This window comes from Microcoleus sp. S1D4, from assembly GCF_036700765.1.
GTDB lineage: Bacteria > Cyanobacteriota > Cyanobacteriia > Cyanobacteriales > Microcoleaceae > Microcoleus.
Window position 1 is genome coordinate 1 of record NZ_JAUBPP010000036.1, and the last position, 45,854, is coordinate 45,854.

The following is a 45,854-nucleotide window of genomic DNA, read 5'->3' on the forward strand; positions in this document are numbered from 1 at the left end:
TTTTTGGCTGGCATACACTATAACTAATGATTGCTTATTTTTTTATATTATACAATCTAGCTGCGTCTCAGCTTACTGAGTCACTAATCAGCCAGGTACTCAAGAGCAAAGACTCCAAATTTCGCTCTCACGTCATTCAGACAGCTTACCGATACGGTCTCAATAAAAATGACCCACTTTTTATCGTATTGCTGGCTACAGGTCAACTCGAACTGCTGTTAGAAAAAAAACCACAAGAGATTGACCAGTTTTTCAAGAATTGGCAATCTCAATGGCAAGGTGATTTGAAAGATTCTCAAGCTGTTATTTCTCAAGAACTGGAACAAGTTCGCCAGCTTACTGAAAATTGGGAAAAAGAAAGCAGGGAGTTTTTAGAACGGCAGGGAAAAGCGGCTGTTAAGGTGCAACATCGCCACATTTCTAACTCAGTTTACACCCTAGTGCGACAAGCAGCTTTAGAGAAAGTTGCTCACGATATTTGGTCGGTGATTTTTGGGAGCGGGGTGGTGTTAGGGGCAATGGCGATTGGCGCGTTTATCGGGTTAGCGCTGCCCCGGTTCATTCCAGCGCCTGAACTCGACCCAAAAGGGCCGCGCCAGCTCACTTTAGAACAAGCCGTAGCGCTCGAATGGGGGCTGAGCAAAGAGGGTCAGTTTGCTCGCAAGAACGCGGATACAATTCAGTGGGCAACCAGCAATGAAGGGAAATATGCTCGCCAACTTATGAGCTGGAATCAAGCTTTGTTGAGCGAGAAAGGTGACAAAAAATTGTGTGAAACTGAGATAAATCGATTGGGGGTGACGCTGACAGTAGAGGGTAAACCTGCACAAAAAGGATTTTGTACTTTGTGGATTCGCTCCCCTCAAGAACGAAAGTTTGTTCCTTGAGGGCAAATACTAAAATCGAGAATGGGATGTAAATAAGTTACCTTAACAGGAGAAATCTATGATGGCTAATTTGAACAATCAGCCGTTATCTGACCAAAATCAGAAGCAAGTGCAGTCGCAAATATCGGGTGTTTTAGTTGCACTAAATGACCCATTCGATGAGATGGTTTGGGATTACTGTTTGAGTCAAACATACCCAATATCGGAACAGATTAAGATTGTACTGAGTGCTTTCTGGGGACCGTTTGCTGCCAAAAATGCTAGCAAGTCTCCTGAGCGAGTGCGAGCAATAGCTTGTTATTCACTGCAACAATTAGCAGCTCAACAAAAATTGATTGAATCTGTGTTTGAACTGTCAAGTGAATCAAGTGACATACTCCCACGTCAAGCTGAGTACAGCTATGACGTGGGCATCTTTGCAGCCCGATGAAGGGTGTGCAAAATTTCCTTCGCGGTACTATCATCTATAGTTCCTACTATAGAAAGATTCCCGCTACGGCGTTTTCTCCTTGGGAAAATGCCCAACCCAAGTCTCTTTAAATTAATCGCGGCGTTAACATCGCGATCGACCATTAAAGAATGTTGCTCATCCCAATAGCTTCGCATACCGCAATCGGTGAAAACAATTTCATTCCGATAGCACAGAACCATTGAGGTATAAGCAGGTTTTTGCGGAACGACGACTGATCCAGCTTTTTCGGCTATGTATTCCAGCGTCTTAAAAAACTGACCGAACGCAGCATCCAGCCAAGACTTATTTAGTCCTGATTTAGCTGATTGACCGTTTGGGAGGTAAGTACCCTCATTATCTTGCTTAACTTTATTCCGTTTCGTTAAGCCTTTTAAGTTTAAGTCCTCATGAAAAAAGAATTTAGCTCCAGACCTGACAAGTCTGTGAGCTGTTTTGTAGTGGAAATCTTGGCGACAACGCGCTATTTTTTGGTGCTGTCTCGCTTCTTTTTTGGCTAATTTCCGTCGGGCTTTAGAACCGCGCTTCCGTTTGTTCCGCTTCCTTGATATCTGGTCTAACCTAGCTTGGTTTTTGCGAAGCGGTTTCAACGAAGGTAGCTTTTCCCCTGACGATGTTGCTAAATAGACATCTTCATGTAGCACCGCATCCAACCCAATTGAGTTATCCCAGTTTGGGGTAACTTTATCAGGAATAAACTGGGGTACTGAAGCGTCTTCAAGCATTATCTGGATGAACCAACCGTCAGCCTTTCTAGTTACACTAATTTGCTTAATAATGAATCCATCGGGGACCCTGCGGTGCATCCGAACTTTTATGACACCCAACTTCGGCAATCGGATATAAAACCAATTCTTGCGAACCAGCTTAATCCAGTCGTTATTAGCCGTAGAAAAAGTCATCGTCCGGTAATCCGCTTCAGTCTTGAATCGGGGCTTACCCGATCGCCCGCCTTTACTGTCCCCTACGATAAACCGCTCAAAGGCTTTATCTACTCGCTTAGAAACATCTTGCAGAATAGTTGAATCTACCTGCTTGAAGTCCAATAGCTCGCCACTGTGGAAGACTTTTACTAGGTCTTTTTTGATGACTGGTAATTGTTGTTTTTGGGAATAGTAGTTAGGCTTTTCACGAGGCGTAGAGATGCTAGCAACTAATGGGCAAGCATTTATAGCAGTCCGGTTACTCTCCCACCAATCAAATCGATCGCCTAGCTGCCTGTTGTACCAATAGCGACAAATTCTCAACCAATGATTTAGGCTTAACTTTTGAATGGTGTTGGGATAGAACTGATACTGATATGTTACTTTCATTGCGCTACGACCTTTACGCATTTGCTGAGAATAAAAATACCAGAAAAAACTATATTGTGTCAAGCAGTAATTTAATAATTATGTCAAGTAACGATGTGGGCAAATAAAGATTTGTTCATCTCGTCATCCACACCTTCATTGCTCGCCCGCTATGCTGGCGAGGACATGAAAATGTGGAATCCTCGATTCACGCGCCTCTCATCCCACACTAATCGAAGCGATATAGTGTGTGTTCTCAATCTGTTCTAAATACTGCAATTCGGTGGGAGTAAGAGCCGTTGTTCTTTCTAACAAGTTCAGAATTTCGACTTCAAACGGATCTAGATTTCCTAATTTGTGAAGTCGGTCAGTGCGATCGCAAATTTCTTGAAGTCCGGGTTGATTGTCTAGCGGTACAGCAGTGAGAGCCGAGTGCTTGAAGGTGTATGACTGCATAGTAACGGTGGGGATGTGTCGCATCCACACAGTGGCCGTTTTCTCGCCCACTGACTGAATGCGGCCTAACCTGCCGTTAACATCTTCGCGATCTGGCGCGTACACTTCTACTAACGAACCAATTTTGAGCGTTAGGTGGTGAGCGATGGCAGGTTGCTTTTCAGGTTTCACTTTCCGGCATCGCCCCTGTAAAGTTTTGGCAACTTGAGCCGGACGACTGCGAGCATCATTGGCCAAAGCAAGAACTTCCTTCTTTGTCAGCCCAGCAGAGCGGTTAAGAATCTTCCACTTCACATCTTCTCCTCCAATAGAACTAAGAGCATCCACAGCTCGAGTAAACTTGGCATCCCGGTAAATCGTTCTGGGGGAAGCTTTGAACCGTTCTCCCAACTCTCGTGCTGTTTTGTCTGTCAAGCTGACATTTTGACAGCTTGCTCCTTCTGGCATTGTTTTGTCTATCAAGTGGTCATTTTGACAGCTTGCCTCATCTGGCATTGTTTTGTCTGTCAAGCTGCCATTTTGACAGCTTGCTCTATCTGGCGATATTTTGTCTGTCAAACTGTCAAAATGACAGTTTGCCGAACGCTTGCCCCCGTGAGATTCCTTGGTCAGCTCGTACCAGGTGCCGCGCAGGTAGCTAACGGATTCTGGCGTCAAGCTGCGCCGTCCCAGTTGGTTGGCGATCGTCCAGACCTTGACTGCATTCCGGCCCTCAAAAGACATCTCTACAATTTTGTATGGTATGCCGTGCGCGGTACAGATGGCGAACCTGTTGTGGCCGTCGATGAGAAGCTTTTCCTCGGCCCAGACTACTAACGGGTCGCGGCATCCTTCCTCCAGAATGCTCGCTTGCAGGGCAGCTTTTTCGTCTTTACTCAGGGGAGGAATGAGAGATTGAAATTCGGGGTCGATTCGCAGTTGTTTCGCAGCACAAGAGGTACACCCTCCAATACCCCCCGGCAAAACAATTAACGCTTGCGGCTCCCAATCGTCTGCTTCTGATTGCATTTGACGCATTCCTGGCGAGTTTGTTGAATGCAAGGCTCGCCCGCGCTGACTCCTGTGCTCCGCAAGCGGCGAAGCGCGGGCAGAAATTTCCTTGAACTATTCAACACTAACATAGTTATCGTCGAGAATCCTCCAGAAAATGCGAAAATAGTTAAAAAAAGGAAATGCTATCGACGCTATGTCACCCAGGAAAGGAATTCACCCCCATCCCAACTCACTAGCCAACCTCAACCGCTCTGGGGGACAACCCCGCTATGAAGAACCCAAGAAGCAAAGAAATATTCAGGTAACATCGGTAGGATGGGAAGGAATTCGCGCGCTCGCCATGGAACGCGGATTGAGTCTCAACGAGTTGATAGAACAGATTGGCAGGGGTCTGATTCCCCTTGACACGGGTGAAAAAAGTAACTAATTGCCAGATATGGAAAGGGAGGTTAGATAAAAAAAACTTTCTATCAACTCGTTACTAGAAGTTTTATTGATAGTAATGACGGGTTTTTTATCTGTAAAAACTTATTAAAAATTACGGTTTTGTGCCGTATAAATGTATCAGAAAAAAATATAATGGTTCAATCACCTCCAAAACTTATAACTGTTGATGAATTTATTACTAACTACGGCGACAGCGATTGCTACGAACTGATTGATGGTGAATTAACCGAAATGGAACCAACAGGGCCGCACGAACAAGTATCCGGTTTTCTGGGACGAAAACTGAATGTAGAAATTGACCGCCTGGATCTACCCTACCTTATCCCCCCTCGCTGTCTCATCAAACTATTAGGAACAGCAACAGCCTTTCGCCCCGATGTGCTTGTATTAGACCAAATTCGACTAATTAATGAACCTTTATGGCACCAAGAACCTGTAATTACATCAGGTTCTTCTATTAAACTGATTGCTGAAGTTGTTAGTACCAACTGGCAGAACGATTACGCTCGCAAAGTTGAAGATTACGCCATACTAGGAGTGCCTGAGTATTGGATTGTTGACTATCTGGGCATTGGTGGCAGAGAATATATTGGCAAACCCAAACAACCGACAGTTACTATTTGTACGCTGCGAGAAGACGAGTATCAAAAACAGTTGTTTCAAAATGACGATCGGCTTATTTCCTCAATCTTTCCCGACTTGCAATTAACCGCACAAAAAATCTTCGCTGCCGGCAGATATGCTGCTATGTAGCTTATATCCAGGTAACGTCGGTAGGATGGAGGAAATTCGTGCGGTGTGATCGCCATTGAACTGGGATTGAGTCTCAACGATTTGATAGAACAGATTGGCAGGGGTCTGATTCCCTTTGGCAATGGTGAAAAAAGTAACTAATCGCCAGATATGGAAAGACAGGGTTCACTCAAAAAAACTTTCTATCAACTCGTTACCAGAAGTTTTTTTGAAAAAAAACACTAATTTAGTCGTTGATTCTCCGACCATTTTAACTAGCTTTCAAAATTTGCTCAATTAGGGAGACAACTTGCTGCGGTCGATGCTCAAAATGCTTCTGGATTTGAAATTTTAACGAATCTGCTGGCACATCTTTTTTGTTGAGTTTCAGGCGAATATGCTCACTTCGTGGGAGAGTGGAATTGAGCGCTCGAATAACGGTGCGGCATTGTCGGAGACTCAGGCTATCGACTTGAATGAAGGGTAGATTAAATGTGTCGGTATCGAGTTGAATATTAGAAGCAAATTCGGCTTTAAGTTGTAGCGAAGAGGTGAGGCGCTGTTCTTCTGTGGGTTCTGGAGTTGCTGCCGATTCGGTAACAGCAGGAAAGGAAGCAATTTCATTGAGAAGAGGCACAAAATCTGGGGCAAGTTCTGCTGAGAGTTTTTCAGAAGGATTCATTCGCTTCGATGCTAACAGCGTAGCGATATAGTGAACAATTAAGCCACCGTAACCAAAAATTACCACAGTTTCAATTGTGAGGGTGAGAAAATGCTGAATATGTTCGTACATGATTATAATTTATTTGCAAGTGGAACATCTCTCAAACGCGCTCGCGTTTAATATCAAAACCTTACTAAAGCCTTCTGAGAATGCGAGCGCAAGTATCGCAAACGGAACTGGTGCGGTGGGTGGGCGGGCAAAACAAATCCTGCTTGGAGCAGGATTTTATCCCCTTTATCGGGGGTCGTCATTGATTACTTGACAAAATCATCAATCTCTTCATTATCGTCAGTTGCCTTTTTCTTATGAGAAGCTTTGACTGCCGATTCGATATAACGGAAGTGCAAGTCAATCACTGCTTGCTCAGATGAAAGCCAGTAAACGTTGCTCAAGATTTCTTCAAGAATCTCGTCAGCCGAGTAGCCTTCATATTGCTTGTTAAACCAAGTATTGAACGCTTCCCAGTCAAGAGCTTTACCTTTCTGCAACTGTCGTTGTTTGGCACGTCCCGTTAACTCGCGGGCAACGTGCAAAAACATCTCGAAGCGCTGTTCTTCAAGAGTTTCTGCAAATAGCTTTTGCATCGGAGTTGGAGCGGATTTGCGATTAGCCATGATTAACCCTCAAGCGTGTTTTTTTTCACAACTAAAGCGACGGCAGTCTGCTAATTACAATTAATTCAAAAAATTTAGTGGGTGGGTGAGTGGGTAAAATTAAATTCACAACCAAGGTCAAAGTTTCCTTGATTGTGAATTTGTTGGGTCTGCTTCCCAGAGCGTCCTGATTCGGACGGTGGCGACAATCATTACCCTGAAATGAAGGAGAAGGGGAAGGGGAAGGGGAAGGATAATTTTTTTAGTAATAACGCGATTTTACTAAAGTTTTTCTACCCTTCTCCCAAGTTTTTCTACCCTTTCCGTTCCTTCCCCTTCCCCCTCCCCCTCCCCTTATTAAATGAATCGCGATTCGTGGAAAAGGCCTCGATAGAGGCAAAAAAATGCTCTGCTTTTTCAGCAGAGCTTTCTAATCAAACTTTAGCAATTATTCGTCGTCTTCCTCAAATTCTTCGTCTTCGTCTAAACTAAAATCATCCTCCTCATCGTCATCATCCTCATCCTCATCGCCTTCGGAGTCTTCGTCATCCTCATCAATTTCATCGAGTATGTCATCAATTTCATCATCTTCATCATCGAACTCGTCGTCATCGAGTTCTTCAGTATCTTCTTCTGAGGATTTAGCTAACTCGTTGCGACGCTTTAAGCTTTGAGCATTGAACTCCATTAAATCGGCAATGGCAGCTTGCGGGTTGTCAGCAATTGTATCGTAAAGGTGGCTCATCGCTAAGGCAACAACTTCGACATCATACTTGAGTTCATCGGGCCGGCCAACTAGCTTGGGAAACACAGTATTGTTCCACTCTTGCCAGTCGAACTTTTTACCATTGCCATTACCGTTGCGCTTATTCAACTGAGCTTGAATATCCAATCCCAGTTTTTCGCGAACTGCGTGGCCAACCTTTGTCGAAATACGGCTATCGCGACGCTGAATTGTCACGCCGTACTTCTTATGAATTGTATTGCGAATCTGTTTGACTAGCTCGCCAGCAAGTTGCTCGGAGCTGAGGTTAGGTTGAGGTTTTGATTTGGCTCCATTGTTACTGCCGACTGTTTGACTGTTCTGCTTTTCAGACGGTTTAGATTTAGCAGGCACTGGTGACTGAGAGCGAGTGGGAGTGGCTGCGGTTTGCTTTTTACTTGTGACCATGATTGACAATTTAACTTGCATAACATCAATTAATGAGTGCCGTTAGGCACAATTACCCCCTCCAGTAGAGGGGGAGTATTTCGCTCATTAGCAGGAAGCTAAATTTTAATTATGTTAGTTAAATTTTTATGTTAAATATCCTCTATTTAGATGTATAACCTCATGAAATTTTTCACTGTTTGGTCTAATTTAAGAGCGACTCAAACTCCAATATTTGCCCTCGAATATTACAGTGCAGATCGCCAAAAAATATTGTCATCATTTCATCAGTACGCCAGTGAGTGTTGTTTACCTGTTTATTATTGGAATCCTGGCTATGCAACTCTTCAACAGGTGCGGTGTTTGGATAAAAATCTCCCGAATTTAGGTTGTCATTCAGATATGGCAAGCATTTCCGATATTTCGGAGATGTATAATAGTGAATGCGTCTTATGTAAAACTGAGCTATCTGTCGAGAGTGATGTCCTGCAATTTATGCTGGAAAATGACTGCCCCGGTATCTTTTTGTTAGAGGACATTTTGGAGTCAGACAGTACCGAACAGCCTCTTGTCCGCCGTTATTCTCAATTGGCTAACGCATTCTTTGAGCTGAAAGGGCGTTGGGCCAACCAATATTGGGTACTGCTGGGTGAGTACATCCAACTGCCATCAAAGCTAAGTCCATTAATTCCTCTACTCAAATGTCCGTTACCCGATCGTTTTGAAGTCGAAGTTCTTGTAGATAATTTTTGCGATCGCAATTGTTCCCTTGATTTTGGTTCAGATGCGGTAGCTGCTAAAAAACGACTGGCTGTTTCTAGTCTAGGGCTGCCAACTGCTGAAATTGAATTAGTGTTAGATCGATCGCTCTCTATGACTGCTTCAGTTGTCCAAATCGCACAGTTGGTATTGGAGCATAAAATATCGCAACTTCGAGACCAGGGGTTGGAGTTCATTGCTTCTCCAGACGTGCCTCATGCTGGCGGTTTAGATTTATTAGACGCTTATTTGAGCGAAGTCGTAAAGCTGTCAGAAGCTGATGCCAAGAAATACCACCTCAGACCTCCCAAAGGAATGCTGCTGTGGGGGCCGCCGGGGACGGGCAAAAGTTTGAGTGCGAAGCTAGCTGCTAAGAAGCTAGGTTATGCGCTTTTAGCAGCAAGTTGGGGCAATATTCTAGGTTCCTCTAATCCCGACCGCGCTCTCAACAAAATGCTGGATACAGCCGATAATTTGGGCGGCTGCGTGCTGTTCTTTGACGATTTTGACAAGGGTTTTTCTGGCTGGGAATCAAATGCTGATGGCGGTGTAGCTAGACGGCTGTCGCAGAAATTGCTCACCTGGATGCAGGAACATGAGAGCCCCGTGTTAATGTTAGCTACTGTTAACCGCTTAGAAATGCTGCCGGCTGAACTTATTCGCAGATTTGACGACGGCGGAATCTGGTTTGTGGATTTGCCACACAGCGGCGCTCGCTATGAGATTTTCAATTTGCACTTAGCTAAGTATTTCCCAGAGCAGTTTGGGGAAGGAAAAGAGAATCTTTGGAGCGACAGGCAGTGGTATTCGCTACTATCTGATTATGCGGGAGCAACGAGTGCTGAAATTGCGCTCGCAGTTAAACGCTGTGCTGAACGAGCTTATTGTGAAGGACGACCTGGTAAAATTGAATTGGCCGATCTGCGTTATCAGAGAACTCAGTTTGTGCTGTCGTTTGAGCGTTCTTCTGAAGATATCCAGGGGATTCGGAATAAAGCGTCCTTTGCTCGGCCTGCTTCTGGGGGCGATCAGTCTAAATTTGCGGCGGCAGAGCAAGAATTATTCGAGTATCGGGCACCTGCTTACGAGAAAACTTGAGTGTACGATCAACAGCAATAGCAGGGTTTTATTGGCATCGAAAATCAATTCCAAGATTTCTGCCGCATTAGATGGTGCGGTGCAAACAAGAGAAGTATTGTAAAACTTCATTGAGTTTATAAGCAATAGTCCGGACAGTTTTTATATGACCCAATGGCTTATACCAATTCACTATGAAGATACACTAAATGAGGCTGATGTCTTTCTGGTTGGAACTATATCCTTAGCGTTATATTAAATGCAGCTTCATAGTGAATTGGTATTAGGCTCTAAGACTTTGAGCCACTGTGGATAATTAAATCAATGTCAGCTCCACCCCTGACTTACATTTAATTCGACTTTTTTATGCTCCTTGCCCCGCGTAAGCTTGTAGTATCGTTCCAAAAACTGTCCGGAGTATTGTTTAATACAAAGCCAAATAAACAAGTTCTTTTGTCTGGCAGATCGATTTTTAAGTATTTATACTGTATCGAGCGGTTCGCGCTAGACTATCCCACGGAATTTACTGCCCGCCCGCACCCCATGTGACAGTTGGGGTGCGGAATGTGGGTTTCATCTGGGGTAAATTTGACCAATTCCGGCGCAATATCCCCTAGAGCGCGATCATCGATGCACTGCAAAAATTGGTGCAGCAACTCTTGGGAGAACCAGACGAACAGATGGAAGTGTGGCGATCGCATCTCCACACTCTTCCAGGGCGAAATGTCCAGTATTGAGGAAGGTGTTGAGGCTGATGGCTACCAGATTTTGAACACCATTGGTGTATTGCCAACGAGTTCCTTCCACCAGGGTGAGGAGAAATTTGAGTTTATCTGCACTCTCAGGGGAGCGATCGCGCCAGTATGCTCTGACAGGTTCCCAAAATTGGAGTAATTACCATAGGTTCATCGGAATTGACCTTCACGAGCAAGGTTTAAGCGTCCAATAAACCAGTCTGCGAAATTGTCCTACATTTCACCACTTAATATCTGCCAGTTAAACGCCAATTTAGGAATGCAGTTGCTACTTAAACGTCAACTGCTGAAGTTCCTTTTGATTCCAGTTGCCTAACCTGGCTGCAGCTTCATAGGTGCTTTGTAAGAACTCTAACAACGTCTGATCCGGTGATTCTGCCTCACGGACAGCATCATAGGGCAAAATAAATTCACCCAACTCTTTATTGTAAAATGCAGCATCAGGACGAACCTCAGCCTGCTTAAACCCATCGGGTTCTGGGTACGCATAGGAATAAAACGCTGGGTATGATAATCCGGCTCCGGGCCAAAATCCGGCACTACTGACTTCCTGGGAATAGGCTTCCTGCGCCACTGCATCCGGTAGATTTGGCACCCCTCCCGGATGCTCAGGAGCCGATCGCCCCGAAAAGCGAGTCACTGCTAAATCAAAACTCCCCCAGAAAAAATGAACCGGACTAACCTTGCCGGAAAAATGGGAGCGAAATTCTCGAAAGACGCGATCGGACTGTAGCAGCACTCGCCAGCATCGATTGGCATAATCCGCATCATAAGTAGCATGGGTTTCATCCTGCTCAAATCGAATTGGATTGGGGACTTCATTTGGTTTAGTGTTAATTGTGATGTGAATATCCAATGCTCTGAGCGTTTCCATCACGGTTTGATAAAAATCAGCGACCGAGCGAGGGTAGAGGGCGATCGCCCGTCTTGCCCCTTCGCTGGTTTGAATCAGCAACTCATGATCAATGAAATCAAAGTCGATTTGAAAGATGCGGCTGCCATAGGGAATCGTGGAAGTGGTCAGTCCCCGAACGGTTAGATAGAGGGGAATATGCCAGGAATGATTAATCCACGGAGTTTGGGCAAATCGGATTTTGCCGATGATTTGAGTCCACATGTGCAAGGTGGCATAGGTCTCTTGCCATGCGTCCAGGGGTAAACTCGGCCAAATATCTGTTAGGGCAGGCTGATTTGACATCATGATTTCCTCGCGAGTAGAAAAGGGGCGCGTGATCAATAGTTCTTCTGTTGTTCGTCGGTAAAACCCACATTCCGCAGTTCTGGCTTTGATGACTAAGGATTTTCATACCTTCAGCGTAGGAAAATTATCTGTGCCTACCTTTTCTAATTTTAGTATCATTATTTTGCGATTTTGGCGAAATATAAGAAATTGGAATTCACAGATATTTCCTAATATATTTCTTCGGCAATATCTGAACCCATTCTCCCTAAATCAGACATCACAATTCCGGCAACATGAGTGTTCTGTTGCCAACACTTTGAATTTATTTAACAATATTCTCCGGTTTGTTTTCCGAGTTACCCATCTTCAACTATTAAATAATATTGACCGCAAACCTTTCCTAAATAATTTAATATCTCCCGACGTTCCTTTGTTAAGTTGCTTATTTGTTCGGCTCCATTTAGGTTGACTAAATGTACGGCTTTAAACATCTGAAATACCCACCGCATTGTCGGTTTATTTGTCAATTTCTTGACCTGGTTTCTGATGCTGGCATTGGCTGATTCTAATTCTTGTCTCAACTTTCTTTGGGCGATATTATATACTAATAAACATACTCCCATTATCATGGCAATTGCTTCTACTCTCTCGGGTTTTTTCACGAAGACGCTTGATGTGAAAAATAATGGGTCTTTTAAAAATCTAAATCCTCTTTCGTTACTTTGTTGCTCTTTGTATTCTTCTAATATTTGCTGGTTGGTTATTTCGTTTTTATCTAAGATGTTTGTTGCCAGTATAAATCTCCCTGCTTTGATTTTTTCGGCGGATATTATTTCGGGTCTGGTTTCTATTTTACCGATTATTTGATAGGCTATTGTGTCTATATTACTAGCTTTTTTGGTGGGTGCTTTTGGTTTTTTATGGCTTTTTTTTTGACATTTAATTTCGGTAATCTGGTGATATTTCCATGTGTCTGATAGATTTTTTATTGCGGTTTCTGCGTCGGCAACACAGGCGAATTTTTGCCGGGAAAGCTTGCGTAGGGCGGCTTGGGCGCTTGATTGTTGTTTGTTTACTTGTTTGTCTATTTGTTTGATGCTTGCTTGTTTCCTGAGTTCACTTTCTATGACTAACCATCTTTGTTTGATGTTTCCATATTCGCTACCTCTTTCGGCTATCTTATATCCTTTTTTTGAGCTTGATTGCCATTCGCTTTCTTGGATGTCTACGATTTGCTCTTGGGCTGATTTTATGCTTAATGGGACTCTTGTTATCCATTTGATTCCTGTCATTGCTGATAGGTTTTCCCTGGTGTATAAGGCGCTGTCTGCTACGCAGATTCCTTCAAATGTCCACTGTTTTTTGAATTCTTTTAGTCTTGATACGAATACGCTTTTATCGTCGATGTTTCCTGAATCTATTTTTAGATATAGTGGTATGTCTCCGTCTCCTGTTACAATCATGTCTATGATAAATTGTTTCAGGTCGGGTCGATGGTCTCTCGAGTATCCGTGAACTATTTCTATTGGTTTCATTTCTGATGTTTCTGATCCGGGTTCTTTTTCTGTTTGGTCGCTGTTTTCAACTTGGGTTTTATATTCTCCTTGTACATACATTGAACTTCCATCTAAATGGATGCTGTTCATTTTTACTGGGAATTTATGGGCGGCTTTTATGGCGATTGTTGTGAAGAGTTTTGTGGTTCCTACTTGGTAATATTTGTCGAGTGCTCTTCCTAGTCTATCGTCGTTTAGATGTTCCGGTAGTATTTCCTTTCCTATTAGATTAGATGTGATGTTGCTTTGCCTACGAAAAATTCCTCGAATATGTATAATGGGGCGCTTAAAAATCCTAGTCCATTCAAAATCATTGCTTTCATGACTTGTCCTGGGCTGAGCATTTCTTGGGTTGTTATTCCTACTATTTTATTGACTTCTTCTACTAATTCCATCTCGTCTATTATGCCTGCTACTATTCCTAGATGGTCTAAATTTAGGACTTTTATGGCTTCTTGATGCTCATTCATGGTTTTTTCCTCTTGGCTCCTCATTCGTTCATTGTATCTCAAAAAAGCCTGAAGAGATTACTGGATAATCACTTCAGGCTTGAATTTTTCAATTTTATAACCATCAATTCTATTTAAAGACCTGCGGAATGTGGGGTAAAACACCACAGCCATTGTTCTCCCAATTCGGCTGAACTAATCACCGCATGTCCACTTTCTTCGTAATGGCGGCGAGCGTGTTGATTTTTAGACGAGTCGCAGCACAGCATTTTGCCGCAGGTTTGACAAATTCTCAAGTGAACCCAGGGATCGCCAACTCGCATGCATTCCTCACAGCGGAATACCGGGTAATTGGCTTTTGAAATCATATTCTCCAGCGTCAGTTCGTTCAGGTGTTGACAAGACATGGAAGATTCCTGTGAATGTGCAAGATATGTACTTGCTCAAATGGGATACAGCCATTTGCGAAAGAGTTGAGTGAGGCGCGGCATAATCACGTAGGTCAGCAGGGCAACCGTTAGACCTGTAACCAACAAGGTTCTGAGCAATACCGGAAGCCCAACCAGGAGCGGTACTAGCAAACGGTTGAGAATAGATATCGTAAAAAATACTCCCAGCCATGTCACGATCGCCATTTTGTAGCGCGGAGGTGGAGCCTTCATGGGTTTGTTAGGAAGCGTAAACCAGGTTTCCAGACCCGTTAGAGTTTGAATGGTTTCAGGCTTTTCAATCAAGGGCTGCAACCGCTCCAGCCATTCCTGCCGCACACTGGATTCCAGCCAGGTTTTGAGGTTGTCGTAATGATCAAATCTGAGAATTGCCACATATTCAGGATGAGTGTGGTCACAGGGTCGGATCACGCTGACTCCTAAGTGTCCCTTAAATTGGTGAGCAGCCGTCGCAATTCCGTGCAACCATTCCTCATAACCTTGTTCACGTCCTGGTCTCACGATATGAGAAATCACGGCGGTGACTAGATAGTTTTCTTGACTGGTATTGCTCGCCAATGGTTCTTCCAACATAGAATTTAACAGTCCGGGAAATTGGATGGTTAAAACAGAAAAACAGCTCTTACCGTGCCTGTATAGACTCTAAAACTGAAACGTCGTCCGAATAATGCCAACAAAAATCGTGTCATTATTGCTGTTGTGTTCAGGGTTGGTAATGACGATTACACCAGGAGTGATTGAGAGATGGTCGTTCATTTGAAACCGGTAGAAAGTTTCAAAGTGCAATGAGGTGCTACGATCGCTTACTCCAAACTGATTGCTGATCACTCTAGGCGGTTGTCCAAAAACAAAGCCTAATAAGTTTCCTTCCTTACCCAAATCTGGAAATCCAAAATTAACTGCGTAGTAAAAAATCTCAGCAGTAGGAGCATTGGAGAGGTCTTGCGCCGATGCCCGGAGATATCCTATCCATCCTCCCAATCTGAAAGCAGGGTTAACAAGCCAGGAAGCCGTAAGACTATAGCTATCCCCAACAATGCTGGTACTGTTTCCATTAAAGGGATCATTGGTAATGGCACTACTGGTACCAATATCAATTGAATTCAAAGAACGAGCATAGGTTAAGCCCAAACTTAAGGATTCTGTGGGTTTGAGTGTCAGTTGTGCTAAGGCAGAGTAAGAACCATCAAATAATCCAGATCCCGCAGTCGGGTTGTTGGCGTTACTAGCAAGATAAACCAGTGTCAAATTGATGGCTGAGTTAAAGTTATGGTTGATACCAAAACCTGTCCCACCTGTTTCTTCACGATAGATAGGGCTACGCACCCCAAATGCGGAAATCGAACCTCTGCCATCACTTCCCAATAGAGGGTTAATCGTATCAACCACATCAAACAAAGTGCCCTGGGCGATCGCAGTCACCCTAGTATCTGACCCGATGGGAAATTGATAATAAAGTTGATTGAGAATGAACTGATTGTCTGTATTACCATCAAAACTTAGGCGAGCCATATTGGTTCCTGTGGCTGCTCTAAAGTTTGGAATATTACCAGCCTGAAATCGAATTCTCAGTAAATCTTGCCCCGTAAAACTGGTGTCCGAGATCAACCGCGCACGACCGCTAAAGATGATAGTGTCACCGATCTCACCCCTAGAACCAGGTGTTTCTCCTGGTGGTACAGCTCTATCACTGCCAAATGCACCGCTCACAGCAAAAACGACCTCTCCAGTCAATTTTGTTGTAGGGGAGAATTGCTGAGACTCTAATCGAGTTGTGCGGGTTTCTAAGGAATCTACCTGTCTACGCAATGTTGAGAGTTCTGATGCAAATTCCGCTTGAAGTCTTTGTAGTGTTTGTAGATTTTCTCTTTCCGCCAGATCTACTGTTGCACTGGCTAGTAGCTGATCTAGCCGATCTAGACAAGCATTTAGCCCAGCAGCAAACTCATAACGAGTAATGGCTCGATTGCCCTGAAATAGTTGATTTGGATAACCAACCATACAGTCGTAGCGATCGACTAAGGCTTGTAATGCTGCAAATGCCCAATCGGTCGGTTGCACATCAGCCAGTTGATTCACAGAGGGGACTTGACCTTGCAAGGTATCCTGGGCAATGGCAGACTCAACCAGGGATGGGTGAATCTCGGTCGGTTGCACATCAGCCAGTTGATTCACAGAGGGGACTTGATCTTGCAAGGTATCCTGGGCAATGGCAGACTCAACCAGGGATGGGTAAATCAGAGAGCCTCCAAAGATCAGACACGATGAGAGAATCGACTGATAGAGAAGTTTCATTGAGAATCAATCCCCTCGAAACACCGGATTACTTGGTAATTTTGGCAGCAACCACCTTGGCTAGGATCGATCAATGGCAATCGATCCTAGCCATTCACGAAATCATCAAGTGTCGTTGCAATATTGCAAATGAAGTTGATCACTTGGCAATGACAACACCCACTCAGTTACACAGGAGTCATCAGGCGCTCACGACTGGCAGAGCCAGCACTTGATGTTGCCACATAGCTAGTCATCAGGTTTTTGTAGTCAGGAATAAACCCTGCAAGGAGATTACCTAGCCCTTCAATATCGTTACGCCAGTCACGGTGCAATTCACCTACAACACTAAACCAATTGACCAACTGAACTCCAGCACGAGACATCCGATCCCACGCTGCATCGCGACAGGCTTCATCGAAGGTGCCAGAGGCATCAGTAACCACAAAAACGTCATACCCTGCCTCTAATGCCGAAAGCGCACAAAACGTAACACAGACATCAGTGACAATGCCAGCAATGATCAATTGCTTCTTACCGGTTGCTTCTACGGCTTTAACGAATTCCTCATTGTCCCAAGCGTTAATCTGTCCGGGGCGCGGAATAAAAGGAGCATCGGGAAACTTCTCCTTCAGTTCAGGCATAATGACTCCATTGGGACCATCCTCAAAGCTAGTGGTCAAAACAGTAGGGAGGTTGAAAAACTTGGCTATACTTGCTAGCGCCAACACATTATTTTTGAAGTCGGCAGCACCAATATCACGCACAAGCGAGAACAGTCCAGTTTGGTGATCCACCAGTAAAACAGCAGCATTATTCTTGTCTAGACGATTGTACTTGAATGTAGACATTAGGTAATTCTCCTATTGGAGCGATTGGTGAATGAGGAATTGCAGAATGAAATCAAAAGCTAAACATCTCTGCTTGTGCTTTTAAGTGAAACGTCTGTTTACCCTCAAGGGTTGATGACGTAAGCGATCGCGCCATGAACTGAGTCTGCAAGACAACGCCAAATTTCATCACTTAAGCTCCGCAAGTTAAGCACAGAGTTAAGATTTTCGCGTCGCGTGCCCAAAGGGCATTCGCTTCACTGTGCGATTGCTCCTAATGCTTTCAACGTCGCTGCTTGAGCGTGCGTTAATCCAGTTGCACCTTGAATATTTATGCCTTCAAGCATGGAACCGTGCAATTTACTTGCTCGATCCATTTCCATGACTGTTTGCATAAATTCAATATAGGTGGTCGCCTTCAAGCTGTCGCCTATAGCAAGTTAAATTTTTTACAGTACAAATTGATAGATTAACCATGCCATCGCGGAGTAGAAGGCTAGCTCTAACTTAAGTTAGAATCCGAATTTGATCGAAAGTACATTCATACAACTGATCGACCATCAATGTCTGAATGCAAAATCCGGTAGCGATGTCCCACACCTTTGATGCGGGCGATGACCTGTTTGCCCCCCGGATGAAGCGGTTGTCACTACGAGCTATTGCCGTGAACCGACGACGACAGACCCTGGCTGCCTCAACGCTTCAGCAATACGGCTCTCGATTCCGAGGTAGCCTGTGGAAGATATTGAATGTATCTCTGCCTTCCAGGCTATTTCCCATGCCCTTGCCTCACACCAGTCTGATTGGCTACTGAGTTGAGCAATTACAAGTCAAGATATAAAGATCCACACAAGGAGCTTTATATTCTGGAGTTTGGCAAGCGATATACTTTGGGAAACGGATGACAGTCTTTCGCCGGGGGGCGTTCAATGATTACCCTGCCTGGAGTTACTATTCACAGCAAAATCTATGAGAGCTTAGCTTCTTTGGTGTATCGGGGTATCAGAGAGCAAGATAACTGTGCAGTGATTGCCAAAGTTCTCAAGCAGGATTATCCCTCTCCTCAGGATTTAACTCGCTATCGGCAAGAGTATGAAATTACTCGCTTTCTCAACATTGAAGGCGTAGTCAAGGCATACAGCCAGCAAGACTACCAGCGCACGCTGGTTATTCTTTTGGAAGACCTTGGTGGAGAGTCTTTAGAATGCTGGATGCGGCAACAATTAGACTTCTGTCCCATGCCGCTGTCGGTTTTTTTGAATATGGCGATCGCCATTACTGATACTCTAGGCAAAATCCATGCGGCCCATGTCATCCATAAAGATATTAATCCTGGCAACATTGTCTTTAATCCGAGGACTGGCGTTGTCAAAATCATTGATTTTGGCATTGCCACTCGCTTCAGTCGCACCAATCCGACATTCAAAAGTCTCCATCTTCTAGAAGGAACCCCCGCCTATTTGTCGCCAGAGCAAACCGGACGAATGAACCGTATGCTCGACTATCGCACCGACTTTTATTCACTGGGTGCAACCTTCTACGAACTGTTGACGGGACAATTACCGTTTCCCACTAAAGATTTCCTAGAGCTAGTCCACTGCCACATTGCCAGACCGCCGGCTCCCCCGCATGAATTAAACTCAACGATTCCCCAACCTGTTTCAGATCTGATTTTGAAACTGATGGCAAAGAATGCGGAGGATCGCTATCAAAGTGCCTGGGGCATCAAAGCAGATTTAGAACGCTGTGCCCAGCAACTGGCAGAAGTGGGTTTAATTGAACCTATGCCATTGGGACTGCAAGATGTTTCCGAGCAGTTCCGCATTCCTCAAAAACTATATGGGCGAGAAGCGAAGATTGCAGCATTATTGGCGGCTTTCGACAGAGTGGCAGGGAATGAGGGAATAGGGGAATGGGGAAGTGGGGGAGCAGAAAAAGACATTACCCTACTACCGCATCGTGAAATGATGCTGGTCTCCGGTTATGCTGGCATCGGCAAAACGGCATTGGTGCAGGAACTCCATAAACCGATCACAGCAAACCAAGGCTATTTTATCTCTGGCAAATTTGACCAATTTGGGCGCAACATTCCCTACAGCGCCATTGTGAATGCCCTGCAAAAGTTAGTGCAGCAACTCTTGAGCGAACCGGATGAGCAGGTGGAAGTGTGGCGATCGCGCCTGCTCACTGCTCTGGGCAGCAACGGACAAATCATCATTGATGTCATCCCCGAAGTTGAGTTAATCATTGGCAAGCAGTCGCCTATACCCGAAGTTGGAGCAACTGAGGCACAGAATCGCTTCAATCTCACGTTTCAAAGATTTGTGCGGGCGTTTTGTGCAAAAGAGCATCCCCTAGTCATTTTCTTAGACGATCTACAGTGGATCGATTCTGCGACTTTGAAGTTAATCGAACTCATCTTACTTGATGAGCAAATCCAGTATCTGTTTTTGATCGGAGCCTACCGAGATAACGAACTGACTCCAACGCATCCGTTGGTCTTAACGCTAGAGAGCATGCGAAACCAGGGAGCAGTACTTCAGGAAATCATCCTGACCCCTTTAACCCTGGAACCGTTGAGTCAACTGATAGCTGAGACATTACATCACAATCCTGATATCGTTCGCGCCCTAGCCCAAGCTGTGTCACGTAAAACCGAGGGCAACCCTTTCTTTGTCGGTGAATTTTTGAAAATGCTGTATGGCGAACATCTGTTGACTTTCGATGCACAAAAGTTGAGCTGGCAGTGGGACCTAGCTGAGATTGAAGCTCAAGATATCACTGATAATGTGGTGGAGTTGCTGCTGCGTCAGTTGCAGAAATTGCCGGAAGCAACACAGCAAGTTCTCTCCATAGCTGCCTGTGTTGGGTCTGAGTTTGATTTAGAAACGTTGGCGATCGTTTGCGAAAAATCACCGAAAGCAATTTTCCAGGATCTACTAGCAGCAATACAAGCGGGATTAATTCAACCTCTATCTGAATTGGACGAAGATTTGTTAGTTCAAGAGTATAAGTTTTCGCACGATCGCGTTCAGCAAGCGGCTTATGCTTTGATTGATGAATCGCAGAAACAGGTTGTTCATCTCCAAATCGGTCGCAATTTGCTCGAAAAAACTTCACCAGAGCAACGATCCGATCGGTTGTTTGAAATCATCGATCATCTCAATCAAGGACTTGAGCTAGTCACTGCTCAATCAGAACGAACTGAAATTGCCAGATTTAATTTAATGGCAGGTCAGAAAGCAAAGGCATCAACGGCTTATGAAGCAGCTTTTAAGTATTTCACTACAGGGTTTCACCTCCTCAATTCAGAGAGTTGGCAGAGTGAGTATGACCTTACCTTAGCGCTGTACTCAGAAGCAGCAGAAGCGGCGTATCTCCAGGGTCACTTTGATGAGATGGAACAGTTGGTAGAAGTGGTACTTGATCGTGGCAAAACAGTGGTTGACAAAGTGCAGGCTTACGATAGCAGAATTCAAGGATATTTGTCACAGGGCAACCTGAAAGAAGTACTAAAAACTGGATTGGAAGCGTTAAAGCTCTTGGGAATAGATTTAATAGAAAATCCAAGTCAGGCAGATATTCAAAGGGAATTGGAGTCAACGGCTGCACTACTTGCTGAACGAGAAATCGAAGACTTGATCAATTTACCAGAGATGACTGCACCAGAACCACTGGCAGCTATGTCAATCCTAGCGAATATGGGGTCTGCTGTATTTATAACGTTACCAGCACTGTGGATACTGATTGTATGTAAGAGGGTAAATCTGTCAGTTAACTACGGTAGTAATACCTGGTCACCACATAGTTATGTTGCTTACGGATCTGTTCTATGTGGAGTTGTTCAAGACATTGAACTCGGTTATAAATTTGGACAACTGGCTCTCAGCCTGGCAGAACGATTGCATAGCAAAAAAGGAAACTCGAAAACATTAATGTTTTCGAGTTTCCATATCCTGCACTGGAAGGTGCATCTTAGGATATCAATAACATTTCTGGTTGATGCTTATCAAAATGCGGTGGAAACCGGAGACTTTGAATCTGCTGGTTATACTGCATATTTCGTGTGCCATAACTCATTTTTTGCTGGAGAGAAACTTACCCAACTAGAACAAAAAACAGCAACTTACAGCAAAGCGATCAACCAAATCAGACGGGAAAGCCCCTCGAATTGGCTTGCAATATTGTGGCAGACCATTCTTAATTTGCTAAATAGGTCTGAGAATCCCAGCCGCTTAGTTGGTCGGGTGTGTAATGAAGAGCAGGCGTTACCACACGCTATTGCAGTTAAAGATGGAAGTGCAATTAAAATACTCCATTTATACAAAGTTATATTATGTTATCTATTTGGAGAATATCATCAAGCAGTACAAATTGCTATTTTAGCAAGGCAACATTTTGAAGAGGTGACAGCAATAACGATTTTACCTGTATTCTGCTTCTATCATTCTCTGGCGCTTTTGAGCCTATCGCTCGATGCTACAAACTCTGAAAAGTCAGCTTGGCTAAACTCTGTTAATACTAACCAAGAAAAGATGCAGAAATGGGCAGAACATGCCCCAATAAATTATCTACATAAATTTTATCTAGTCGAGGCAGAGAAAGCGCGAGTCTTAGGCCAATTTCTTGAGGCTGAAGAGTTTTATGAACGGGCGATCGCAGGTGCTGCTGAAAATGAGTATATCCAGGAAGAAGCACTCGCGTATGAATTAGCGGCTAAACATTATCTGGCGCGAGGTCGGTCAAAAATTGCTCAAACCTATATGAAAGAGGCGCACTATTGTTACGATCGCTGGGGCGCGATCGCTAAAGTTAAAAACTTAGAAAAACGCTATCCACAGTTCTTTCCTAAATCGTCTAGAGCCGCTTCCACATCAATTCCTATTACTGCTGAAACTATCTCTAATCCCTTCCATACCGCTTTCGATTTAGCAGCAGTGATGAAAGCTTCACAGGCGATTTCTCGTGAAATTGAACTGAAGCAATTGCTGCGATTACTGATGCAAACTTTAATTGAGAATGCTGGCGCACAAACCGGATATCTGATTTTAGAAAACTCAGGAAAATGGTTAATCGAAGCGGCTTGTGAACTCAATGCCGATGAAAATGCTTGTGCGACTCAGGTGTTACAGTCTATTCCAATTGCCGAACAATTGCCAGAATCAATCATTCAATATGTGATTCGGACTCTGAAGCCTGTCACCTTAAATGATGCGACTCGTGAAGGTGCTTTTATTAATGAGCCATATATTCAACAGAACCAGCCTCAATCTGTTTTCTGTTTACCGCTGCTAAATCAAGCCAAGCTGGTCGGTGTATTGTATTTAGAAAATCAGTTAGCAACTGGAGTATTTACACCAGAGCGATCGCAGGTCTTGCAGCTATTATCGACTCAAGCAGCGATCGCCATCGAAAATGCCAACCTTTACTCAGAACTGCAGGCTAAGGAAAGCAAGATCACCCAGTTCCTCGAAGCGATTCCGGTGGGAATTGCGATCGTGGATGCGACGGGTTGCCCTTACTATGCCAACCAATGTGGCAATCAACTCATGGGCAAAGAAACTGATACTTCCATAGCACCGGAGCAGCTCTCAGAGGCTTATCAGCTTTATGTAGCGGGAACGGATCAAATCTATCCAGCGGAGAGCTTGCCTATTGTGCGGGCATTAAGGGGCGAACGCATTAGGACTGAAGATATAGAAATTCGTCGAGATCATGTCACAATTCTAATTGAGGCACGGGGAACACCAGTTTTTGATCGACAAGGCAATATCACTTATGCGATCGCTACCTTTCAGGACATTACAGAGCGCAAACAAGCCGAGAAACTCCTAGCCGACTACAACTGCACTTTAGAGCAACAGGTCGCAGAACGAACTTTTGCGTTACGACAAAGTGAGGCCAATTACCGCAACCTGCTACAAACCGCGAATTCAGTCATCATTCGCTATGACACGCAAGGACGGATTCGATACATCAACGATTATGGGGTGAAACTCCTGGGCTATGAAGAACATGAGATTTTAGGGCGAACCTTATTTGAAACAATCATTCCAGACATCGAAACCTCTGGACGTGATGTCAAACCATTTGTTCACGATTTACTTCGTAATCCTCAATTGTACCCGCAAGGTGAGAGTGAAAACCTGTGTCGAGACGATCGGCGAGTTTGGATGGCCTGGTCGAATCAAGCCATCTTCAATGATCAGGGAGATGTCGTTGAAATCTTATCGGTGGGCAACGACACCACCCAGCGTAGGCAAGCAGAAGAGGCATTACAACGCAGTGAGGCCAAGTTCCGCAATATCTTTGAAAACTCGCAGGTTGGCATCTACCGAGTCCGCTTCTCGGATGGATTACTTCTCGATGCCAATCAACGCCATGCCAATCTGTTTGGCTTTGATTCACCAGAGGAGATCATTGGGCTTGAACACGTCATAGGCTATTATGCAGATCCCAGCGATCACCAACACCTCATTGAGTTGCTGAAGCGGGATCGAGAAGTGCGAAGCTTTGAAGTCCAGATGCGAAAACGAGATGGGACATTGTTTTGGGGGCTTTTCTCTCTTTATCTGAATGCAGACGATGACTACATCGAAGGGGTGATTGCGGATATTAGTGATCGCAAGCAAGCAGAAGCCGCTCTACAAGCTTCAGAGAAAGAGCTGCAAACTTTAATTACGGCAATTCCCGACCCGTTGTATGTACTAACTGCTGAAGGGCAAGTACTCGATGCAGTCGAGAGAGATCCCAATCAGTCATGTAGACCAATCGAGGAGCAGATTGGTAAAACACTGCATCAACTCCTTACCAAGGAACAAGCCGATGAATTCCTGAGTTGCATTCAGCAGGTACTGAGAACCCAACAAGTCCTCACCGTTGAATACAGCCACTGGATAGCTGGACGAGAAATGTGGTTTTCGGTTCGCATTGCCCCGATTCGGCACGAGCAGGTGATTTGGTTAGTGCGAGATATTACGCCGCAAAAGCAAGCAGAAGCAGCCTCGATTTTAGAAGAGCGTAACCGCATGGCACGCGAAATTCACGATACACTCGCCCAAGCATTTACAGGTATTCTCGCTCAGGTAGGAGCCGCAAACCAGGTGCTAACAGATGATTTAGAAGCAGCTCAAGCACACCTAGACCTGATCAAAGAATTGGCGCGAACTGGACTGGCTGAAGCACGGCGATCGGTCGTCGCGCTCCGTCCTCAGCTTTTGGAGGAGGGCAATTTACAGAGCGCTCTACATCGTCTCATCGCTCAAATCAGAACTGCCGCAATGGATACCACTTTATATTATGAGATTGAAGGTACAGTGTATTCTCTACCGACTGAAGTCGAGAGTAACCTACTGCGAATGGGGCAGGAAGCATTGACCAATGCGATTAGATACGCCAATGCTGACGAAATTCGAGTCCAGCTAGTATACGATCGCGATCAGTTTTGCTTGCGCGTGAAAGACAATGGACAGGGCTTTGGAGTTGGAAGTATTCCATCCTCTGAGGGATTTGGCTTACTCGGCATGAGCGAACGGGCAGAGCGTATCGGCGCACAACTCACGATTAGGAGTCAACCTGGACAAGGAACAGAGATTATTGTCACCATCAATCGGGAGTAACATCACAATGAGCGAAACCACGACTATTCGGGTTTTGATTGCGGACGACCATGCTATTTTTCGGCAAGGATTAGCCACGATTATTAACCGTGACCCAGATATGCAGGTGATTGCCCAAGCCGAAAATGGGGAACAAGCGATCGCCTTATTTCGGGAACATCAACCGGATGTTACACTCATGGATTTGCGAATGCCGGAAGTGGAAGGAGTTGCCGCCATCGGTGCAATTTGTGCTGCTGCTAAATCGGCTCGGATTATTGTACTAACCACGTATGATAGTGACGAAGATATTTATCGGGGATTGCAGGCAGGCGCAAAAGGATATCTGTTGAAAGAAACTGAACCTGACGAGCTTCTGAATGCCATTCGTACCGTTCATCGGGGTCAGAAGTATATTCCGCCCGATGTAGGAGCAAAGTTGGTACAGCGCCTCAGCAATCCAGAACTGAGTGAAAGAGAACTAGAAGTACTCCGCTCACTGGCGAAGGGAATGAGTAATGCGGATATTGCGACTGCTTTGAGTATTGGTGAAGGTACTGTTAAATCCCATGTTAATCGGATTTTGAATAAGTTAGATGTTAGCGATCGTACCCAAGCTGTGATTGTTGCCGTTAAACGTGGCATTGTTAGTTTGTAGGATGTACTTTCGATAGAATTGGGATTCTAACTTGAGTTAGAGCCAGCCTTCTACTCCACGATGGAATGGTTACTCTATCAATTTGTACTGTAAAAAATTTAACTCGGTATAGACGACGGCTTGAAGGCGATCGCCTATATTGAATTTATGCAAACAGTCATGCAAATGGATCGAGCAAGTAAATTGCACAGTTCCATGCTTGATACAAATGTAAAAAGATGAGCAACGATCGTAGCCACAGGTCTTTACTTGTACCACCTTCAACTCAAGATTGGATTCAAGGTATTCTGAGTGCCAAGGTAGTGCTGGTGATGTACGGAGATTATCAATGCCCTAGAAGTGCGGACGTTTACAAGCTGATTAAAGCGATCAAACGAGAGCTTAGTGCTGCTTTTGGAGAAAATTATTTATGCTTCATCTTCCGTCATTTTCCACAAACACAGATTCATCCCCATGCTCAACGGGCAGCCCAAGCTGCCGAAGCCGCCGCCGCCCAAGGAAAGTTTTGGTTAATGAGCGATACCTTATTTGACCATCAACAAAGGTTGGAGAACGGTTATCTTGTCGAGTACGCCAATGATTTAGGGCTTGACATTCCTCAATTTCTCAAAGAGTTGTCTAAACAAGTGCATGTCGATCGCATCAACGAAGATATCGAAGGCGGAATAGAGAGTGGAGTAACGACTGCCCCAGCCCTGTTTATCAATAAAATTCGGTATACCGAGCGCTGGAACACGACGGAGTTGATGGCTGCCATGATTGCTGCAAGTCATTAAGTTCCCCGATCTTTGCTTTCAATTCATATCTGACTTGCCTGTAAGTGCTGTAAGCCATCTAATTGATGGCTAGACTTTGCCTACTCTGCTGAACAAAATTACCGCTTTTTGAACCATGCCAACAACTGAATTCCTGCGTATTGATTTAGTGAATTACAAATCAGTATTTCATTGAGGATAATTCTATGACACGTTTACTAGTACAAGACAAGAATAATTATGGGCATGAAGGTAAACCTCAGACTGATTCTCTTCAGGACTCCTCAGTCAATCATGCCCTGATTGCGATCGCGCAAGAAGTCACTGAGTTACTGAGACAAGTTTACTTGATGCAAACTGACGAAATTGAAACAGGAGAAACAGAATGATACTGCAAGATAAAGTGGCGTTAGTCACTGGTGGTACATCGGGAATCGGCAGAGCAACGGCGATCGCTTATGCCCAACAACAAGCAAAGGTGGTAGTAGTTGGTCGTCGAATTGATGAAGGTAAAGAAACTGTTCGATTGATCAAAGAAGCTGGCGGAGATGCTATTTTTGTGCAGATGTCACGAAAGAAGCCGATGTTAAAGCAATGGTTGATAAAGTAGTTGACGTTTTTGGTCGGTTAGATATTGCCTTTAATAATGCAGGAACTATCGGCGAAAATCATTCATTGATTGAGCAAACAGAAGTGGAATACCATCGCACGATGAACGTCAATGTCAAAGGCGTTTGGTTGTCAATGAAACATGAAATTACTCAGATGTTGAAACAGGGAAGTGGTGCGATCGTCAATATGGCATCTGCAAATGGAGTCGTTGCATTTCCTACCTTCCCCCTCTACACCGCGAGTAAAAGCGCGGTAATCGGTTTAACAAAAGCTGCTGCGCTCCAATATGCCAAAGCGGGTATTCGCATCAATGTCGTTGCACCAGCGGTAATCGAAACAGATATGTTTGAAGCAGCGACAGGTGGGCAGGATGAAGTCAAAGCTTACATGGCAGGACTTCACCCGATCGGACGGATTGGAACACCGCTTGAAGTTGCAAATGCAATCTTGTTTTTATCATCTGACATGGCATCGTTCATAACAGGTGAAACGTTGATGGTAGATGGTGGCTATGTAGCACAGTAGTCGATCGGCAATGCAAAATATTGCAGTGATCGAATGCGCGATGGCTAGCTTTTGTCTGTTTTGTTGAGCAAATTGCCAATCTTTGAACCATGCTAACAATTACAACGCCAACCCTTAAAGCCAAGCGTAAGGGCTTAACGCACACTCGATTACAGCAAGTAATCGGCTATATTCGTGCTCACCTTGATCGAGATTTATCACTGACGGAACTTGCAGAAGTGATCAATATTAGCCCGACTTACTTTGCAAGTTTGTTTAAGCAAACAATGGGAATTTCTCCCCGTCAGTACGTGATTCAGCAGCGCGTGGAACAGGCAAAATTGATGCTATCGAAAACAGATCTGGCGATCGCGGACATTGCCCTGCAAGTCGGCTTCTCCAGCCAAAGCCATTTGACGCAGCACTTCAAACGATTCACAGGAAAGACCCCCAAGCAGATTCGTTAGCGCCATAAGAATCTGAAAGAAATCGAGCCTTGGAACTCATTACATTGACATTAAGTTAGGCAAGAATCTGAAGCAGCAACAGAACTAAGATTGTATCTTCGTCCACAACGTCAACTAAGAATGGATCGGACAAAAATGAGCATTCAGCAATTGATCACGCCTGAAAAGCACGACCTAGGTGGGTTTAGCGTACAGCGCATTTTACCGAGTGAAACCCTAAAAATGGTTGGCCCTTTCATCTTCTTTGATCACTTAGGCCCATCTATTTTCCCGGCTGGAAAAGGCGTCGATGTTAGACCTCATCCCCACATCAATTTAGCGACGGTTACCTATTTGTTTGAAGGAAGCCTTCTGCATAGAGATAGTCTAGGGACAGTACAAGAGATTTTTCCGGGCGAGGTGAACTGGATGACAGCGGGCAAAGGTATTGTTCATTCTGAGCGATCGCCCGAGAGCTTTAGAGAGAAAGAGTCTACTCTTCACGGCATTCAGACCTGGATTGCCCTCCCCGAAATCGCTGAAGAAGTTGAACCCAGCTTTTCACATTATTCGGCGACTGATTTACCGAGGTGGACTCAAACAGGCACCAGCGCGACCTTGATCGCCGGTAGCTATCAGTCTCACCAATCACCAGTTAAAACCTACTCTGCTACTCTTTACCTAGCGCTTGTTTTCACGGAGGGTAGTCAATTTCAGCTAGCGCCAATAGAAGGTTTAGAAAGGGCAGTTTATAGCGTCACATCCGGCCTATTCGTAAATGGAAAGCCTTTAGAGCCATATCGTCTAGCCGTTTTAGCGCCGGATGAATCAGTAAATATCAGTGCGGGGGCTGAGGCAAAAGCAATGATTATCGGCGGGGCACCAGTGGGCGATCGCACAAAGTACTGGAACTTTGTGTCGAGCCGCTCAGCGCGTATCGAGCAGGCAAAACGAGATTGGCAAGACCGCCGCTTCCCGGCGGTTCCCGGTGAAACTGAATTCATTCCGCTCCCTGATAATTCAGATCACGGTAGTAGCGCGCCCCCTCTGAGCTGACGATAGTTAGGCGTTTTTGCTGAGCGAGAGAACAGCAGCTTAACTTGTACACCAAGGCTTTCTACTATTTCGGATTAAGTCTATTTCATTCGCAAAACGCTTGGGAAATGATATGGAAGTTGGAATTGACAGTTTTGCCTCGGTTGGAACGAGTGAGAATGGTGAAACGACGGATGCCGCGCAGTCTGTCGCCGAACTGCTGGAGAGAATAGAGCAGGCGGATCGTTCCGGCTTGGATATCTTCGGTATCGGCGAGCATCATCGGCATGAATTTTTAGATTCGGCAAACGCGGTTATTCTCGCCGCTGCCGCCGCACGCACCGAGCGCATCCGTCTAACCAGCGCGGTTACGGTGCTGAGCGCGGCTGACCCGGTGCGTGTGTTTCAACAATTCGCCACGCTCGATTTGATTTCAAAAGGTCGCGCCGAAATGGTGGTCGGGCGCGGCTCGTTCACCGAAGCCTTTCCGCTATTCGGATTAAGTCTCGGCGATTACGACGAGATTTTTGCTGAAAAGCTCGAACTCTTGCTCAAAATTCGGGACAATGAAACGGTCGATTGGTCGGGCAAATTTCGCCTCGCGCTGGAAAACCAAGCGATTTATCCGCGTCCGCTGCAAAAGCCGTTTCCCATCTGGATCGGGTTCGGCGGTACGCCGCAGTCTTTCCGCCGCGCCGGAATGCTTGGACTGCCGCTCGTGGTCGCCATTATCGGCGGCGAAACGCATCGCTTTCGTTCGCTCGTCGATTTATACCGCGATGCCGGAGCGCGCGCCGGCATCGCGCCCGAAGCATTGAAAGTTTCATTGCATTCAATCGGTTATGTCGCCGACACGACCGAGCAAGCCATTGAAGAGTTCGGCGTTGCTGAATACAGGTATGAATTCAAGATTTCGGAATTTCTAGAAGCCAAGTATGGTGAGTTTTGTAACATCAAGCGAAAAATGGATTCATACCGTGAATCAGCAACGCCAAGAGTTCTTTCCAGGGTACGCCGAAACCTTCACTAGAATCTGCAGAGAGAGAGGCTGGCCGCCCGTTACGCGCGCCGCTTTTGACGCGCAGCGCGGCGCAACCGGCGCGTTACTCGTAGGCAGTCCCGAAGAAGTGGCGGAGAAAATCCGCCGTCACAGCGAATCGCTCGGCGGCATTTCAAGAGTAACGTTTCAAATGGACAACGCGCAGATGAACTACGCCCAACTGATGCGCTCCATTGAACTGATTGGAATGCGAATGTCGCCACTCTTGAACAATTAAAATATGCTCGCGATCGTAGACAACCTACCCATCGTTCTATATACAGCTCAAAAGAAACATTGGGTGAAATTGAGGCAACCGCATCATTGTAATTTAGGTGCCCAAAACTATGAATTCACAAACACCTCAAACCACCACCACTGCTGACGAGTCGGCAATTCGTGATTTTCTTCACCAGATGATTGATGCTTGGAATGGAGGCAGCGGTGAAGACTTTGCTGCTCCGTTTAGCGAAACTGCCGACTTCATCGCCTTCGAGGGAACGCATCTCAAGGGTCGAAAAGAAATAGCTGAATTTAACCAGCAAGCCTTCGATACCGTTGTCAACGGAACACGCCTGGAGGGTGAGGTAAATTTCGTCCACTTCCTGAATTCTCAACTTGCTCTCATGAGCGGAGCTGTCAGGGTAATGCTGCCCGGACAATCCGAAACTTCACCGTCACGAAATTCGATGCAGCTATTCGTCATGATGAAACGTGATCGAGATTGGCAAATTGAAGGGCTACTCAAGGCCCGGAAGTGGACGCTAGAACGGCAATTTTTCCTGGACGAGTTTGACTCGCTGAGTGAAGAGGCTCAACGTCAATTAACCGATCTCGTTATAGATATCAAGCAGGCTTCACTTCAATCGCGTGAGTCAACAAAGAATTTGGCAACGATCGTGAATGAAATAAGAATCTGAAAGAAATTAAGCATTGTAATCAATACAGTTGAGATAGAACAAACTAGGAGAATCTAACGTGGTCAAAGAGCAAACTGTAGACAAACAAGCAAATGTACAGGCAACCCCTAATCTGACACCTGCTCAGGAAGCTTTACAAGCGGTCTGGGAAGAGCATATCGGGCACGAGTTTGGTACTCACAGCCCTGAAGATGCTCTCGCTACAATGGTTGAGGACGCTTACGTGAATCACATTCCGGTAATGACTGGGGGAGTAGGGAAACCGGCACTGCGTGAGTTTTATTCCAAGTACTTCATTCCACAGATGCCGCCGGATATAGAACTGGCTCCGGTTTCGCGCACAATCGGAACCAATCAACTCGTCGATGAAATGCTGGTTAAGTTCACTCATACCATCCAGATGGACTGGATGCTACCCGGCATTGCTCCGACCGGGAAACAGGTTGAAGTGCCAGTGGTCGCGATTATTCGGTTCCGTGACGGCAAGTTAGCCCATGAACACCTCTACTGGGATCAGGCGAGTGTATTGGTTCAACTCGGCATGCTTGATCCGGTTACGCTGCCCGTTGTAGGGGTTGACAGTGCACGCAAGGTACTTGATCCGGGCTTGCCCTCAAACGCACTGCTCGATCGTGCCAGCAATCGCGACTAAGTGTAGGAGCCAGCAAATATCAATGCCTAAACCCGCCATTTTGCAACCAGGATCGTACTCATCCTGGTTGTAGGAGGTGCTTCTTATTGCTGGCCCCTACACGTATTGCTCATTGAGTTTTTGACAAAGTGACACAGCCATTCACAACAAGAGGTAACTATCATGATGCTGAAAGACAAGGTTGCTTTGGTGACTGGCGGAACATCGGGAATTGGTAGAGCAACTGCGATCGCTTATGCCCAACAACAAGCAAAGGTGGTAGTAGTTGGTCGTCGAATTGATGAAGGTGAAGAAACTGTTCGATTGATTCAGGATGCTGGCGGAGAGGCGATTTTTGTGCAAGCAGATGTCACGAAAGAAGCCGATGTTAAAGCAATGGTTGATAAAGCGGTTGGCGTTTTTGGTCGGTTAGATATTGCCTTTAATAATGCAGGAACTGTCGGCGAAAATCCCTCATTGATTGAGCAAACAGAAGCGGAATACGATCGCATTATGAACGTCAATGTCAAAGGTGTTTGGTTGTCGATGAAACATGAAATTGCTCAGATGTTGAAAAAGGGAAGTGGTGCGATCGTCAATACGGCATCTGCGAATGGAGTAGTTGCACTTCCTGGCGTACCCCTCTACACCGCGAGTAAGCACGCGGTAATAGGCTTAACAAAAGCTGCTGCGCTCCAATATGCCAAGGCGGGTATTCGCATCAATGTCGTTGCACCAGCAGTAATCGAAACAGATATGTTTGAAGCAGCTACAGGTGGGCAGGATGAAGCCAAAGCTTACATAACAGGACTTCACCCGATCGGACGAATTGGAACACCGCTTGAAGTTGCAAATGCAGTCCTGTTTTTATCATCTGACCTGGCATCGTTCGTAACAGGTGAAACGTTGATGGTAGATGGTGGCTTTGTAGCGCAATAGTCGAAAAGCAGGGCGAAATGTTTGATACAGCACTTCAAGCGACTCACTAAAGTAACACTGAAATAGGTTCGCTAATTCCATAGGAAACTCCATAAGAATCTGCAAGAAGTTGAGTGTTGGAACTGACTACACTCAAGTGAACTAAGACAAAGAGACCTTAGGAGTTGATGATTATGTCCAAAGTTGGAGAACAGAAAAAGATGATGAACCGAAACAAAGAGATTTACGAGTGCGTCATTGTCGGTGGCGGTTCCGCTGGACTCAGTGCGGCACTGCTTTTAGGCAGAAGTCGCCGTCGAGTGTTAGTCTGCGACAAAGGGAATCCGCGTAACGCTCCCGCACACGAGTCGCACAGTTTTTTCACCCGCGATGGCATCAGTCCACATGAACTTTTGAGCATCGGGCGCGACCAACTCAAACCTTATAAAAGCGTTGAATTTCAAGCGATTGGGGTCAAGGAAATCAACCCATCCGGCAATCAATTTGAAGTTGTGTTTGAGGATGGCACGATTAAAAAAACGCGCAAAATTTTGCTGGCTTTCGGGGTAATGGATGAATTTCCAGCTCTCGAAAACTTTGGTGATTTCTGGGGCAAAAGCGTGTTTCATTGTCCCTATTGCCATGCCTGGGAAGTGCGCGACGAGCCGCTTGCCATTGTTGGAAATGGCGAAACGGGCATCGAAATGGCGGCATTGCTGAAAAATTGGAGTGCTGATTTAGTCCTCTGCACCAACGGCAAAGCCGATCTAACCGCTGATCAAAGGACACTCTTGGAAAACCACAAAATCCTTGTTCGCGAAGAGAAAATTATCCGACTCGAAGGCGATAACGGACAATTAGAAAACATCGTTTTTGAGACAAACGAGAAAATTGCGCGTCGCGGAATACTGATCCGACCAAAGCAAACACTCCGTTCAAACCTAGCTGAAAAGTTAGGCTGTGAGTTGAATGAATTTAATTTAATCAAGACGACCAATGTTTTTAACGAAACTAGCGTCAAAGGCGTTTATGCGGCAGGTGACATCACTTCACCCATGCAAGTGATCGTCGCTGCTGTTTTTCAGGGTAGCGTTGCTGCTAGCGGCTTAAATCACTCTCTGATTATGGAAGATTTCCTCTAAATTAAGGTAATTCAATCTTCATCAGAACAAGCATTGTAGCTGGTCTAGTTTCATAGATCAAGAGAGTAGGGAAAGTCATGCGTGTTAATTACATATCAAGTCTACAGAGCGATCTAATGATGCAGTCTTTGTGGTGGTGGGTTGGTAGCGCAGTAGTCGAAAGGCAGTACGAAACGTTGCGACCAAGTAGCGATCGACACCGATATTAATCCCGCAGACAGCGACTTTGCCGCAGAGCAGACCAAGATGACTGCCCTCGGTCGCTATGGACAGGGTGACGAGGTAGCTGGCATGGTCTCTTATCTCGCCAGTTTTGAAGCTGATTTTGTTACGGGCGCAAGTCTCAAAATTGATGGCGGCTATACCGCTTGAACAACAGGTAATCCAGATCTGCAACCACTACAGCAATCCTAATTGGAGTCTGACGGGTCGTAAGGATGGAACCCTGGCTGGAGGCGCAGCCCTCACTCCCCTTATTCACAAGTAGGTCGTAAACGCTACAAACCTTATTCAGAGAAATTCAGAGGACATCATTATTTCGCAAAAACTCTCAGAAAAAGTTGCACTCGTCACATAGCTCATCCACACAGCAGAAAACAGCAATGATAAACTCTTCGATATCAAACATTTTTTTCACCTTCTGTTCTGGCACAATTGCTTACCAGAAGCATAGGGTGGGATTTTCCTTATTGAAAGTTGCACATTGCCTGTTAGTTATCATCGTTCTGGTTGTCAGTGTGCTTGTTGGCTCTGGTTGGCTGAATCGCGCAACTCCTGCTTCAACTTGTGACATCGCAACTCGCTCTACCCAAATCGGGAGTGGAACGCTTTCCTATAATCAAGCAGGGACAGGACAGCCGATTTTACTGCTGCATGGATTATTTGCCGAGAAAGAGCAGTGGAATGGCATGATGTGCGAGTTGGCTAGAGTAGGTTATCAAGCGATCGCACCCGATCTACCCGGTTATGCCAAGAGTACTGGATTTACCGTGAAAGACTATGCACTAGAGAATCAGGTAGCCCTCTTGCACCAGTTTGTCGAGCAGCTAAAGATTCAATCCCTTGATGTTGCAGGTAGCTCGATGGGGGGCACGATCGCAGCCCTTTACAGCCAGCTTTATCCCAACCAAGTTCGCAGCCTCGCCTTTATCGGTTCACCGCTAGGCGTAACGAATTGGGCAACTAGCGTCAGGAAATCGATTATTGAGGGCATCAATCCCTTTATTCCGATTACCAAAGAGCAGTTCGATCTAGAAATCAGTCTGCTTTTCGTGACGCCTCCTACGATTCCGGATGAGGTCAAAACCGAGAAAGTGAACGATTATGTGAATCGTAATCGAAATTATCAGCAGACTTGGAACATTGTGAATCTTTATGATGATGTGCTTTGTCAGTTGCCTCACAGTCGGGTTCCGACCCTGGCAATTTGGGGTCAGGAAGACAAAATCTATGATATTCGGGATGTCGATCGCTCACATCGCTGTTTTCCAGGGAGTCAAATTATTCAATTACCCAAAGCAGGACATTTGCTGTTGATCGAAAACGCTCAGGAAGCAGCATCGAATTATCTTGGTTTTCTGAAAAAAATCAAAAATCGATAGACGAATCAAGCATTCAGCAATTAGGCTTTGGTGTCGAGGAATTGAATCTCAGCCAGTTGTTGGCTAATGACCTGAACATTAGGCTTACAAAAGAAAGGAGATCGCTATGAGAAACAATGGAACGACATGACTATTTAGTTAAGTTGCACATCGCCTTTGGCTGGGAGCGAGAAAACTTTTTTGGTATGCTACGAGGCTGTGATATCTGCATTTGCTACTAAACGGTAACTACCTTACCAAATCGTGCTGACTTACGAAGTTAGGTAGAACTTACCTACGCTGAATAGTATTGAAATCCCGTCACTGTTTATTCTAAATCAAGGAGAGTTGGCACAGATGGAATCTATGAAAGCAGCCGTATTAACTGCGTTTGGTGATGCTGAGAAGTTTGAGATTCAAACTGTTCCGATACCAACACTGAAGGCGAATCAGGTGTTAGTCAGAGTTTGTGCAACCTCGATTAACCCGGTCGATTATCAAACTCGTCGTGGTGATTACAAAGAACTGGTTCAATTACCCGCCATCCTTGGAGTTGATGTTTCAGGGGTGATTGAGGTAATTGGCGAAGCTGTGACTGATTTCAAGGTGGGAGACAACGTGTATTACTCGCCGCAAATTTTTGGAGAATTCGGTAGCTACGCTCAGTATCATGTGGCTGATGCAGCGATTGTTGCATTGAAGCCTGCAAATCTATCGCACATTGAAGCAGCTTCTTTTCCGCTTGCAGGCGGAACGGCTTGGGATTGTCTAGTGACTAGGGGCAATCTACAAGTTGGTGAAACAGTTCTCATCCATGCGGGTGCGGGTGGAGTGGGTTCGATCGCAGTTCAACTCGCCAAAGCGATAGGGGCATACGTTTTTGCAACGTGTAGTTCTAGAAACCGAGATTTCGTGACAGAACTGGGTGCAGATCGAGTGATTGATTACAAAAATGAAGATTACGTAGAAGTCATTCGTCAGGAAACAAATGGACTGGGTGTGGATTTAGTTCTAGATACGATCGGCGGAGAAACAATTCAGCGTAGTCTAGAAATCATTCGTCCCTTTGGTAGGCTTACAAGCATTGTAGACATTGCAGTACCGCAATCGCTTTTTGAAGCATGGGGTAAGAATCTGACGATTCATTTTGTTTTTTCACCCCAGTATCGAGCAAAATTAGAGGCTTTGACAAAACTGATCGAGCGTCATCAGCTTCGCCCAGTGATTGATTCAGTATTTTCTTGGGATCAGGTCATTCTGGCACATCAACGTATAGAGCAGGGAGGAACACGGGGCAAAGTTGTGCTGAAGTTTACAGAAAATTAGACCAGCTTTACAGCATTGGTAATTGCTAAACGGATCGGAGTTTGATTGTGTGCTGAAGGTCAACATTGATTGGAACTCGCATAACAATCCCGTTGCACGCCAACCATACAAAGATAGTTAGTTGAGTACGAAAGGTTGCTAGCGGCAGATGATGGCGGGCGATCGCTGACTACGCTGAGGAGAAGAATGCGCTGGTAGAGAGATCGTTCCGTTAAAGCATCCACTTGAACAGAGGAGAGATTCAGATGTCACAGAACAATAAAGCTGTCTTAGAAGCGGCAAATGCGGCGAACGCAGCAGGCAACTATGAAGGATTCTTGTCATTCTGCACTGACGACACGAAATGGACGTTCGTAGGGGACAAGACCCTTAACGGAAAAGAAGCTGTTCGCCAATATATGGCAGAGACATACATAGAGCCGCCAAAGTTTACGGTCGCCAACTTAATCGCTGAGGGTGATTTCGTCACGGCAGTTGGCGACATCACACTGAAGGACGCAGACGGGAAAGCGGCTCATTACTCGTACTGCGATGTCTGGCGCTTTCGCGGCAGCAAGATTATCGAATTAAGGGCTTTCGTCATCAAAATCTCGGTCTGACCCGCCGTCGTCGTTCACGTCGTTTTCAACCTGCTCACTATCCCGGTGATGGCAATCGCTGGCATGGGCTGAGATGCGATCGGAGTTCAATTTTTGAAAGTTAATATTGATTGCAACAGGAGAAATAGAATGATACTTCAGGATAAAGTGGCGTTAGTCACTGGAGGCACAGCGGGAATCGGTAGAGCAACAGCGATCGCTTATCCCCAACAACAAGCAAAGGTGGTGGTAGTTGGTCGTCGAATTGATGAAGGTGAAGAAACGGTTCGATTGATTCAGGATGCTGGCGGAGAGGCGATTTTTGTGCAAGCAGATGTCACGAAAGAAGCCGATGTTAAAGCAATGGTTGATAAAACGGTTGACGTTTTTGGTCGGTTGGATATTGCCTTTAATAATGCAGGAATGGGCGGCGAAAATCCCTCATTGATTGAGCAAACAGAAGCTGAATATGACCGCACTATGAATGTCAATGTCAAAGGTGTTTGGTTGTCGATGAAATATGAAATTGCTCAGATGTTGAAACAGGGAAGTGGTTCGATCGTCAATATGGCATCTGCGGTTGGAGTCGTTGCACTTCCTAACATACTCCTCTACACCGCGAGTAAACATGCGGTAGTAGGCTTAACAAAAGCTGCTGCGCTCCAATATGCCAAAGCGGGTATTCGCATCAATGCCGTTGCACCAGGGTCAATCCAAACAGATATGTTTGAAGCTGCTGCGCTCCAATATGCCAAAGCGGGTATTCGCATCAATGTCGTTGCACCAGGGGCAATCCAAACAGATATGTTTGAAGCAGTTACAGATGAAGCCAAAGCTTACTTGACAGGACTTCACCCGATCGGACGAATTGGAACACCGCTTGAAGTTGCCAATGCAGTTCTGTTTTTATCATCTGACATGGCATCGTTCGTAACAGGTGAAACGTTGATGGTAGATGGTGGGTTTGTAGCGCAATAGTCGAACGACAGTGCGAGATGACAACACTTGCAGGCAAAGTTGCACTGGTAACAGGTGGTTCTCGCGGTTTAGGAGCGGCGATCGTAGGGTATGCCAAAGGTGTCCAAGATTCCAAGTCTGAGCGTCGAAGCTCAGTCGGAAGAAAATCAAAAACAGAGAGAATTGTACGATGAAAATACGCTACGGGTTTCGACAGGTCGGCGATGTCGAAGTGTTCTACCGTGAGGCGGGGTCAAGCGATGCGCCAGTAATACTGCTGTTGCACGGCTTTCCAACCGCTAGCCATATGTTCCGTGACGTGATCCCTCTCCTTGCTGATCGCTTTCGGCTCATCGCGCCCGATCTACCTGGTTTTGGGCAGACCAAGGCACCGTCACGCGGGACGTTCGACTACAGGTTCGACCGCCTTACCGACGTGATCGAGGGCTTCACCGATGCTTTGTCGCTCGATCGATACGTACTCTACATCTTCGACTACGGTGCGCCGGTAGGTCTGCGTCTGGCGATGCGCCATCCTGAACGGATATCTGCGATCATCTCGCAGAACGGCAACGCTTACCTGGAGGGTTTCAGTGATGAATGGGGTTCGTGGGAGTCCTATTGGCGCGAACCGAGCGCAGCGAACCGGGAAGCCTGCCGACCCTCGCTCGCACCGGACACAATCCGGAACTGGCAGTATGGTACCGGAGCCGATCCAACCCTTCTGTCGCCTGACGGCTACGAACTCGACATCGCCTACATGGGGCGAGCGGGCGCGGAGGAGATCCAGCTCGATCTGATCCTCGATTACGGCAGCAACGTCGCGCTCTATCCGGATTTCCAGTCCTACTTTCGTGAGCAACGTCCGCCGCTTCTCGCCGTCTGGGGTCGTCATGATCCGGCATTTCTGCCCGCTGGTGCTGCCGCTTATCAGCGAGATCTCCCGAATGTAGAGATTCACCTGCTCGACGCCGGACATTTCGCGCTGGAGACTCATGCAGAGGAGGTGGCAACGTTGATCCGCGCATTCCTCGACAGAACGCTCGGTTCCACGCTGCGTCTTGAAGGTGATTGCACAAGAATCTGACAAAACACCCTAAGAATCTGAAAGAAACCGAGCATTAGGAGTCATTACACTCAGACTATGAAAACAGCAGATAGGAAGCAAAAACACATTCTTCACGATAAGGGACATTCCATGAAACTCTATCATATGCCCGGTGCCTGTTCGCTGGCTGATCTCATCGTTCTTGAATGGATTGGTATGCCGCACGAAATCGTCAGGATGAGTCTTGAAAGCATCAAGTCACCAGACTATAGCTGTAGCCAATTAGATTAGGACACAGATTATAAGTCAAGATAGTCGCCGTAAAACAACCATCATTAATCACGTAACTAAAAAGGAGTTTGATCGTGCAGAACATCACACTTGACACTATCACTGAAGCCGTCATTAATCATGGCGATCGCGGCAAATCTCACCCGCGACTCTATGAAATTTACACGAGCTTGGTTCCACATTTGCATGACTTTGTGCGTGAGGTGAATCTGACAGAATCAGAATTGCAGCAGGGACGTAATTTTCTCAACCAGGCAAGTCATCACACTCAAGAGATTCCCACTGGAGAGATCCATTTGTTGACGGATCTACTAGGGATCTCAGAGTTGGTAGAATTGCTGAACGATGCTCATCGTGGTACAGAAAGCAATTTAGAAGGACCATTGTATGTGCCGAATGCACCAGAACGGCAGATGGGCGATCGCTTGGGTATTGATACAGAAGGAGATTCGCTTTTCCTGTCAGGCAGGGTTTTAGATTTGAACGGTCAACCGATCGCCAATGCTGTGATTGATGTTTGGCAACCCAACTCCAAAGGATTATATGATATCCAAGATCCATCTCAGCCGCTGGGGAATTTTCGCGGACGTTTCAAAACGAACAAGAGTGGAAAGTATATGTTTGAAACCGTCGTGCCACTAGGTTACAAAGTGCCAAGCAGTGGTCCATCTGGCGAATTGCTGCGACTCTTGGGACGGCATCCTTGGCGGGCGGCTCACATCCATTTCAAACTCAGTGCTCCGGAGTATACTTCGCTGACAACACAAATTTTTATTGCTGGCGATCCTCACCTGGATTCAGATACAACCTTTGCAGTTCAATCAGCGATCGTTCAATTGCAAAAGCACGAAGCACCAGACAAACTCAAGGCACACAATCAAAGTAAGCCGTTTTACACAACTGAATTTGATTTTGTGTTAAAACCCGCTACTCTCTAGCGGAAAATCATCAAGCAATGGTTGCACATTATGTCTACACCATCAATCCAGAACAATCTGCTAATTGGCATTTGGAAGTTAATTTCTGCAACTGCCATTTACGCTGATGGAACGGTGACTCCAGACGTGTATGGAACTCATCCGGTTGGCTACATCACTTACACATCAGATGGTCACATGATGGTGATGTTTTCTAGGAGCGATCGCTCACCGCTGAGTCAGGAGGTCAGATCACCGCTGACTCCCCAGATGCAATCTTTACCCGTGGAAGAGCTTGCTCAAGCATTTACAACATTCAATGCTTACGCTGGAACTTATACCTTGAGTGAGAACACAGTAACTCACCAGATCAAAATTGCATCAATTCCTAATCGGGTCGGTACAACATTAGTCCGCACTTTTACTCTGAGTGAGAGCCGAGTGACGCTGAAAACGTTGCCAGTTTTGAGTGATGGTGTTGAGGCGGTTTTCGAGTTGGTGTGGGAGCGCATTTAATTGCTTTGTCATTGCACCACAAAAGCATTTAAGTTTCTACAACTTTGCGACACAGTATCAAATTTAATTCAAGCTTCAACCGCAAGCGAATGCAATCTGAATCAAGATTTTAGCGCTATCAGCCGTCTCTAACTTGTAGCTTAACTCAGCAAACTTGACTGTTCTGAATCAAATGAATGTTGAAGAATGAGGACAACGAAACACCTGTTTCTCAGACATCTACGTTGTAGAAGTCTTCGGTAATGACGTTGAGTTTCATTTACTCGATACCGGACATTTTGCTCTGGAAGAAGATGGGGATGCGATCGCAAATCACATCACGCAATTTCTCGCATCATGGCTGCAACCCATCCCTGTCTAATAAGTGCGAAGATTGCTGGGCAAGCGCTTTCGTATTGGCGATGTTCACCTGATGGTGATACAGCCTCGCCTGCCCCGCTACAAACTTGAAATTCCCGATCATTATCGTTTTAGTGCTGTGGTGAAAGAGTATTTCTGAAGCCAAAACTGGTACACACAGCAATGCGACAGGCATTGCATACTTCAGTTTTTGTCTAAGTCTTAACAAAACCGAACATTTGCAGGAGGTCTAATGTTTATCGATTACCTGACACTCATGCTGATTAATCTATCGGCTGGACTCGCTCTGTTAGCTGCCTATGTGTATTTTGGTCTTGGTACTTCAAATCAGAAACGCTGGATTCCTGGTTTTGGTGTAGTCGGCGCGATCGCTTTAGTCACTGGCTTACACATGACTTTTACCTGGCCCATTATTGGTAGTTTCAATGTTGCCTATGGTGAAACAACTGTTCTGTTTGGCATTTTGTTTGTAGGAACTTCCCTAACTCTGGCAATGGGTTGGGAATTATTTACCCTGGGCATTTATGGATTCTTTGCAGGACTGGTATCGCTTCTAATTGGCTTTCGCATCATAAACCTGGGAATAACACAACTTCCTTTGCTGTCAGGAATTGGGTTCATTCTCGTTGGCTTAGGAGGAATTTTTTCTGTACCAACCCTCTCTCTCAAATCAACCCGGCTCTTGCGAACTATTGGAGCAATTGTGTTAAGTGTGGCAGCTCTCATCTTTGCTTATATCGGATTGACTGCCTACTGGGCGCATCTTGCGGACTTTTCGACATGGAAGCCCCTGCCAAGATAGTCGCCGTAAAACAACCATCATTAATCACGTAACTAAAAAGGAGTTTGATCGTGCAGAAAATCGCACTTGACACTATCACTGAAGCCGTCATTAATCATGGCGATCGTGGCAAATCTCACACGCGACTGTATGAAATTTACACGAGCTTCGTTCGACATTTGCATGACTTTGTGCGTGAGGTGAATCTGACTGAATCAGAGTTGCAGCAGGGACGTAATTTTCTCAACCGGGTCAGTCATCACACTCAGGAGATTCCCGCTGGAGAAATGCAGGCGTTAACAGATCTACTCGGAATCTCAGAGTTGGTAGAATTACTGCACGATTCGCATTGCGGTACAGAAAGCAATTTAGAAGGACCATTGTATGTGCCGAATGCACCAGAACGGCAGATGGGCGATCGCTTAGGCATTGATCCAGAAGGCGACACGCTTTTCCTGTCAGGCAGTGTTTTAGATGTGAACGGTCAACCGATCGCCAATGCTGTGATTGATGTTTGGCAACCCAACTCCAAAGGATTATATGATATCCAAGATCCATCTCAGCCGCTGGGGAATTTTCGCGGACGTTTCAAAACGAACAAGAGTGGAAAGTATATGTTTGAAACCGTCGTGCCACTAGGTTACAAAGTGCCAAGCAGTGGTCCATCTGGCGAATTGCTGCGACTCTTGGGACGGCATCCTTGGCGGGCGGCTCACATCCATTTCAAACTCAGTGCTCCGGAGTATACTTCGCTGACAACACAAATTTTTATTGCTGGCGATCCTCACCTGGATTCAGATACAACCTTTGCAGTTCAATCAGCGATCGTTCAATTGCAAAAGCACGAAGCACCAGACAAACTCAAGGCACACAATCAAAGTAAGCCGTTTTACACAACTGAATTTGATTTTGTGTTGACACCCGTTACTTCAGCCGAAGACTATAAAGCAACATCTGAACAACATGCCTACACCATTGATTCAAAATAACCCGCTAATTGGCATTTGGAAGTTAATTTCTGCAACAGCAGAATCAAAGCCATCTTAGAGGCGGCAAACGCGGCGATCGCGCTCAGGCAACAATGAAGGATTCTTGTCGTTATGAAGCGATGATACGCAATGGATTCTTGCCCCATCTTGAAGTCTGCTTAACACAGCATTGTTAAGACGGTGCTCGATCGCTGCATAAAAATTGTGATGCAACAGACAAAAACATATCATCAATTTACAACGGAGAAACTTCTCATGCCTTACATTACCGTTGGTCAAGAAAACTCTGCAACCATCGATCTCTACTACGAAGATATTGGGACAGGTCAACCGATTGTTCTGATTCATGGATTTCCATTGAACGGACATTCCTGGGAGAAGCAGGTTTTAGTTTTACTGAATGCAGGATATCGAGTAATTACCTACGATCGTCGAGGATTTGGCAACTCCAGTCAGCCATCATCTGGCTATGACTACGATACCTTCGCCGCCGATTTGAATACACTCATGACCAAGCTTGACTTGCAAAATACCGTGCTGGTCGGTTTCTCAATGGGAACAGGTGAAGTCACACGTTATCTTGGCAAATACGGCTCAGAGCGGGTGCAGAAAGCCGTGCTGATGGCTCCCGTTCCACCGTTTCTGTTAAAGACAGACGACAATCCAGAGGGTGTTGATCAAAGTGTCTTCGATGGCATGATGAAAGCGATTGTTGACGATCGTCCAGCTTATTTTTCTGCCTTTTTCAAAGAGTTCTTCAATGTTGATGTATTGCTTGGCGATCGCATCAGCAATGAAGCAATTCAAGCCAGTTGGAATGTAGCAGTAGGGGCTTCTGCTAAAGGGACTTTAGACTGTGTACCCTCCTGGCTGACTGATTTCCGCGATGATCTGCCCCGCATTGATGTACCGACTCTGATTATTCATGGAGATAGCGATCGCATTCTGCCGCTTGAGTCCACCGCAGCAAGACTTCCAAAGCTGATTAAAAACAGTCAACTGGTTGTCATTCCTGGCGGACCGCACGCCATCAACTGGACTCACGCTGATCAGGTCAATCCCGTGTTGCTGGACTTTCTTCAGCAGAAATAATCAGTGACCCTTTCTCCTCCGAAATTCACAGATCCTGAACTTGATCCGATTGTGTAATTGCAAGCCTAAACTTATGCTGATCCAAAAACTAAACGACTGTGAAGAAATTATCGCTGGAGATGGAACTGTTCTGCGCGAACTGCTTCATCCTGACAAACAAGATATCAACTTGCGTTACAGTTTGGCACATGCGATCTTGCCTGTTGGCGAAACTTCGATTCCCCATTCTCTAAAGACTTCTGAGGTTTATTACATCATTAGCGGTGTTGGCGAAATGTCGATCGACAGTGAAGTTCGTCGCATTGAACCAGGCGATACGGTTTACATTCCTCCAAATGCAATCCAGTTCCTTCACAACTACGGCGACGAACCCATTGTTTTCGTTTGTCTAGTTGATCCAGCTTGGCGCAAAGAAGACGAAACGATTTATGCACCAGTCTGATTCATGTAAATCTCACTGCTAGGGATGATTGCTCACGATCTTAGGAAACCCAGCCATCGTTTTCAGTCAATGTTCATTGAAACTCTCTAGGAGCCATCATGAGTACTGCTGTAGTGAATAGCACGTCCCATGTTGTGATGGTTGCCCATGCAGACGCTGTTGCCAAACTCATCGATTGTGCTGCAACCGCGCTATAGACGAGGCATAAACGCATCCGGCTACATCACTGGACAATCCTTAGTGATCGATGGCGGATACACAGCGAACTGACCCATTTCAAGAGAGAACAAGAGAGAAAAGACGAGCTTGATTTTCAGATCACATTTACAAGGAGGGATTCTATGTCAACTTTTGTCTTAGTTCATGGCTCCTGGCATGATGGTTCTGCTTGGCAGGCAGTCATTGATCAACTAGAAGCAAAGGGACATCATGCTTTTGCGCCCACGATCGCTGGGCATGGCAAAGGCGTGAACAAAAACGTCAACCATGCTCAATGCACGCAATCGGTCGTCGATTACATTGTGAGTAAAGACTTAAACGATATCGTTCTAGTCGGACATAGTTTCGGTGGGACAATTATTGCCAAAGTTGCTGAAGCAATCAGCGATCGCATTCGACGACTCATCTTCTTCAATGCCTTTGTCCTCAATGATGGTGAAAGCATCAACGATAACACCCCACCGCACTCTCAAGCGTTATCCGATCAGCTAGCGAGACAATCGGGCGATCATACGGTGATGCTACCTTTTGAGATTTGGCGAGAAGCGTTTATCAACGACGCTGACCTCGAACTGGCTCGATCGAGTTACGCACAATTATCGCCTGAACCGTATCAACCGTGGCTTGACAAGTTAGACCTAAAGCAGTTTTACTCGCTGCCCATCCCCAAAAGCTACCTTTACTGTACCGAAGACAACGTCCTTCCTCAAGGCGATTGGGGTTGGCATCCCAGAATGTCTACCCGCTTGGGGCTATTTCGGTTCGTGCAAATGTCTGGTAGTCATGAGGTGATGTTTTCCAACCCGGTCGGCTTGGCAGAAAAGATGATTGCGGCAGGACGTGACTAGCTGATGGTTGAGATGAACAACAGACAATCGCTTATCCCCGAAACAAGGGCGCTAACCGATCAGAATTTGACCAATCATCGTAGGAATCTGAAAGCAATCAAGCATTGGTACTGTCTATACTTCAGATCAAACAAACGGAATTAGCCGGCAACGCTTGCTGCTCCAGTAAGTTCATAGCGATCGAACGCAGCAGTGCATCTTCGTGCTGTTGTGTTCCTAAACTGCCAAAACAATTAGATAAGAAATCCCAAAACGAGGCGCTTATGAATTCACAAACAATTCAAAATCAACTCACCAGTCCTACTGACGAGTCCGCAATCCGTGCTTTCCATCACCAGATGATTGATGCTTAGAATCGAGGCAGCGGTGAAGACTTCGCTGCTCCGTTCAGCGAAACTGCCGATTTCATCGCGTTCGAGGGAACCCATCTCAAGGGTCGAAAAGCGATCGCTGCATTTCATCAGCAAGCGTTCGACACGGTTGTCAAAGGAACACGTTTGGGTAGTGCTAAACAAGTAATGATGCATTATAATGATGGATGAAATACCAGATAGCACCGATATGGTTGTCTAATGAC

The 45,854-nt window shown here is 45.6% G+C and carries 42 protein-coding genes and 3 pseudogenes; 32 read left to right on the forward strand and 13 right to left on the reverse strand.

Features of this window, described 5'->3' with window-relative positions; translation table 11 throughout:
- The first annotated feature begins 26 nt into the window (after nt 1-26).
- Both QT998_RS25455 and QT998_RS25460 read left to right on the forward strand, forming a co-directional pair.
- Entirely contained in the window at nt 27-887 is an 861-nt protein-coding gene (locus QT998_RS25455) for a DUF6753 family protein (RefSeq protein ID WP_333118520.1), read from the forward strand.
- A 58-nt stretch (nt 888-945) separates the two neighbouring features.
- Nucleotides 946-1,317: a hypothetical protein gene (locus QT998_RS25460; protein ID WP_333118519.1), complete on the forward strand. Its 372-nt coding sequence runs from the start codon at nt 946-948 to the stop codon at nt 1,315-1,317.
- Here QT998_RS25460 and QT998_RS25465 read toward each other — a convergent pair.
- Both QT998_RS25465 and QT998_RS25470 read right to left on the reverse strand, forming a co-directional pair.
- Nucleotides 1,287-2,669 carry an RNA-guided endonuclease InsQ/TnpB family protein gene (locus QT998_RS25465; protein WP_333118518.1) on the reverse strand — a complete coding sequence of 461 codons (1,383 nt, stop codon included), beginning with the start codon at nt 2,667-2,669 and terminating at the stop codon, nt 1,287-1,289. The two genes, QT998_RS25460 and QT998_RS25465, sit on opposite strands and share 31 nt — an antisense overlap.
- 198 nt (nt 2,670-2,867) lie before the next feature.
- Entirely contained in the window at nt 2,868-4,112 is a 1,245-nt protein-coding gene (locus tag QT998_RS25470; RefSeq protein WP_333118516.1) for a hypothetical protein, read from the reverse strand.
- 178 nt (nt 4,113-4,290) lie between these two features.
- On the opposite strand from QT998_RS25470, the gene QT998_RS25475 reads away from it, so the two are divergent.
- Nucleotides 4,291-4,524 carry a hypothetical protein gene (locus QT998_RS25475; RefSeq protein WP_333118513.1) on the forward strand — a complete coding sequence of 78 codons (234 nt, stop codon included), beginning with the start codon at nt 4,291-4,293 and terminating at the stop codon, nt 4,522-4,524.
- 152 nt (nt 4,525-4,676) lie between these two features.
- On the forward strand, nt 4,677-5,297 hold the full coding sequence (locus QT998_RS25480; RefSeq protein WP_333118511.1) for a Uma2 family endonuclease: 621 nt from the start codon (nt 4,677-4,679) through the stop codon (nt 5,295-5,297).
- A 250-nt stretch (nt 5,298-5,547) separates the two neighbouring features.
- Here the strand turns inward: QT998_RS25480 and QT998_RS25485 are convergent, their stop codons facing one another.
- The 3 genes from QT998_RS25485 to QT998_RS25495 all read right to left on the reverse strand — a co-directional run bounded on the left by QT998_RS25485 (nt 5,548) and on the right by QT998_RS25495 (nt 7,764).
- Nucleotides 5,548-6,069: a hypothetical protein gene (locus QT998_RS25485; protein ID WP_333118509.1), complete on the reverse strand. Its 522-nt coding sequence runs from the start codon at nt 6,067-6,069 to the stop codon at nt 5,548-5,550.
- A gap of 185 nt (nt 6,070-6,254) precedes the next feature.
- Complete coding sequence (locus QT998_RS25490; RefSeq protein ID WP_333118507.1) at nt 6,255-6,614, reverse strand: hypothetical protein; 360 nt, start codon at nt 6,612-6,614, stop codon at nt 6,255-6,257.
- 427 nt (nt 6,615-7,041) lie between these two features.
- Complete coding sequence (locus tag QT998_RS25495; RefSeq protein ID WP_333118505.1) at nt 7,042-7,764, reverse strand: hypothetical protein; 723 nt, start codon at nt 7,762-7,764, stop codon at nt 7,042-7,044.
- 162 nt (nt 7,765-7,926) lie between these two features.
- Here QT998_RS25495 and QT998_RS25500 point away from each other — a divergent pair, with 162 nt between their 5' ends.
- Nucleotides 7,927-9,600, forward strand: coding sequence for an ATP-binding protein (locus QT998_RS25500; RefSeq protein ID WP_333118503.1), 1,674 nt, complete (start codon nt 7,927-7,929; stop codon nt 9,598-9,600).
- A gap of 488 nt (nt 9,601-10,088) precedes the next feature.
- On the opposite strand, the gene QT998_RS25505 is transcribed toward QT998_RS25500, so the two are convergent.
- Nucleotides 10,089-10,280 carry a hypothetical protein gene (locus tag QT998_RS25505; RefSeq protein WP_333118501.1) on the reverse strand — a complete coding sequence of 64 codons (192 nt, stop codon included), beginning with the start codon at nt 10,278-10,280 and terminating at the stop codon, nt 10,089-10,091.
- Nucleotides 10,281-10,302: 22 nt separating this feature from the next.
- Here QT998_RS25505 and QT998_RS25510 point away from each other — a divergent pair, with 22 nt between their 5' ends.
- A complete protein-coding gene (locus QT998_RS25510; RefSeq protein ID WP_333118498.1) occupies nt 10,303-10,473 on the forward strand; it encodes a hypothetical protein in 171 nt (56 codons plus the stop codon).
- 129 nt (nt 10,474-10,602) lie between these two features.
- On the opposite strand, the gene QT998_RS25515 is transcribed toward QT998_RS25510, so the two are convergent.
- The 7 genes and pseudogenes from QT998_RS25515 to QT998_RS25545 form a co-directional block, all read right to left on the reverse strand.
- Nucleotides 10,603-11,532 (reverse strand): DUF5996 family protein, encoded by a 930-nt coding sequence (locus QT998_RS25515; protein ID WP_333118496.1) that lies wholly within the window; start codon nt 11,530-11,532, stop codon nt 10,603-10,605.
- A gap of 341 nt (nt 11,533-11,873) precedes the next feature.
- Nucleotides 11,874-13,543, reverse strand: a pseudogene (locus QT998_RS25520) (IS1634 family transposase).
- Between the two features lie 113 nt (nt 13,544-13,656).
- The gene (locus QT998_RS25525; RefSeq protein WP_333118493.1) at nt 13,657-13,929 is read right to left on the reverse strand and encodes a UBP-type zinc finger domain-containing protein; all 273 of its coding nucleotides are present in this window, start codon (nt 13,927-13,929) and stop codon (nt 13,657-13,659) included.
- Between the two features lie 36 nt (nt 13,930-13,965).
- On the reverse strand, nt 13,966-14,544 hold the full coding sequence (locus QT998_RS25530) for an antibiotic biosynthesis monooxygenase (protein WP_333099894.1): 579 nt from the start codon (nt 14,542-14,544) through the stop codon (nt 13,966-13,968).
- Between the two features lie 69 nt (nt 14,545-14,613).
- Entirely contained in the window at nt 14,614-16,266 is a 1,653-nt protein-coding gene (locus tag QT998_RS25535) for an iron uptake porin (protein ID WP_333118491.1), read from the reverse strand.
- Nucleotides 16,267-16,433: 167 nt separating this feature from the next.
- Entirely contained in the window at nt 16,434-17,096 is a 663-nt protein-coding gene (gene ycaC, locus QT998_RS25540) for an isochorismate family cysteine hydrolase YcaC (RefSeq protein WP_333093232.1), read from the reverse strand.
- A 236-nt stretch (nt 17,097-17,332) separates the two neighbouring features.
- A complete protein-coding gene (locus QT998_RS25545) occupies nt 17,333-17,470 on the reverse strand; it encodes a hypothetical protein (protein ID WP_333093233.1) in 138 nt (45 codons plus the stop codon).
- Nucleotides 17,471-18,004: 534 nt separating this feature from the next.
- On the opposite strand from QT998_RS25545, the gene QT998_RS25550 reads away from it, so the two are divergent.
- The 26 genes and pseudogenes from QT998_RS25550 to QT998_RS27595 all read left to right on the forward strand — a co-directional run.
- Entirely contained in the window at nt 18,005-24,694 is a 6,690-nt protein-coding gene (locus QT998_RS25550) for a PAS domain S-box protein (protein WP_333118488.1), read from the forward strand.
- Between the two features lie 7 nt (nt 24,695-24,701).
- Nucleotides 24,702-25,331, forward strand: a complete 630-nt coding sequence (locus tag QT998_RS25555; RefSeq protein WP_333118484.1) for a response regulator transcription factor — start codon at nt 24,702-24,704, stop codon at nt 25,329-25,331.
- Nucleotides 25,332-25,549: 218 nt separating this feature from the next.
- Nucleotides 25,550-26,107: a DsbA family protein gene (locus tag QT998_RS25560; protein ID WP_333093236.1), complete on the forward strand. Its 558-nt coding sequence runs from the start codon at nt 25,550-25,552 to the stop codon at nt 26,105-26,107.
- Between the two features lie 185 nt (nt 26,108-26,292).
- Entirely contained in the window at nt 26,293-26,475 is a 183-nt protein-coding gene (locus QT998_RS25565) for a hypothetical protein (protein WP_333093237.1), read from the forward strand.
- A pseudogene (locus QT998_RS25570) lies at nt 26,472-27,223 on the forward strand (SDR family oxidoreductase). The gene QT998_RS25565 and the pseudogene QT998_RS25570 overlap by 4 nt, the downstream one beginning before the upstream one ends.
- Before the next feature lie 89 nt (nt 27,224-27,312).
- Nucleotides 27,313-27,669, forward strand: a complete 357-nt coding sequence (locus QT998_RS25575) for an AraC family transcriptional regulator (RefSeq protein ID WP_333064425.1) — start codon at nt 27,313-27,315, stop codon at nt 27,667-27,669.
- 135 nt (nt 27,670-27,804) lie between these two features.
- The gene (locus QT998_RS25580) at nt 27,805-28,704 is read left to right on the forward strand and encodes a pirin family protein (protein ID WP_333093238.1); all 900 of its coding nucleotides are present in this window, start codon (nt 27,805-27,807) and stop codon (nt 28,702-28,704) included.
- 112 nt (nt 28,705-28,816) lie between these two features.
- Nucleotides 28,817-29,713, forward strand: a complete 897-nt coding sequence (locus QT998_RS25585) for an LLM class flavin-dependent oxidoreductase (protein WP_333118476.1) — start codon at nt 28,817-28,819, stop codon at nt 29,711-29,713.
- A 356-nt stretch (nt 29,714-30,069) separates the two neighbouring features.
- A complete protein-coding gene (locus QT998_RS25590) occupies nt 30,070-30,642 on the forward strand; it encodes an SgcJ/EcaC family oxidoreductase (RefSeq protein WP_333093240.1) in 573 nt (190 codons plus the stop codon).
- A gap of 58 nt (nt 30,643-30,700) precedes the next feature.
- Nucleotides 30,701-31,294 carry an ester cyclase gene (locus QT998_RS25595; RefSeq protein ID WP_333093241.1) on the forward strand — a complete coding sequence of 198 codons (594 nt, stop codon included), beginning with the start codon at nt 30,701-30,703 and terminating at the stop codon, nt 31,292-31,294.
- Between the two features lie 162 nt (nt 31,295-31,456).
- Complete coding sequence (locus QT998_RS25600; protein ID WP_333093242.1) at nt 31,457-32,212, forward strand: SDR family oxidoreductase; 756 nt, start codon at nt 31,457-31,459, stop codon at nt 32,210-32,212.
- Nucleotides 32,213-32,385: 173 nt separating this feature from the next.
- The gene (locus QT998_RS25605; RefSeq protein ID WP_333118470.1) at nt 32,386-33,333 is read left to right on the forward strand and encodes an NAD(P)/FAD-dependent oxidoreductase; all 948 of its coding nucleotides are present in this window, start codon (nt 32,386-32,388) and stop codon (nt 33,331-33,333) included.
- Nucleotides 33,334-33,537: 204 nt separating this feature from the next.
- On the forward strand, nt 33,538-33,705 hold the full coding sequence (locus QT998_RS25610) for an SDR family oxidoreductase (RefSeq protein WP_333084892.1): 168 nt from the start codon (nt 33,538-33,540) through the stop codon (nt 33,703-33,705).
- A 365-nt stretch (nt 33,706-34,070) separates the two neighbouring features.
- Nucleotides 34,071-34,934: an alpha/beta fold hydrolase gene (locus tag QT998_RS25615; RefSeq protein WP_333118468.1), complete on the forward strand. Its 864-nt coding sequence runs from the start codon at nt 34,071-34,073 to the stop codon at nt 34,932-34,934.
- 345 nt (nt 34,935-35,279) lie between these two features.
- Nucleotides 35,280-36,239 carry a zinc-dependent alcohol dehydrogenase family protein gene (locus QT998_RS25620; protein ID WP_333118465.1) on the forward strand — a complete coding sequence of 320 codons (960 nt, stop codon included), beginning with the start codon at nt 35,280-35,282 and terminating at the stop codon, nt 36,237-36,239.
- A gap of 245 nt (nt 36,240-36,484) precedes the next feature.
- Nucleotides 36,485-36,838 carry a nuclear transport factor 2 family protein gene (locus QT998_RS25625; protein ID WP_333118462.1) on the forward strand — a complete coding sequence of 118 codons (354 nt, stop codon included), beginning with the start codon at nt 36,485-36,487 and terminating at the stop codon, nt 36,836-36,838.
- A 129-nt stretch (nt 36,839-36,967) separates the two neighbouring features.
- Nucleotides 36,968-37,795 (forward strand): SDR family oxidoreductase, encoded by an 828-nt coding sequence (locus QT998_RS25630; RefSeq protein ID WP_333093246.1) that lies wholly within the window; start codon nt 36,968-36,970, stop codon nt 37,793-37,795.
- A 169-nt stretch (nt 37,796-37,964) separates the two neighbouring features.
- Nucleotides 37,965-38,861 carry an alpha/beta fold hydrolase gene (locus tag QT998_RS25635; protein ID WP_333093247.1) on the forward strand — a complete coding sequence of 299 codons (897 nt, stop codon included), beginning with the start codon at nt 37,965-37,967 and terminating at the stop codon, nt 38,859-38,861.
- A gap of 326 nt (nt 38,862-39,187) precedes the next feature.
- Nucleotides 39,188-40,051 carry a dioxygenase family protein gene (locus QT998_RS25640; RefSeq protein ID WP_333118458.1) on the forward strand — a complete coding sequence of 288 codons (864 nt, stop codon included), beginning with the start codon at nt 39,188-39,190 and terminating at the stop codon, nt 40,049-40,051.
- A gap of 30 nt (nt 40,052-40,081) precedes the next feature.
- On the forward strand, nt 40,082-40,546 hold the full coding sequence (locus QT998_RS25645) for a lipocalin-like domain-containing protein (RefSeq protein WP_333093249.1): 465 nt from the start codon (nt 40,082-40,084) through the stop codon (nt 40,544-40,546).
- Nucleotides 40,547-41,138: 592 nt separating this feature from the next.
- Nucleotides 41,139-41,708 carry a DUF981 family protein gene (locus QT998_RS25650; RefSeq protein ID WP_015179725.1) on the forward strand — a complete coding sequence of 190 codons (570 nt, stop codon included), beginning with the start codon at nt 41,139-41,141 and terminating at the stop codon, nt 41,706-41,708.
- Nucleotides 41,709-41,758: 50 nt separating this feature from the next.
- Complete coding sequence (locus QT998_RS25655; RefSeq protein WP_333118456.1) at nt 41,759-42,676, forward strand: dioxygenase family protein; 918 nt, start codon at nt 41,759-41,761, stop codon at nt 42,674-42,676.
- Nucleotides 42,677-42,931: 255 nt separating this feature from the next.
- Nucleotides 42,932-43,768 (forward strand): alpha/beta fold hydrolase, encoded by an 837-nt coding sequence (locus tag QT998_RS25660; RefSeq protein ID WP_333093251.1) that lies wholly within the window; start codon nt 42,932-42,934, stop codon nt 43,766-43,768.
- Between the two features lie 73 nt (nt 43,769-43,841).
- Nucleotides 43,842-44,210, forward strand: a complete 369-nt coding sequence (locus tag QT998_RS25665; RefSeq protein ID WP_333093252.1) for a cupin domain-containing protein — start codon at nt 43,842-43,844, stop codon at nt 44,208-44,210.
- 341 nt (nt 44,211-44,551) lie between these two features.
- Nucleotides 44,552-45,277, forward strand: coding sequence for an alpha/beta fold hydrolase (locus tag QT998_RS25670; RefSeq protein WP_333093254.1), 726 nt, complete (start codon nt 44,552-44,554; stop codon nt 45,275-45,277).
- 371 nt (nt 45,278-45,648) lie between these two features.
- Nucleotides 45,649-45,819: pseudogene (locus QT998_RS27595) on the forward strand (hypothetical protein); the annotation flags it as partial.
- Nucleotides 45,820-45,854: the final 35 nt, after the last annotated feature.

Bases quoted from the DNA above. Each gene is read 5' to 3' on its own strand.
- QT998_RS25625 (WP_333118462.1), top strand. From the start codon at position 36,485: ATGTCACAGAACAATAAAGCTGTCTTAGAAGCGGCAAATGCGGCGAAC.
- QT998_RS25585 (WP_333118476.1), top strand. From the start codon at position 28,817: ATGGAAGTTGGAATTGACAGTTTTGCCTCGGTTGGAACGAGTGAGAAT.
- QT998_RS25555 (WP_333118484.1), top strand. From the start codon at position 24,702: ATGAGCGAAACCACGACTATTCGGGTTTTGATTGCGGACGACCATGCT.
- QT998_RS25580 (WP_333093238.1), top strand. From the start codon at position 27,805: ATGAGCATTCAGCAATTGATCACGCCTGAAAAGCACGACCTAGGTGGG.
- QT998_RS25630 (WP_333093246.1), top strand. From the start codon at position 36,968: ATGATACTTCAGGATAAAGTGGCGTTAGTCACTGGAGGCACAGCGGGA.
- ycaC (WP_333093232.1), bottom strand. From the start codon at position 17,096: ATGTCTACATTCAAGTACAATCGTCTAGACAAGAATAATGCTGCTGTT.
- QT998_RS25460 (WP_333118519.1), top strand. From the start codon at position 946: ATGATGGCTAATTTGAACAATCAGCCGTTATCTGACCAAAATCAGAAG.
- QT998_RS25465 (WP_333118518.1), bottom strand. From the start codon at position 2,669: ATGAAAGTAACATATCAGTATCAGTTCTATCCCAACACCATTCAAAAG.
- QT998_RS25515 (WP_333118496.1), bottom strand. From the start codon at position 11,532: ATGTCAAATCAGCCTGCCCTAACAGATATTTGGCCGAGTTTACCCCTG.
- QT998_RS25650 (WP_015179725.1), top strand. From the start codon at position 41,139: ATGTTTATCGATTACCTGACACTCATGCTGATTAATCTATCGGCTGGA.
- QT998_RS25490 (WP_333118507.1), bottom strand. From the start codon at position 6,614: ATGGCTAATCGCAAATCCGCTCCAACTCCGATGCAAAAGCTATTTGCA.
- QT998_RS25505 (WP_333118501.1), bottom strand. From the start codon at position 10,280: ATGCGATCGCCACACTTCCATCTGTTCGTCTGGTTCTCCCAAGAGTTG.
- QT998_RS25495 (WP_333118505.1), bottom strand. From the start codon at position 7,764: ATGGTCACAAGTAAAAAGCAAACCGCAGCCACTCCCACTCGCTCTCAG.
- QT998_RS25470 (WP_333118516.1), bottom strand. From the start codon at position 4,112: ATGCAATCAGAAGCAGACGATTGGGAGCCGCAAGCGTTAATTGTTTTG.
- QT998_RS25530 (WP_333099894.1), bottom strand. From the start codon at position 14,544: ATGTTGGAAGAACCATTGGCGAGCAATACCAGTCAAGAAAACTATCTA.
- QT998_RS25510 (WP_333118498.1), top strand. From the start codon at position 10,303: ATGTCCAGTATTGAGGAAGGTGTTGAGGCTGATGGCTACCAGATTTTG.
- QT998_RS25500 (WP_333118503.1), top strand. From the start codon at position 7,927: ATGAAATTTTTCACTGTTTGGTCTAATTTAAGAGCGACTCAAACTCCA.
- QT998_RS25545 (WP_333093233.1), bottom strand. From the start codon at position 17,470: ATGCAAACAGTCATGGAAATGGATCGAGCAAGTAAATTGCACGGTTCC.
- QT998_RS25605 (WP_333118470.1), top strand. From the start codon at position 32,386: ATGTCCAAAGTTGGAGAACAGAAAAAGATGATGAACCGAAACAAAGAG.
- QT998_RS25560 (WP_333093236.1), top strand. From the start codon at position 25,550: ATGAGCAACGATCGTAGCCACAGGTCTTTACTTGTACCACCTTCAACT.
- QT998_RS25485 (WP_333118509.1), bottom strand. From the start codon at position 6,069: ATGTACGAACATATTCAGCATTTTCTCACCCTCACAATTGAAACTGTG.
- QT998_RS25590 (WP_333093240.1), top strand. From the start codon at position 30,070: ATGAATTCACAAACACCTCAAACCACCACCACTGCTGACGAGTCGGCA.
- QT998_RS25670 (WP_333093254.1), top strand. From the start codon at position 44,552: ATGTCAACTTTTGTCTTAGTTCATGGCTCCTGGCATGATGGTTCTGCT.
- QT998_RS25475 (WP_333118513.1), top strand. From the start codon at position 4,291: ATGTCACCCAGGAAAGGAATTCACCCCCATCCCAACTCACTAGCCAAC.
- QT998_RS25635 (WP_333093247.1), top strand. From the start codon at position 37,965: ATGAAAATACGCTACGGGTTTCGACAGGTCGGCGATGTCGAAGTGTTC.
- QT998_RS25645 (WP_333093249.1), top strand. From the start codon at position 40,082: ATGTCTACACCATCAATCCAGAACAATCTGCTAATTGGCATTTGGAAG.
- QT998_RS25660 (WP_333093251.1), top strand. From the start codon at position 42,932: ATGCCTTACATTACCGTTGGTCAAGAAAACTCTGCAACCATCGATCTC.
- QT998_RS25575 (WP_333064425.1), top strand. From the start codon at position 27,313: ATGCTAACAATTACAACGCCAACCCTTAAAGCCAAGCGTAAGGGCTTA.
- QT998_RS25480 (WP_333118511.1), top strand. From the start codon at position 4,677: ATGGTTCAATCACCTCCAAAACTTATAACTGTTGATGAATTTATTACT.
- QT998_RS25455 (WP_333118520.1), top strand. From the start codon at position 27: ATGATTGCTTATTTTTTTATATTATACAATCTAGCTGCGTCTCAGCTT.
- QT998_RS25535 (WP_333118491.1), bottom strand. From the start codon at position 16,266: ATGAAACTTCTCTATCAGTCGATTCTCTCATCGTGTCTGATCTTTGGA.
- QT998_RS25550 (WP_333118488.1), top strand. From the start codon at position 18,005: ATGATTACCCTGCCTGGAGTTACTATTCACAGCAAAATCTATGAGAGC.
- QT998_RS25525 (WP_333118493.1), bottom strand. From the start codon at position 13,929: ATGTCTTGTCAACACCTGAACGAACTGACGCTGGAGAATATGATTTCA.
- QT998_RS25600 (WP_333093242.1), top strand. From the start codon at position 31,457: ATGATGCTGAAAGACAAGGTTGCTTTGGTGACTGGCGGAACATCGGGA.
- QT998_RS25565 (WP_333093237.1), top strand. From the start codon at position 26,293: ATGACACGTTTACTAGTACAAGACAAGAATAATTATGGGCATGAAGGT.
- QT998_RS25620 (WP_333118465.1), top strand. From the start codon at position 35,280: ATGAAAGCAGCCGTATTAACTGCGTTTGGTGATGCTGAGAAGTTTGAG.
- QT998_RS25665 (WP_333093252.1), top strand. From the start codon at position 43,842: ATGCTGATCCAAAAACTAAACGACTGTGAAGAAATTATCGCTGGAGAT.